Here is a 57,671-nt window from a genome sequence, read left to right on the forward strand (position 1 = left end):
TAAAATACTTTTATACGATGGCAGAAAGCCTCATTCTAGAGCCTCGAAGGGAGCGAAGTTTTCCTCGCTCAGTCAAGGCAAGACCGCAGCGGTACGCTAGAAATAAAAAAGCCGCTCACCTTAAGTGAACGGCATTAGTGCAATTGCACACCTTTTGTTTGTCTGTAAGTTAAGGGGCGTTGATCTTTGCGGATTTAACCTTGAAAGATTAACAGGCCTAATGCAATTACTATTGAACAGCGGTACACTTTATTTTTAATTTTGTGCGGCACATTATGACTCCCTCAACTTCTCTCATGCAGCCTATCGATTTAGATAATTGGCCTAGAAAACAACATTTTGAGTTATTTAAAAACTTCTCTCAGCCTTATTTTAATGTGTGCGTACGTTTAGATGCTCAAGCACTTTACGATTATTGCAAAACCAATCAACTTTCTTTTTTTCAAGCGTATGTATATTGCACCTTAAAAGCGTGCCATGAGTACGACTCAATAATGCTACGTATTATAGATAGTAAGCCATGGCTACTTAACAGTGTTCGCGCAAGTGTGGTTGAACTATCTGAAAACGATACGTTTGTTTTTAGTTATTTTAATAGCACAAGCGATTTTGAAGAGTTTGCAAGCCATGCAAATGATGTAAGCAAAAAAGCGAAATTACAGCCGTTATTCTCAGATGCCTTTTCCCAAACAGAAGGGCAGGCCGATTTAATTCATATATCTGTTTTGCCGTGGCTAAATTTTAGTGCGTTTTCGCATGCATTTAGTGAAGGGGAGAGTTTAGGTATTCCTAAATTCGTATTTGGACAGTTTGATAAACACACGGGCACAATGCCTTTAGCTATCGATGTACACCACTCATTAATGGATGGTTTACACGTAGCAAAATTTATAAACACTTTGCAGGGGACCTTTGACACTTTTTGCAGAGGTTCACTTTAAATACATCATTTAGCGGCAGTGCAAAGCAGTAAACAATTTATAAGTAATCTATAAGCAATGCGATGTGAATTACTTTATATTCAAATACATAACTTTATATAGTTGAAAAGCATGCGTGCTGGACATATTTATATACCATACCTTAGCTCAGGAAATACCCATGATAAATGGACTGTTAATCTTTATTTTAATTCTTTTTGTGGTGATTTTCTGGCGTTGGCCATCAATTCAGAATCGACTATGGCGCAGGAAATATAAAGACTTTGCTTTAAATTCACAGCAAAAAGATATTTTATTGCGTTGTATGCCTATCTATAAAAAAATGACCGATGCCGACAGAGAGAAATTAGAGCGACACATAACGTGGTTTTTAAACGAAAAACGCTTTGTGGGTTGTGATGGCTTAAAACTAACATCCGCAATGAAGCTAATTGTAGCGGCTGATGCGTGTGTATTAGTGCTCAACAAACCGTGGCCGTTGTATAAAAATGTAAAAGAAATTTTATTGTACCCAAGTGCTTATTATGCACCGCAATCAACCCGCGATAGTGCAGGACTTGTTAGTTACCATAATACAGTAAGGTTAGGCGAATCATGGCCTGGTGGCACACTTGTACTCAGTTGGCATGATGTGCTTGAGGGTAATCGTTTACCAAGCGATGGACATAATTTAGTTTTTCATGAATTTGCGCATCAACTTGATCAAGAAACAGGTAAAACGACAGGCACACCCATTTTAAAAAGCTCAGCAGATTACGCTGAGTGGGGCCGAATATTTAGCCGCGCGTTTACTCAGTTAAAAAGTCATGTTGCCTATAGCATGCCGCACGTTATTCACAGTTACGGTGCGACTAATGAAGCTGAGTTTTTTGCTGTTATAACCGAAACCTTCCTCGAAAAGCCCGCAGAGCTTCGCCGGTACGATCCTGAAATTTATAGTATGTTGGTTAATTACTATCAATTTGACCCTATTGTTTGGCATTAAACCTATATAAACCGCGCTTTATCATATAACGCTGGCAAGTTGCGTTTGTTTTTGTTGCAATCATGTAAAATAGTTTTTACTGCAACAATAACAAGCGAGAAACGCATGAAAAAAATGCTTCATACAGTATTGGCGCTTTCAGTGTCATTAGCGATAGGGCAAGTGAATGCCGCTGAAAAAGAAGAACAAAAATGGCAAGTAGATTCACCTAAAGGGCAATTTGTTGACGCTGCAATAAGTGTTGAGCAAGGTACATGGATGAATATCGATGTAAGCCCAGATGGTAAAACAGTGGTATTTGACTTACTTGGCGATATTTACACTATGCCATTGAGTGGCGGTACAGCAACAAAACTCACCTCTGATATTGCATGGCAAATGCAGCCTCGCTTTAGCCCCAATGGTAAAAGTATTGCGTTTACGTCAGATCAAGGTGGCGGCGATAATATTTGGATAATGGACTTAGATGGCGAAAATCAACACGCTGTTACTGACGAAACCTTTCGATTGTTAAATAGTCCTGCATGGAGCCCTGATGGGGATTACTTAGTTGCACGTAAGCACTTTACGGCGAGTCGTTCACTCGGTGCGGGTGAAGTGTGGTTGTATCACAAAGCGGGCGGCAAGGGTGTACAGCTTACAAAACGAGAGAACGATCAAAAAGATTTAGGTGAGCCTATGTTTTCACCTGATGGTCGTTATGTTTATTTTTCGCATGATGCAACACCCGGTAAAACATTTCATTACTCAAAAGATTCTGTAGCGGGTATTTATAAAATTAAGCGCTACGACCGTGAAACAGGTGAAATTGAAACCGTAATCGATACGATGGGTGGTGCTATTAGGCCTACGCCGTCGCCAGATGGAAAAAAATTGGCGTATATAAAGCGTGATGACTTTCAAACAAGCCTCTATTTATATGATTTAACCAGTGGTGAGCACACTAAGCTTTACGATAAACTTGAGCGAGACATGCAAGAAACATGGGCTATTCACGGGGTTTACCCAACCATTGCATGGACACCCGATAACGAAGAATTGGTATTTTGGGCTGGTGGTACAATTCACAAGCTAGATGTTGCCGATAAATCTGTGAAAACCATTCCTTTTAAAGTGCAAACGACTAAAAAAATTCAAAAAGCGGTGCGCTTTACACAAAACTTAGATACTGATGAGTTTGATGTAAAAATGCTGCGTAACGTGCAAGTAAGTCCTGATGGCGAAACGGCCATTTTTGAAGCACTTGGGCACATTTATAAACGCGATTTAGAATCGGGTAAAATTAAGCGTTTAACAAAGCAAACTGATCATTATGAATTATTCCCGCAGTACTCTCGTGATGGTAAAAAAATAGTTTACACCACATGGGATGATAACAAGCAAGGCTCAGTGCGTGTGGTGTCTGCGCGCAGTGGTCGTGGCGATACAATTACGAAAGAGCCAGGTAAGTACGTAGAGCCTACGTTTAGTCCAAATGGTAAAATGGTTGTTTATCGAAAAGCCACCGGTGGCAGCATATTAAACCCTAAGTGGTCACTTAACCCCGGTATATATAGCGTAAGTAGTAAAGGCGGGAAAAGTGAGCTGATTTCAAAAAGTGGTTATCAGCCTCAATTTGGTGATGCAAACGATCGCGTTTTTATAATGAGTCCTTGGCCAAAGCCAACGCTAAGTGTGGTTGAGCTTGAAAGTAAAAAAGTTCGCAAATTATACGAGTCAGAGCATGCGACTGAATTTAGAGTATCGCCAGATGGTAAATACCTCGCGTTTGCGGAGCGATTTAAAGTATTTGTAACGCCGTTTGTCCAAAGTGGTAAAACAATTAATATTGGGCCTAAAGATAGTCAATTTCCAATAGAGCAGCTATCGGTACGTGCGGGTGAAAATATTAGCTGGAGTGCTAAAAGCAACACGCTTTACTGGACATTAGGTGCAGAGCTTTATCATGCAAGCCTTGATGGCATGTTTGCTATTAATAAAGCCGAAGATGCCGATTTTAAAGTAAAAAGTGGCGATAACATCGGTTTTAGTAAAAAAATGGCTGAGCCAAAGGGAATGATTGCGCTTACTGGTGCAAAAATTATAACTATGGATGGCGAAAAGGTTATTGAAAATGGTGTAATTATCACTGATGGCAAGCATATTAAAGCAATTGGTACAGCCAGCGATATAAGCATCCCTAAAGGTGCTGAGGTTATTGATGTAACAGGCAAAACAATTATGCCCGGTATTGTTGATGCTCATGCACATGGCTCGCAAGCAAGTGACGAAATTATACCTGAGCAAAACTGGAAAAACTTTGCAGGTTTAGCGCTGGGTGTAACTACAATTCACGATCCATCAAACGATACTTCAGAAATATTTACCGCAAGCGAAATGCAAAAGGCAGGCATGATTGTTGGCCCGCGTATTTTCTCAACCGGTACTATTTTATACGGCGCAAATATGCCAGGTTATACTTCGCATATTGACTCGTTAGACGATGCAAAATTTCATTTAGAGCGCCTTAAAAAAGTAGGTGCGTTTAGTGTTAAATCGTATAACCAGCCTCGCCGTGAGCAGCGCCAACAAGTTATCGAAGCAGGCCGGATGCTTGAAATGATGGTTGTCCCTGAAGGCGGCTCATTATTACAACATAACTTAAGTATGATTGTAGATGGACACACAGGTATCGAGCATTCAATCCCTGTAGAGAACATATACGACGATATAAAGCAGTTATGGTCGCAAAGTGATGTTGGTTATACGCCAACTTTAGTTGTGGCTTATGGTGGCATTTGGGGTGAGAACTACTGGTACGATAAAACTGATGTGTGGAATCACCCGCGTTTAAGTAAATTTGTGCCTAAAAATCAATTATTACCACGCTCAATGCGCCGTATTAAGGCACCTGATCATCATTATAACCACTTTAATAACGCACGTGTTGCTGCTGAGCTGCAAGACTTAGGTGTATTGGTTAACTTAGGTGCTCACGGTCAGCGTGAAGGCTTAGGTGCACACTGGGAGATGTGGATGTTTGCACAAGGCGGAATGACTCCACTTGAGGCTATACGTGCATCAACAATCGATCCGGCTAAGTATTTAGGACTTGATAAAAACGTAGGCTCGCTTGAAGTGGGCAAACTTGCCGATTTAATGGTGATAGATGGCGATCCGCTTAAAAACATTCGAGATTCGGATAAAGTTGATTACACCATGATCAATGGTCGATTATTTAATGCAGAAACGATGAATGAAGTGGGTAAAAAAGAACGTCAACCGCTTTACTTCGAAAAGCTATAATTTATTTTAACTTTTTAAGAGCGGCTATTAGCCGCTTTTTTTAGCTTTGTATTATGTGTTTTAGCAACGCAGTGCTTGGCATTACGAGTGATTGATTATGCATAACACGCGCTTGGCATATTAACCCTTCTTTTAAAGTAAATAATGTTTGTGCGATATTTTCGGCTTTAACTTTATTATTTCTTAGCTGAGGAGTGGCAAGTAAAGCATTCAATATAATTTTAAGCACAGCGTGTTTATGTGCTTTACACTGTATTGCAATAGAATGTGCTGGAAATGGATATTCAGCTGCTGCGTTTATAAAAAAGCACCCATTAAAATCACCCAATTCAGGCACTGCATTATTAAACCAACTCGTTAACCCTGCAAATAATCCATTAGCTACGTCAAAGGCATTTTGTTTTTCACAGGTTTGTTTTAGCCAATTATTAAAATTTTTATCACGCATGGCTAAGCAAGCAAGTATTAGATCATCTTTGCTTAAGAAGTGATTATAAAGCGTTTTCTTAGCGATACCTGAAACGGCTAGAATTTCATTAATACCCACAGCATGTATACCTTTGTTATAAAAGAGATTAAGTGCTGTTGTAATGATTTGCTCTCGTTTATTCATAAAATCCCTTAAATATTAGCCGAAGTATATCTTGACATAAGTAGACAGACTTGTCTATTCTTGCCAGGTAGACAAGTCTGTCTATCTTTATTTAAAGGTGTAACATGAATATTGAAAATATTAAATCAGCCTGTATTGCTGGCTTTTTTTCAGCGCTGGTATTGGGGTTTTTAGCTTGGCTTAATAATATGGGAGACTACGGGCTATGGTTGATGGCACCTTTTGGTGCAACGGCGGTACTTGTGTTTGGTATTCCAAATAGCCCATTAGCACAGCCAAAAAACGTGATTGTTGGCCATCTTCTAACAGCATTTGTAGGGATTGTTTTTGTTACTTATGTTGGTGATGGTAGTGTATCTATTGCATTAGCTGTTGGTGTTGCAATTACACTCATGATGCTCACTAAAACAGTGCATCCTGCGGCGGGTGCTAACCCTATTTTGATTATTGTATCAGGGCAAAGTTGGGACTTTTTGATTATGCCAGTATTAGTCGGGACGATGTTTATTGTTATTTGTGGCTTTGCTGCAAAGTGGTTACTGTCTTCTTCGGTAAATAGCGGGCATAAAAAAACCGCTTAACGCGGTTTCTTTTAAAAATCATAAATGTTGATTAAACAACACCGCGCGGTAAGCGACAGTCATGATCTTTACGAGCTAAAATTACAATCCAAAGTTCTTCCGCTGTGTAACCTTCTTCGTTTTCGGTAACAACAGTGAATGGCGCTTTTTTCTGTGCTTTAACAGGCGCAGCTGCTTTTGGTTTTTTCGTTTTAGTTGTTTTGCCAGAGTTTAACTTTTTAGTAAGCTCTGCTACGTCAGCTAGGCGTAAATTTTTACCGCCATCGATGCTGTACCAACCAGGTTTAGTTGTGATTTCAGGTTTTTTACCATTGGCAGTTTCGTACGCTGCTTCAAAGGCAGATAACACTTCTGTTTTGTCTAGTTTGCTCATCAGAGACCCTATACGTTGTGAACACAGATAAAGAAGCCGTATTTATACCTATTTTAAAACAGTTTTTCAATTTTTTGCGATTTTCCTTCCATTTTAGAGCTATAAACGCCAAAATTTGCACAAAATTCAGTGCTAAGTAAGGTAAGTTATATGCAACGTAGAGAATTTAACCAACTCCTAAATGACATTTTAAAACCTCAATTAATTAAAGATTTTTGCCCAAATGGCTTACAAGTTGAAGGTAAAAACGAAATTAAAAAAATTGTGACGGGTGTAACCGCAAGTCAAGCTTTAATAGATGCTGCCATTGAGCAACAAGCAGATGCTATTTTAGTTCATCATGGATTTTTTTGGAAAGGAGAATCTCAGCCAATAACGGGAATGAAGAAGCGTCGTATAACTGCGTTACTAGCAAATGATATTAATTTATTTGGGTATCACTTACCACTCGATATTCATCCAGCAGTTGGCAATAACGCGCAACTTGCAAAGTTATTGGATATTGAAATTGAAACAGGACTAGAGCCAACTTCAAATAGCGTAGCAATGAAAGGGCGTTTAAAAACACCATTAAGTGGTAAAGCGTTTGCAGATAAAATCGCAAAAGTGCTTAACCGAACACCACTTACAAGCCTCGTGCGCTTAGCTAAAATTGAAACCATTGCACTGTGTACTGGTGGTGGGCAAGGTTATATTGACTTAGCTGCAGAGCAAGGCATTGATGCCTACCTAACGGGTGAGGCATCGGAGCAAACTATTCATAGCTCTCGTGAGCAAAATATTGATTTTTTTGCAGCTGGGCATCATGCAACAGAGCGCTATGGCGTAAAAGCTTTGGGTGAGTTGCTTGCTCAAGAACATGGCTTTGACGTCACGTTTATAGATATAGACAACCCTGTTTAGTAATATCTGTTTCTTAGTGAATAAACTAAAGCGCTTCTGGGTTTGCCCAGCGGCGCACTGTGATCCATGCATTTCCAATTACTTCATGAGCATACTGCGTTACTACCAACAAAGCCTGAGCATTAGGTATAAATTGTTTATGCCACGGTAATACAGCAAAGTTATGGTAATCAGTGGCTGCGGTTATTACTTCAATACCTTGAGTATTAAATAAGTCTTTGGCGCGGGGCATGTGCAGCACAGATGTTACTAGGGCGACTTTAAAATCAACTAATTTAGGTGCTAATAATTTAGCTTCTGCTGCGGTATCCATCGCTTTAGGATTTTGGAGCATTCGACTTTTATTAATTCCTAAACTAATTGCCGTTTGATACATAAGCCCGCTATTAGTGGTATTTTGGTAACCTCCTCCTGAAACGATAAGCTCTGCATTAGGGTAGTGCTTTGCTAGTTTTACACCTTCTACTAAGCGCGTTAGTGCACAATTACCTAATTGATTATTTGAACTTAAAGCCGAATTTGGATTTATATCGCAACCGAGCACGACTATTTTGTCTATTTTTGGATGCTTTAAGGTATTAAATGCAAGCGACACAGGTTCATTATTGTGGATAATTAAATTGGCGATAAAGGGTGTGCTCAATGCAAGCAATACAACTAAGCTTAAAGTTGATAAGAAGAGAGCTGATTTACGACCTTTAAATGCAAGTAGTAGCATCAGGCACGCAAATAAACCAAATAGAGGCAGTGGCATTAGCAAGCCACCAATCATTTTTTTAATAACAAACATAAGAGTTAAACGCTGTAGAGTTAATTACAGCGATATTACTCATTATATTGATGATTATCGACCGTTATTTAACTTACACGTATTTAAAAAGTGACGATAAACAGGGTTGTCTTTCATGTCTTTTTTCATTGCTAAATACATAGGACGAGTAAGGCCAAGAGCGCCCAAAGGAATTGACTTTATTAGGCCTTGGCTCTCGTAAGGTGTAACTAGCCAATCAGGTAAAGCCGCAACACCCATTCCAGCACTCACTAGTTGAAAAATAAGTAACCCTTGATCAACCGTTTTTAACGTACCGTCAAAACGAGCATTTTGAATGAAATGCTTAAATATATCTTGGCGTTCACGCGGGATAGGGTATGAAATAATAGTTTCGTTTTTCAGATCAAGTGCGGTTACATACGCTTTTTTAGCAAGTTCATGATCCGGCGCCACAATAAGCTTTAATTTAAAATCAAATAAGTGTGCGTATTCCAATGCATCGGGTTCACGTATGTCAGATGTCAGAACAAGGTCGAGTTCATCGCTTAATAAATCAGGAATTGCGTCATAACTAAAGCCGCGTTCGTAATCAATTTTTATATCAGGCCAAAAGTTATTAAATTCTTTAATGGTAGGTAATAGCCAATGAAAACATGCATGGCACTCCACACTTAAACGCAGTTGAGAAATCGGCTGGTTTAAACTTTCCTTTAAGCGGCATTTAGTTGCTTCTACTCTTGGCAATATTTCGTGAGCTAGCTCAAGTAATAACATTCCTTGGGGTGTAAAGCGGACAGGCTGAGTTTTACGCTCGAATAATTGGCAATCTAGTTTGTTCTCTAAATCTTTGATTTGATGAGATAAAGCAGACTGTGTTAAAAACAACTCGCGCGCTGTATTAACCAAAGATCCTGTTTCTTTTAAGGTAGCTATCGTTTTTAGGTGTTTAAGACCAATCATCTTTAAAAATTCTCATGGTAAAAGTGAGTTTAGCTCAGATTAGCTACATACTACGCCTATATAAAAAACGTTTCAACGTCTAGATGGCTAAAGGTTTTCAGTTTATCGCTGCTTATTACTACGAATCACGAAAATATTAGAATTATTATCGATAAAAGTCATTCAAAAACTGGTTTGATGAGTTTTAGATGAGTTTGATTCATGTTGTATTTTGAAATTTATTAATTACGATATGTTTAATCTCGGCGTAAATATCGACTGTATAGATGATTGGAGATGAGGATTTTATGGATAAATTACTTTAGATTATGGTTTAAAGCTAGGTTTGAGAAATAGCAGGGTAAGTACTTAGTTATATGCTTAAGGTAGTAAAATCACGTGGAAAACTAAAATAGCTTTTACATGATTTTAGTGTAGACCAATAAAAATTATATACGTAATACCTGAGCCAGCGACATACTCGCTGGCTTTTATATAAGGGGTTTTTTACAAGGGCTTATTAATAAGTAATATGGCTTCTTTGGCAGTGACAGGTTTTGACTTTAAAAAGCCTTGGCCGTAATTGCAAGCGGTCGATTGTAAAATAGCTAATTGCTCAGGTGTTTCTATTCCCTCAGCAACCACTTCAAGCTTTAACGATTGTGCAAGTGATAAAATAGCTTCAACTAGAGGGTTCGTGGAGTCTTGTAGGTGGTCAATAAAGCTTTTATCTATTTTTAAAATATGAATAGGCAATTGGTGTAAGTAGCCCAGTGCTGAGTAACCTGTTCCAAAATCGTCAAGGCATAACTTTACTTTTAGAGGTGATAGCCCCTCGATTATTTGGGTGGCGAGCTCTAGATTTTCTATTAAGCCTGACTCGGTAATTTCTAAGCACAAAGAACCTAGAGGTAATTGGTACTTATTATAAATAGAGTGTATTTGGGCTACAAAATCGAGACTTGCAAAGTGTCGTGACGATACATTAACCGTTACTTTTAAAAAACGGTGCCCTTGTTTATGCCAATTTGAAATATGCTGGGCTGCTAAATCGAGTAAATGTAAGTCAAGATTTATAATTTGCCCTGTAGTTTCAGCTATTGGTATAAAGTCATTAGGTGGTACAAACCCCTTTGTAGGGTGGTGCCAGCGCACAAGTGCTTCAAATCCGATAACTTCACTTGTGGTTATTGTAAAAATGGGTTGAAAATAGAGCTCAAACTCGTTGTGTTCAATACCGTGTTGTAGATCGTTTTCAATATCGGCATGAGTTTTAAGTTTTTTACGCATCGCGTTGTTAAAAAACTTAACCTGACCACGTCCAGTCGATTTAGCTTCGTACATAGCAGCATCAGCTTGTTGCAGTAATATATAAGCTTTATCATTTATATCATCAGCATAGGCAATGCCGATACTCGTAGAGGCCTGAAGTAAGTGGCTATCTACATTAAGAGGTTTTGCTAATACGTCTTTAATTCTGTTTAAAGCTTCATTAACTTGGTTTTTATGCGTGATATTTTCCATAAAAATAGCAAATTCATCACCGCCTAAACGTGCAAATGTATCAGTGCTTCTTACTGTGCTTTTAATCAGGTCGCATATTTTTATAAGGAAATGATCGCCTACTTCATGCCCAAGCGAATCATTAATACTTTTAAAACGGTCAAAGTCTAGATACAACAATGCATGGCTAGTGCTTTTTTTTGCACGTGTTAAACACAAAATAGCATGTTTTATTCTCTCAATAAGCAATGAGCGATTAGCAAGGCCGGTAAGCTCATCATGTAATGCTTTATGCTCAAGCTCTTGTCGGGCTAACTGCCTATCTATAGCCATACTTATTTGGCGACTCACATAGGTGAGAAGGGTGCTATCGTGTTCGTTGTAGTGCTGCGTTTTATCATAGCTTTGTACGACAATAACACCACTAATATGATCACTTGTTTTAAATGGAACGCCTAACCAAGACTCAGACTGCCTACCCACCATTTTAAAATCACCGTTATTTATATGACTTTGAAACGCGTCTTTATCGAGTAATAAGGTTTGCTCTGTTTGCAGTAAATAATACGAGGCTGTGTCTTTTAGTTGTTCTTTAGATATTTTTTGATGGGTTTTGGAATTTATGCCTTCTTCGACTATGTAAACGAGATCGAGAATGTCTACTTTTTTGTCGTATAGCGCAATAAAAAAATTATCAGCGAGAAGTAAATTGTTGATAATTGAATGAAGGGCTTCAAAAAATGTATCTAAGTCGTTAGCTTTATAGGTTAGATTTGCTATTTGTAATAAGCTATTTTCTAATTTTTGTGCATTATTAAGTTGTTCAACTGTTTTCTGTAAGCTGTTTACCGTATTTACTTGGTTGATTTTTGCACTGAGTAAGTGAGCAACGGTTGTCAGTATTTCTAGGTGGGCATTAGTAAAGTAGCTCTTAATTGGATGTTCGCAATCAATAACACCCAAAACTTGTTCTTTATATATAAGAGGAACACATAGCTCTGATTGAGCAGGGCGTTCATCAGCAATATAGCGACTATCTTTTGTTACATCATCTATAACCACCGCTTTGCCGGATGTTGCAACAGCACCAGTAATACCTTCACTAAAGTGGATAACTTTACGCTCTGCTTGATATTTGTCGCGCGCGTGAGCAATACCCATCGATGCAACTTGGTTTAATGTATTTGCTTTATTGTCAGCAAGATATATAACACAATCAACAAATCCTAAACGGTTTACAACATGCGTTGTAACATACTCAAATAACTCTTCTAGTGTATCGAGTTGTAATAAGCTTGATGAAAACTGATTTATAATACTCAGTTGATCAGTTTTTATTTCAAGAGCTCTAGTAGCATCAGTTTTGTAAGGCATAGGCAATTTATATTATTCTTTTTATTTTTAAATACAGGGTTAAGTTAACCTAATCTCGTATTTTTGTACAAAATAAAGCGATGAGTGGTTTTAATGGTTTGTGAAGGGGTGTGATTAATTGCTTTAATTAATTGTAAATTATTGCAATGGGCCAGTGCTATTGAATTAGAACATTGGGCTTTAATCACACACCTTGGTAGTGTCATCAATATAAAATATTATTTTTAATAAAATCTTTACTCGAAAACATCATATGCCTATGATCGGATAAATTCAGCCTTGGAACAAAGTAATGACACGCAATAATACAAACTCTGTAACAACCCTTACTATCACTCGTCCAGATGACTGGCATGTACATTTACGTGATGGCGACCAGCTAAAGGATACTGTACGAGACATTAGCAGATACATGGGTCGCGCTATTATTATGCCAAACCTTGTTCCTCCAGCAACATGTACTGATACCGCTCTTGCTTATCGAGAACGCATTATGGCAGCAGGCCCACAAGGTGCCTTTGAGCCTTTAATGGTGCTTTACCTTACTGATAAAACGACACCAGACGAAATAAAAAAAGCAAAAGCAACGGGCAAAATAGTAGCTGCAAAGCTTTATCCTGCTGGCGCTACAACAAACTCCGATTCAGGTGTCACGTCAGTAAAAAATATTTACCCGGTTTTAAAAGCAATGCAAAAAGTAGGTATGTTGCTGTTAGTACATGGAGAAGTTACTGATTCATCAATTGATATTTTTGACCGTGAAAAAGTATTTTTAGAGACTATTTTAGGGGATGTAGTAAATGATTTTCCTGAACTTAAAATTGTACTCGAACATATCACAACCAAAGATGCAGTAGAGTTTGTAGTTAATGCGCCAAGCAATGTGGCTGCAACGATTACAGCTCATCATTTACTTTATAATCGTAATCATATGCTAGCAGGTGGAATTCGCCCACATTATTATTGTTTGCCAATCCTCAAGCGTAATACTCACCAACAAGCGTTGATGGGCGCTGCAATTAGTGGTAATAAAAAGTTCTTTTTAGGAACTGATTCTGCACCACATTATAAAGACAAAAAAGAAGCTGCTTGCGGTTGTGCTGGAGCCTATACGGCTCATGCCGCAATAGAGTTATACGCTGAAGCATTTGAAGATGCTGGAGCATTAGATATGCTTGAAGGGTTTGCAAGCCACTTTGGACCTGACTTTTATGAGCTGCCACGTAATACAGATACAGTTACATTAGAAAGGAAACCGTGGAAAGTACCAGCAAGCTATACTCTAGGCGACTCTGAGGTTGTGCCTATAAAAGCGGAAGATACTATTGATTGGTTTGTTAAATAGTTAATAATATATATTCAAACTAAAAGTCGCTTAATTTTTAATGCGGCTTTTATGTTTCTGTTATTGGTATTATAAGAATGTCACTTTGGTAATATGGCGGTTGTAGGGGGCTTTTTCATACGCTTATAGCAATATATATTACAATAATACTTTATAGTTTTTGCTTGTAAATTAGTCAGTTAAAGGCGATTTAAAACAAATATATATTTTTAATAAAAAATTTCCAATTAATAGAGCGAAAAAAAAAATAATGTGTTAATCTTACCTTGCTTTGAGTTTTATGTATTGAATTTACGGATATTGTGCTGCGTTTAAGGTTACCGGTTAGGTTATTACTTGTTCCTGTACTGTACCTCCATATTTTTGAGCATTGACTCAGGGAGGATATTGCCATAATAATATGGCTGAATTTTAATTATTGACTTACAGGAAAATTTAGTATGTCGGTTACTGGTAAAGTAAAGTTTTTCAACGAAGCTAAAGGCTTTGGTTTCATTGAACAAGAAAATGGTCCTGACGTGTTTGTACATTTCAGCGCAATCACTGGTTCTGGTTTTCGCACTCTTAGCGAAGGTCAAGCAGTGACATTCAGCATCAAACAAGGTCAAAAAGGCCCTGAAGCTGAGAACGTAGAAGCAGCATAATTTATTATGTGAACTCTAGTTCATCTTGGTGAAGCAGTTTTCTGTTTCACCATAATTCTTCTCTTTCAACATATCCTTTCTTCATCACCCACAAATACCTTAATCTTAAATTCAAAACTATCTATCCATATCTACGTAAATTTCTTATTTTAATGTAAGCTTCCAAAGTATTTATTCCTTGAATAATTCAATAATTTCACCAGCCTCTAACGCTGTTAAATCATTTTCTATAGTTTATTAAACTAGTATCAAATTATACCAATCTGCTTATATCCACCTGCTTAATTAAGTGATCTATTTTGAGGCAAGAAAACCGTGTCGATAACAAGGCAAAATTTCGTTATTGGGTTGTTCTCGGCAATTGCTCCTCATTGCTCTACCTCCTGCATCCATGCAGTTGTATATCAGGAGTTTTTAACGCAGTTAGCGTCAGATTTAATCTCTCAAATTGATTAAGTATTATTGCGGGTTGATATTATATATGAGATCTATTTAAGCAGATTGGTACAACTAGAAATGGGGGATTGCTTTTATAGGCCTCGACTGTGTTAGATAATTAGAACTAAGGCTCATTCTCGGTATATTTTTGTACAGTAGAGCGACTTTTTTGAGTAGTCTAATTTAGATAGATTTAAGAGAGTTAAAAACTAATTTAAAGCGCTAAATAAAGCTAGCTTCATTATCGAGAGTGATTGGCTGGTTTGGGCTTGCTTAAGTGAACTCATTATTAAGATTATTATTACTATTTATGGGAAATACATTTCAAAAAAATCTTTGAGAATGAACCCACAAAGTGGGTGTTTGCAGTATTTGAGGTAATATAGTGTTGTTTTTTTGTGCGACAAACGGTTTGTTTTCTCAGATGAAGTGTTAGCGAAGAGATAAAATGTGTCGAAATCGTCTAAAAAATAACTTTTGTTATATCTATCTGTATTTTTTTTCGTTTTTTTTCAGTGCGAATTCAGGCTTAGCTAAATGTTGCAATAATGTTGTTTTATGTCAGTGCAATGCGAATAAATACACCCCTTAAAAGGCTTTAATAGAAATATTAAGAGAAAGCTTGGTTGCAATAATGTTAACGATTGTGCGCTGGTACTTTTGTTTAAGCATCAACTTAGCTATTTATTTACTGCGATTAGTAAACATCAAGTTGACAGCGCTAATTGCATTTAGCATTATTGGAAGGTTGATATCTATTAAAAGATATCAGGGTTGTTCTCCTCGGAGGATAATTAAATTATAAAAGTAACATTACTTAATTGGTTGGGAACTATGTCTGTTAAAATCAGAAAGAGTCTTGTAGCAACTGCGTTGGTTGGCGCATTTGCATTTGCAAGCAGCAATGTGATTGCAGATCCTTTGAATGACGTGCAAAAAGCAGGTCAACAAATTCAAAAGGCTGCGGTTAAGTCTCAAACTAAAATTGACAATGTATATGGTCAAACTCAGGAGCTAATCGCTGAGTACCGTAGCGTTGTTGATGAGACTGAACTTATGAAAGTGTATAACGATCACGTGTCGCGCTTGGTTGATAGCCAAAACGCTTCTATCGAATCGTTTGATCGTCAAATCGCTACGATTGATAACACGAAACAAAACGTTGTGCCTTTGATGTATCGCATGATCGATACGCTTGAGCAATTCATCAAAGCGGACGTTCCATTTAATCTAGAAACGCGTTTAGGACGTGTTGAAAGACTACGTGAAATCATGGTTTCTGCGTCTGTAACGACGTCTGAAAAATTCCGTCAAGTACTTGAAGCTTACACTATTGAAACAGCATACAGCTCTCTTGTATCTGCTTCTCAAGGTACATTAGAAGTTGATGGCAAGAGCATTAACGTTGATATCGGTCAGTTAGGTCGTATCACTTACGTTGCTCAGTCTTTTGACTTGAAACATGCTTGGGTGTGGGATAACAACACTAAACAGTGGAAAAAATTAGGTGAAGAATACCTAAAACCTGTTAAAGAAGTTATTCGTATGGCGCGTAAGCAAGCGACATTAGAACTTGTTAAACTACCTATCTTTGGCGCGGAGTAATCAATAATGAAGAAACTATTTAAAGGTTTTGCTGTTGCCGCAGTACTAACTGTTTCTGCAGGTACCGCGTTAAATGCACATGCAAATACTGGAGCTCTAGATAAAATTCTTGAGCAAGTAAAGCAAGAGCGTATCTCTGAAGGTAAAATCGATAAGAAACGTGAACAAGAGTTCTTATCAGATCGTGCTGACAAGCAATCTTTACTTAATAAAGCTAAAAGCCAACTTGCTTCTGAGAAGTCTCGTGGTGAACGCTTAACTAAGCAATATGCACAAAATGAAAATACGTTAGCAGAAAAAGAAGCCGCTCTTCAAAGTGCCCAAGGTACTTTAGGTGAGATGTTTGGTGTTGTACGTCGTGCAGCTCAAGACGCTATCGGTTCTATCGAAGCATCACTAGTTAGTGCTGAGAAACCAGGCCGTGCTGAAATCTTACGTTCATTAGCTGCTGCTAAAGAACTTCCAACTGTTCGTGAACTTGAAGAACTTTGGATTTCACTTCAAACAGAAATGACTGAATCAGCTAAAGTTTCAACTTTTGAAACTGAAGTTGCTGGTCTTGACGGTAACCCGTCAATGAAAAAAGTAACGCGTATCGGTAACTTTAACTTAGTTACAGACGATGGTTACTTAATTTATTCACCAGAAACTAAGTCTATTCAGCCTCTAGGTAAACAGCCTGATAGCTATATTTTAGACGGTATCACTGATCTTGAAAATACATCACCAGATAACTACGCTGGTGTTTATATCGATCCGACTCGTGGTGCTATCTTACGTATCAACACTCAAAAAGCGACACTTATGGAATACTTCCATCAAGGTGGCGTAGTTGGTTATATCATTACAGCTTTACTAGCTTTAGGTATGCTAATTACTCTAATTCGTTTTGTTGACCTTACACTTACTACTAGTAAGATTAAGAGCCAGCTTAAAAATGTTGCTACACCGAATACAAATAACCCACTGGGTCGTATTCTTAAAGTGTACCATGACAACAAGAACCAAGATGTTGAAAACCTTGAGCTTAAACTTGATGAAGCGATTCTACGTGAAACGCCACGCATCGAAGCTGGTATCAATATAATTAAGATTCTTGCTGCAATCGCACCATTACTAGGCCTACTAGGTACAGTAATCGGTATGATCTTAACGTTCCAAACAATCACATTGTTCGGTACGGGTGATCCGAAGATCATGGCAGGTAACATCTCTCTAGCACTTGTAACTACAGCGCTAGGTCTAATTGCTGCATTACCACTAATTCTACTTCATGCTCTAGTAGCTGGTCGTAGTAAGTCGGTATTACACATCCTTGATGAGCAAAGCGCGGGTATCGTTGCTACTCACGCGGAGAAGGAGAAAGCCTAATGCTAGTCCTGATGGAGATATGGGAATCTATCAGGGATTTTGTTGGCACAGGCGGCCAGGTTTTATACGTGGTCGCGATAGCACTCTTTCTGATGTGGGTTTTAATGATTGAGCGCTATTGGTTTCTACTTGCAGAGTTTCCTCGCACAGCGAAAGAAATTGTAGCAAAGTGGGATGCCCGCCAAGACACTACGTCTTGGTACGCACACAGAATCCGTGAAGCATGGATTTCTGAAGCGTCTGAAAAATTAGATCAGCGTATGTTGTTGATTAAGACATTAGTAGCTGTTTGTCCTTTAATAGGCTTACTTGGTACTGTTACTGGTATGATCTCGGTTTTTGAAACCATGGCCAACCAGGGTACAGGTAACGCACGTTTAATGGCATCAGGTATTTCAATGGCAACAATCCCAACAATGGCTGGAATGGTTGCGGCACTATCTGGAGTATTTTTTAGCTCACGTCTTGAGACAAAAGCTAAAATGGTGAAAGCCAAACTTATTGATAGTATGCCTCATCACTAGAGAGAGAATTAAATATGGCACGTAAACAACGTTTTCGTGAAGAAGAAGAAGCAGCGGTTGATATGACGCCAATGCTTGACATCGTATTTATCATGCTTATTTTCTTTATCGTAACTACATCGTTCGTTAAAGAGGCTGGTATCGAGGTCAATAAACCAAAAGCTGCCCAAGCTACTAAGCAAAAAAATGCTAACATTTTTATTGCTATTCGTAGTAACGGCGAAATCTGGGTTGATAAACAACAAATTGATGTTGAACGTATTTCAGCAAAAATCGAAAGTTTATTAGCAGAACAACCTACTGAAGTTGTGATTATACAAGCTGATAAAGAAGCTAAACATGGCACAGTGGTTAAAGTTATGGACCAGATTAAAGCGACGGGTGACAACCTTAGAATTTCAATAGCTGGAGATCAGTAATGATTCGTTTTCTGTTTTCACTGATTGCAGGTGGGGCAGTTACTTTCGGCTTGTTCTACTTCATGGCCTTCCTCATCTCTGGTGGGGCTGACCGTAATACGGAACAAAAAGAGCAGATCATAGTCGAAATAATGACGAATCCGCCTGAATCTAAGGTGCAGGAGAGGAAGCGTGTACCGCCTCCTCCTCCGCCACCGCCAAAGCAGCCGCCTAAACCGCAGCCGCCACAGCCGGAAAATAATAATCCAAACCCTGGTGCTATGTCATTTAACATGGGTAGCATTGATGTTGGTAGTTCAGCTGGTGGACTTAGTGGTCCTGGTGCATTTGGACGAGATGGTGATGCGACACCTATCGTTCGTATAGAACCAAAATATCCAACGCAAGCAGCACGTGATGGCAAAGAAGGTTGGGTACAACTTTCATTCACAATTGATGAGTTAGGTGGAGTAACTGACGTTGAAGTAATTGACGCAGATCCGAAGCGTATCTTTGACCGTGAAGCTAAACGTGCACTGCGTAAGTGGAAGTACCGTCCTAAGATCATTGACGGAAAACCACAGAAACAACCAGGTTTACAAGTTCAATTAGACTTTAAACTTAACCAAGGCAACTAAGGAGGCGAGTAATGAGAAATTTTTCTAAAGTAACTGCTCTTGCGATTCTTATGTCTGTGACTGGTGCTACTTTAAGTGCATCTGTTTTAGCGGCGCCAGATTACGCAAAGATTGAAGAGCGTAAAAAAGCAAAAACTAAAATCATGGGCGAGCGTACTGGTAAAAAAGTAATTAAAGCATTTGATTTGTACAACGAAGAAAAAGTTGATGAAGCAATTGTTTTGCTTAGAGAGATTGATGCTTCGAATGACTTTGATAAAGCGACCGTTAACCGTTACTTAGGTAGCATGTACGCTCAAAAAGAAAAGTATGATGAAGCGATTAAATATTCTAAACAAGCAGTTGCCCCTGATGTTTTAAACTTTGCTGACCAAGAACAAACACTAAAACTGTTAGGTGATTTATACGCCGGTACTGAAAAGTATCAAGAGGCCAAAAAAGCGTATGTAGCTTGGATGGACTTTACCGGTCAAGAAGACCCTACGGTTTATACACGGATTGCTCAAGCTAACTATCAGTTAGAGCAATTTCGTGATGTTTTTGAACCAGCAGATAAGGCAATTAAACTTCAAAAAGAACCTAATAAAGGTCCTTACCAATTAAAACTGGGTGCATACTTTGAACTTAAAGATTATGCAAACATGGTTAAGATTGGCGAAGAAATTGTTCGTGTATGGCCTGATGATAAAAAAGCTTGGGTTAGCTTAGGTAAATATTACCTACAAACCGAAGACTATCAAAAAGGTTTAGCAACGATGGAAGTTGCTTACAAGAACGGTTACTTTGAAAATGAAGTTGAGTATAAAGTCTTATCTAACTTTTACTCTTTAAACGAGATCCCTTTTAGAGCAGCTGTAACGCTAGAAAAGGCCGTTAAGAGTGAAAAAGTAAAACGTACAAAGCAGAATGTTAGCGCGATTGCTAGTAACTATCACCGCTCTAAAGATTTAGAAAAAGCTGCTAAGTACTACGAAGAAGCTGCTAAATTTGATGACGACGCTGAACTTTACCGCAAAGCTGGTTCGTTACTTTTACAATCTGAGAAATTCAGTGCCGCTGTTGTTCGTTTGAACAAAGCATTAGAGCTTGGCTCTGATAAAAAGGGTACTATTTACTCAGATTTAGCTGAAGCGTATTACTACCAAGGTAAGTATAAGCAAGCATATGCTGCAATTACTAAAGCTATGGATGACCCTCGCACACGCAAGTTTGCAAAAGGTTGGTCTACATATATTAAAGATAAAGCCGCTCGCAACGGTGTTAAAATTTAATTTTAATTAGCTAATGCAACTTATAAAAAGCCCCTCTGGGGCTTTTTTTATTGGAACTACTATGTATAAAAAGCTCTCTTTTTCATTACTACTGTGCCTATTTTTAGCGGCATGCTCAAAGCAGCCTCAACCTTATAAGTCATTTGAAGACGCACAAGTTGCTTTAAAAACTTTAAACATGGCACTTGTACAAGATGATTCTAAAAAAACCGGTAAAATCACTAAAGAACAATTGCTTTTCTCAAATGCATATTTGGCAGAGCGTCATACTATTTATCAGAACTTAATGGATATTGAGCTTAATCTTAATCAAATTGCGCAAGTAAACTATTTGGTTATTGCGGAGCGTTTTCCTGGGCGCTATTTTAATTGGCCAGCTCAAGTAGATGTATTGAAAAACATGCTTGCTTTTGAAGACTCAAAAAACTCACCAGATAGTATTATTACGTGGCTTAAATCAACCCAAGACACGTTAGACAGTGCTAAACAAAGCAATTTAAAGCTAAATAAGATTGAGCTTACATTATTACAAAGCTATGTATCGAGTGCGATAGACAATAATGATGTTCAGCCAGCGCTTAAAAGTCATATAAGGGCTTTTAACGATTATTTAGCCAGTTATAAGCCCAGAGGTAGCATTGGTTTAAGGGGCCTGCCAAATGGCACTGAGTGGTATCAGAGCAAACTTAATTACTTTAGTGGCGAAGTACATTCTCCGTTGGAATGGGTTACTCTTTTAAATGAAAAAATAAAAGTATTAGATCGTGTTACATTCGATAGTAAAATGTCTACTTCTCATCAAAAATCGTTTTTAGCGCAATATTTATCGAGTGAAAAGCTAATTGAAGGGCTTGATTGGCAGACTGATTATCAAGACTTACCTGCAATGGCGAGCAATATGAATATGTCTGATAAAGGTAAAACATTGATGCTTGCAATGATGGAATCGGATATAGGCATTCATTATCATGCCTGGACTTTACCACAAGCAAAAGTGAATCTTATAAAACGCCTAGAAATGAGTCAAGAAGAGGCTCAGTATTTAGTGGAAGATATAATACTCTACCCAGGGCAATCATTTAGCTTTATACAACAAATTATATAATGATTTTAAAGTGCGCTTATGATGCGCACTTCGTACACCGTTGAGTTGCGGGGTCTAGTTCAAGTGATTTGGCCGATATTTTTTCTTCACAGTCACAGCAGTAACCATATTGGCCAATTTCTATTTGGCTTAGTGCAGCTTCTAGTTCAGTCATGCGGCTAATTAAAAGTGCATATTCAGGCCCAAGCTTCTCGGCGGCACAATCTAACCATTCATTATTTGCTGTATTATCTAAAATTTGTATTAAATGCTGATGTGCAGGATAGGCTGATTTAGAAAGCATAGTTAATATATTTAATTTAACTTGTGCTATTTCATCGCTTAGTCTTTTTTGATGATGCATTATCAGTACAACCTTATTAAATTGGCTTTACGTTATACTGATATTATCAAGGGGCTTTAAGTTAGCTGTTATGATTTGAATCAAGTTGCGGTGCTTTGGCGTATTTATTTAATACACTGGCCACGTCTTCTTTACTTTTTAAACGCCTAATTTCATCAAATAAATCGATAGCTTGCGGATACTGACGCTTTAGATAGCCAAGCCATTGCTTGGTACGCGAAGCAAAGTACTTTTCATCTTTTGCAGGGTCTTGATGGATCGCAGAGTGAATTAAATGATAAATAATATGCTCCCATTGTAGGCCATCATAGTGTTCGTTATTTACATGAGCTTTAATTTTTTTTGCTAGATCAGGATGTGAAAGGGCGCCGCGACCAAGCATTAAATCAGTGCATCTACTTCGTTTTTGACAAAGCATTGCGTCCTCAACTTGCCAAATTTCACCATTGGCAACAACGGCAATATTTTTGTCTTTTATTATTGGTGGAATTTTTTCCCAATAAGCTGGCGGGTTGTAACCATCACGTTTGGTTCTGGCGTGTATTGCCACACTATTTGCGCCTGCGCTTACTACGGCATCAACAATTTCTTGGCTGTTACTGTCGTCATCAAAGCCTAAGCGAATTTTTGCACTTACTTCATGTTCATCATCTACGGCGTCTCGGACTGCTTTAATAATAGTGTACATGTGGTCAGGATCTTTAAGCAATACAGCTCCGCCGCGACTACGATTTACAGTTTTTGCTGGGCAACCAAAGTTAAGGTCGACCCCATGAGATCCTAAGGCAATTGCTCTTATTGCATTTTCGGCTAACGGATTTGCTTCTTGGCCGAGCAATTGAACACGTACTGGAGTGCCTGCTCGCGTAAAACCATTATTATGTAGCTCAGGACAAAATCGATGAAAAACTTTGTCAGGTAAGCATGCCTCAACCACTCTTACAAATTCGGTAACGCACAAATCGAACCCACCAATGTCTGTGAGTAATTGGCGCATTTTAAAATCAACGACACCTTCCATAGGCGCTAAAACAAGTTTCATAAGGTGATTAATTCTGATAAAAAACTGGACGCATAGTTTACCTGCAAATCACACATTGATAAATCTGTAATTACCAACCATATTTAATGTAGAAATTGCAAAAGTAAATAATATGAAAATAAATGAAAGTTTTTATTCTTGTACGGGTCTACTTAAGCATACAAGCAATTTAAAAATACATTTTTATTGCTGAGATTTATAATCCTTGATTAAAGAGAGTCATAAAATGAATACAATTAAAAAAAATACAATCGCGTTAACTTTAGGTGCAGTAGTTGTTGGCTCTGCAAGCTTTGTATCTGCTGACGTACAAGCGAACCCATTTGAGTTCCAACAATTAGTAACAGGTTACCAATTAGACGCAACTGAAGGTAAATGCGGCGAAGGTAAATGTGGTGGCGACGCAAAAGATACTAAAGACATGAAAACCAAAGCTGAAGGTAAATGCGGCGAAGGTAAATGTGGTGGCGACGCAAAAGATACTAAAGACATGAAAACCAAAGCTGAAGGTAAATGCGGCGAAGGTAAATGTGGCGGCGACGCAACAGATGCTAAAGGTATGAAAACTAAAGCTGAAGGCAAATGCGGCGAAGGTAAATGTGGCGGCGACGCAAAAGATGCTAAAGGCATGAAAGCAAAAGCTGAAGGCAAGTGCGGCGAAGGTAAATGTGGTGGCCGTTAATTTCTTATTCTAAATAAGTTATGCTAAAAGGGCCTTAAGGCCCTTTTTTGTTAAGTTAGAGGTAGCTATGACACAAACTCAAAATACAGATTTCGGGATGGTGGGACTTGGCCTACGACGAGAAATGCTTGGTGAACTGCTTGAGCATGTACCTAATCAAGTAGATTTCTTAGAAGTTGCGCCAGAGAACTGGTTAAAGCTAGGGGGTCGTTTTAAAAAACAATTTAAAACATTAACAGATGCACATAACTTTGTGTGCCATGGTTTGTCATTGTCTATTGGCTCACCTGAACCGCTGGATGTTGAATTTGTTAAGTCTTTAAAAGGTTTTTTTGAAGAGCACAATATAAAAATTTTTAGTGAGCACTTAAGTTACTGCTCTGGCACCGGGCATATGTATGACTTAATGCCAATTCCGTTTACGCAAGATGTTATTTCGCACGTTGTTTCACGTATTAAGCAAGTACAGGACATACTAGAACAGCAAATTGCGATAGAAAATGTTTCTTATTATGGCGCTCCTGGGCAGCAATTATCAGAACTAGAATTTACAAATACTATTTTAGAACAAGCCGACTGCAAGCTTTTACTTGATGTGAATAATATTTATGTTAATTCGATTAATCATGGCTATAACGCACAAGAATTTTTATCTGGATTGCCTTCTAACCGTATTGCCTATGGACACGTCGCCGGGCATTACAATGAGGCTGATGACTTAATAGTGGATACACATGGCGCTGATGTAATCAGTCCTGTGTGGGAGTTACTTGATAAGGCATATGAAGTACATGGCGTATTTCCAACTCTGCTTGAGCGTGATTTTAATATTCCCACTATAGATGTGTTAACCAAAGAATTAGACATAATTCATGAGCTACAAGCTAAACACCTTAATTCGACTATTTCAAAACAACGAGCTTAATATAAGCCTTTATAAACATTAAAAGAGTGCCTAGTTATGAGCTTTATTGAAATACAAAACGAATTTATGGCGCATATTCGAGAGCCTAAAAAAAATAAAAAGCCCAGCGGGATTGAAGATAGACGAATGGCTATTTATCGCGACCTATTTTTTAATAATATTGAAGGCTTTGTGTCATCTGGTTTTCCAGTGTTAAAAACACTATATACCGATAAACAATGGCAGGTACTTGTACGCCAGTTTTTTAGCGAATATGATTGCCATTCGCCGTACTTTTTAGATATAGCAGGGGAGTTTATTAATTACTTATCAAGTGATTATAAAATGAAAAAATACGATCCTGTGTTTATGCTAGAACTTGCGCATTATGAATGGATAGAACTAGATGTATCGATTGCACACGAAGATGAGCAAGAACAAAAATTACTAACAACAGCGCTTACTTGTTCTGCTTTGTATTTATCCAAAGCAGCTAGAAATTTAAGTTATCAATTTCCAGTTCAAAATATTAGCAATCACTTTATGCCTAAAGAGCCATCACCACAGCCTAATTGTTTTGTTGTATATAGAGATGAAGATGATGACGTTCAATTTTTGGCTACAAATGCGATGACTGCTTTATTGTTGTCAATTATAGAGGCAAGTGATGGAGCGACATTTGACGACGTTTGCCAACAGGTATTAGCTCACGCGCCGCAATTTAATGCAGAGCAAATTGCTCAAGGTGCATTGGTTACCCTTAATGCAATGGTTGAACGCGGTGTCATTGTGACAAAAAATCAAGATTAAGGTCTTTATTGATGATTTTACATCGTCTATTATGGCACCCTTATTTGCCGTGCTTAATAAAAGGTTGTACCAATGTCAGATGATAAAGACTTTAAAGATCCGTTCAACGCTACTTACTTTCTTGCTTTCTTAGCTGTATTTGCAGGGGTTGGTTGTTTAAATGCAATATTAGGCTGGATCACTAGCTTAACTTAAAATGCATAGCGTTTATTGAGGCTGTTGCTTACTTCAGCCTTGAGTCTCTTTATTTTTAATTACACTCCCTTCACTTAATACTTCTTTTATAATAACGTCAAACTCGCAATTAAAGGTTAGTTAAGGTTATAATCACCTGCTTTGTAATATAAACAATTGAGCAGTTAAAATTATGACTCAAGTAACACCAGCAATTATCAAAAACAGCATAACTACAATTGCTGATTATCCAAAAGCGGGCATCATGTTTCGCGATGTAACCACTTTAATGGCAAATCCAGAAGCCTTTAAAGCAACTATTGACGCTTTTATCGCTGAATATAAAGATCAGGGTTTTACTAAAATAATTGGCACAGAATCACGTGGCTTTATTTTTGGAGCGCCATTGTCTTACGCGTTAGGCATTCCGTTTATTCCAGTACGTAAACCAGGTAAGTTACCACGCGAAGTTATTCGTCAAGACTACTTACTTGAGTACGGTGAAGACACGCTAGAACTGCATGTTGATGCAATTGTACCTGGCGATAAAGTACTATTAGTTGATGACTTATTAGCAACTGGCGGCACAATTGAAGCCACTGCTAAATTAGTTCATAAACTAGGTGGCGAAGCCACAGATGCTGCATTTGTTGTATCACTACCAGAACTTGGTGGCGAGCAGCGCATCAAAAAAATGGGTATTAAAATCCTAAAATTGGTTGAATTCGAAGGCGAGTAATCGATGAGTTATCAGGTTCTAGCGAGAAAATGGCGTCCTCAAACCTTTCATGAATTGGTTGGGCAGTCTCATGTTAAGCAAGCGCTTGTAAATGCGCTTACACAAAATAGACTGCATCACGCTTATTTATTCACTGGAACCCGCGGTGTAGGTAAAACGACCATTGCACGTATTTTTGCTAAAAGCTTAAATTGCGACGAAGGTATATCTGCGAATCCGTGTGGTCAATGTAGCAGCTGTTTAGATATAGAAGCAGGGCGCTACATTGATCTACTCGAAATAGATGCGGCTTCTCGTACCAAAGTAGAAGACACTCGCGAAATACTCGATAACGTTCAATATGCACCAACACGTGGACGTTATAAAGTATACCTAATCGATGAAGTTCACATGCTTTCTAAGCACAGCTTTAATGCGCTTTTAAAAACGCTTGAAGAGCCACCAGAGCATGTGAAATTTTTATTAGCGACGACCGATCCTCAAAAATTACCTGTTACTATTTTATCTCGCTGTTTGCAATTTAACTTAAATGCCTTGTCGCAAAGCGAAATTAAAACACAGCTTGAACACGTACTGACCCAAGAGCAGCTTAGCTTTGATACCGATGCGCTTAGTATTATTTCAAAAGCAGCTGATGGCAGTATGCGTGATGCGCTTAGCTTAACCGACCAAGCTATTGCGCAAACAAATGGTGATATTAATAATCAAGCAGTACAAACTATGCTTGGTTTAATGGACACCCATTACAGCCAAAGCTTGCTTGCAGCATTACTTGCTCAAGATGGCGCTGCGCTAATGGATGAAATTGCACAAGTGGCAAGCCGTAACCCTAATTATGTAGCGTTACTTGATGATTTAATTGCACTTACGCATTTGACTCAACTAACCCAGTTAGTGCCAGAGGCGGCGGGGCTTGATGAAAAAAATGTGGATTATATTGCTCATGTTGCACAGCATACGAGCCCACAGCAAATTCAAGTTTATTATCAGTTGCTGCTAAATGGTAAAAAAGATTTACAATGGGCACCAGAGCCTCGTTTAGGCTTTGAAATGATCATGCTAAGACTATTAGCATTTAAACCTACAGACGCTCAACAAGCTGTACCTATAGTTAATGAAGAGCCGGCTCAAAATAAGCAAGGCCGAGCAAGTGCACTGCGAGATATACTAAATAAAAATAAAACATCGCAAAATAGCTTATCAAGTGCTAGCCGTGAGCAGGTAACTAATGCCTTGCCGGTTAATAATACCAAGCAAACAAAGCCAGTTGAATCAGCGCCAACAATTGCCGCTCAGACATCGAATAATGGCGTCCTACAAAGTAATAATGAGCCAACCCAAGTTGCAGTAGAGCAACCGGTTCAACAAACAGAAAGCACTCCTGAACAACAGGCTTCAGCTAATGAGCAACAACTAGCTAATGTTGTTTCGGATGAGCAAGCCCAGCGTCAAAGTGAAGATGAAGCTTATATGCAACACAGCGATGCTGAACAAACGTTAGCCTCGCAGTTTGACGATATAATGAGCAGTGCTGTAGATCAGGGCTTTAACCCTGCAACTAATAAAAATTTAGAGCCTTCACCAGAGCTTGCAGCTAATCAAAATGTAAGTACACCAATTGCCGAGCAAGAAGCGCAAGCTCAATCGGCCATTGCTCGTATTTTACGTGACAGAAACATATCGGGTGCGGGTAGATTATCAAGTAAGAATACAAATACATCTGCAAGTAATGTTGCAGCACAGCCAAGCCAAGCGCCTGCTAAAAAGCCAGAACAGCATCCAAGAATGCCTAAAGCTGAAATTGTTGATCAGAGCAATAGTGCTGCAAACACAAGCGAGCCTAGTAGTACGTCAAGCACTGCATTTAGCGATGCCCCCCCTTGGGCTACTGGTAGTGCAGGTGAGAGTGAAAAAAAGCATGAGCTCCCAGTAACAGGGAGCCAAACTCAGGCAAATAGTCACGCTAATACAAAACCAGCTCGTAAGATTGATTTTAAAGAAAAGCACCAAACAATTACCGAAAATTTAGCGCCAGAATTACTTGAGCAAATTAATCCTCAAAAAGCGCCTGAAGTTGTGCCTGAAGAAGTAAGTATTCCTGCACCGGATGATTTTCAAAGTCCAATTAGTGAAATTAGATTTGCGCATCAACAAGATGAATGGGCGTATTTAATTAAACGTATGGGATTAGGCGGTCGTATGCGCCAATTTGCATTGCATTCAATATTTACCAAGCAAGGCAATAGTTTACATATAGACGTTGATGAATCACAAAAGCATTTAGATACCCCTATGCTTCGCCAGCGGTTAGATGCTGCGTTGTCGAGTATTTATGAGCATAACGTGTCATTAAGCATTAATTTTGCAAAAGGAGTCATTGACTCTCCTTATCTTATTCAGCAAAAAATTGATGCAGGTCGTCATCAACAAGCAATCGATGTGATCACATCTGATGAAAACATAGTACAATTTCAGCAAGTATTTAGCGCCGAAATTGATGAAAACAGTATTCAGGCATTGTAATTACTTACAATCGCCCTTATGTTCATGTTAATTAATGTATTAAAAGAAAGAGAGAAAGTTATGTTTAAAGGTGGAATGGGCAACATGATGAAGCAAGCGCAGCAAATGCAAGATCGCATGCAAAAAGCCCAAGACGAAATCGCAACTTTAGAAGTTGTTGGCGAAGCCGGTGCTGGTTTAGTTAAAGTAACTATGCTTGGTAACCACAACGTACGTCGTGTTCAGCTTGATGAGAGCTTAATGGAAGACGACAAAGACATGATTGAAGACCTACTTGCAGCAGCATGTAACGATGCTGTACGCCGTGTTGCAGAAGAAACACAAGAGCGTATGGGTAAAGTAACTGGCGGTATGCAATTACCACCAGGTATGAAAATGCCGTTTTAAGTAAATAATGCAACTTTCAGATAGTTTAAATCAGCTTATAGAAGCACTGCGCTGCCAACCGGGCATTGGTCCAAAGTCAGCGCAACGTATTGCTTTTCACTTGCTAGAGCGCGACCGTAAAGGGGGCACTCAGCTTGGCAATGCATTGACTAAAGCAATGACAGCCATAGGGCATTGTCAGTCTTGTCGCACCTTTTGCGAACAAGCTCAGTGCGATATTTGTTTAAGTACAAAACGCCAAGACAGCGGCATATTATGTGTTGTTGAATCGCCTACTGACGTGCTTGCCATCGAGCAAACCGGTCAGTATTTAGGGCTTTACTTTGTTTTAATGGGTCATTTATCGCCAATTGACGGTATTGGCCCTAAAGAAATTGGCTTAGACGTTTTAGAGCAAAAACTTGCTCAAGGCGGTATTAATGAGGTTATTTTAGCGACTAACCCTACCGTGGAAGGCGACACTACTGCTCATTATATTGCTCAGCTTTGTCATAAATATAAAGTAGGTGCTTCGCGTATTGCTCATGGTATTCCTGTGGGAGGCGAGCTTGATTTAGTAGATGGTAGAACGCTTATGCATGCTTTTAGCGGCAGGCGTCTAGTTACACAAGACTAACTCTAAGTCACTATTTGAAAACAAATTGTGAAAGCCTACATGATTAAATTATGTAGGCTTTTTTGTTTTTAAGGTAAGCTTAGAGGTGGCCTGTTATGTTTTACTCTTGTAGGCTATCTATCTAATTAGTAAGGAACACAATGAAAGATAATCAATCCTATCAAGGTGCATTACTGGCCAGTAAGCGTTTTTTACCGCTGTTTATTACGCAGTTTTTCTCAGCAATAAACGATAACGTGTATAAGCAATCAGTGCTTATTTTATTGATATTTCAGGCTGCAACGCTTGCTGATGGCGCACTTTATTCAAATATTGCTGCTGGGTTATTTATTCTGCCTTTCTTTTTATTTTCAGGGATAGCGGGGCAGTTAGCTGAAAAAACAGAAAAATCCAAACTAATCAGAATCGTAAAGCTATGTGAAATCCCTATTATGGTTGTAGGGGCTGTCTCGATTTTAACGCAGTATGTTTGGCTGATGTTAGCCACCGTATTTTTAATGGGCGTACAAAGTACGTTTTTTGGTCCATTAAAATACTCTATTTTACCGCAGCACGTAGCCCCTAACGAATTAACAAAAGCGAACGGCTTGGTTGAATCAGGCACGTTTGTAGCAATTCTAATGGGTACAATTTTTGGTACCTATTATATTACTGAATCAGTTGGCCCTACAGTTATAAGTATCGCAGTATTAGTACTGGCCGTTATGGGCTATGTGAGTAGTCGCTTTATACCCATTAGTGAGGCAAACGAGCCTAATTTAAAATTTACTTATAATATATTTTCATCCACAAAAAACGTATTTTCGGCACTCAACTCACAAACAGAGTCGGTTGGTAAATCAGTCCTCGGGATCAGTTGGTTTTGGTTAATTGGTGCAATCGTTTTAACGTCACTACCAAATTATGTAAAACACACAATGGGGGGCGATGAGCTTGTAGTAACGAGTGCGCTTGTTGTGTTTTCACTGAGCATTGCCATTGGATCGTTATTGTGTGAGAAGCTTTCTCGCTCTCGTATAGAATTAGGGATTGTGCCCTTTGGCGCTATTCTAATTACCTTGTTTTTATACTTACTGAGCCAAGAGTCCGCTATTAGCGCATATATGCCTCAAAATCCTAAATTATTAACGCTTGAGCAGGTATTAAAAACAGGCGACATGTTGTGGCATTTTGTATGGATGGCAGGCATTGGTATTGGATCTGGCTTTTACACTGTACCGCTGTATGCGCTTATTCTACAACGAACTGAAGAATCGAGTCGTTCACGTGTTATAGCCGCTAACAATGTTTTAAATGCGTTGTTTATGGTGGGCAGTGCTATTTTGAGCATTGTAACACTGTCTGTTTTTCAGTGGAGTATTTCAGAGCTGCTACTGTTACTTGCTGGGCTAAACTTGCTTATCTCTGTTTATATTTATACCAAGGTACCTGAGTTCTTTTTACGGTTTGTTATTTATATTTTGGCTATTTGTATGTACCGAGTGCGTACAAAAGGTGAAAGTAATATTCCCAGCGAAGGCGCTGCGGTTGTAGTGTGTAATCACGTAAGTTTTGTTGATTGGATGTTTATTTTAGCGGCGTCTCCAAGGCCTATCCGATTTATGGTATTTGCCCCTATTTATTACTCGCCAGCCCTACATTGGTTATTTAAAATGGCTAAAGCGATTCCAATTGATAGTGAAAAAACCAACCCAGAGGCATTTAAAAAAGCCTTTGACGATGTTGCTGCTGCGCTTGATAAAGGCGATCTTGTTGGTATTTTCCCAGAAGGAAAACTAACGAGTGATGGAACCGTGGATATTTTTCGCCGTGGAATAGAGCGTATTATTGAGCGCTCACCTGTGCCGGTTATACCTGTGCATTTAGGAGGCTTGTGGGGAAGTATGTTTAGCCGTAAAGCTAAGTGGCAACTACCGAGATTTAAATGGTCTTTAGTGTCGGTTGCAATAGGTACCCAGATTGCCGCTGACAAAGTAGTAGCAGACGATTTACGTGAGCAAGTATTGGCTTTAAAAGCGCTTCATTCAAAAGATATTGACTAATTTAATGATTAACTCAATGGCTAACTCAACATCGCAAACACCTTCAGAACCACACATTATTATTGATGACTTTGTAGCGCCTAAATGCGATGGGTTTATTGAAATATTATATCAAGATGATGATATTTTATTGATTAATAAGCCCAGTGGGTTATTGAGTTTGTCGGGTAAAAACCCACTTAATTGGGACTCAGTACATTACCGTTTAGTACATGGTCAAAAAGAGTTAACAGCCGCATTTGCTGAGGCAAAGTTACCGCATCGATTAGATTTGGGTACATCGGGCATTATGATTGTCGGGTTAAACGCGATTGCGTCAAAGCACCTTAATAAACAGTTTCAGGCACGTACAATTCAAAAGCGTTATGTAGCGATGCTAGAAGGGAGCTTGGCTTGTAATGAAGGGCAAATTACTGCACCAATAGCGAAAGACAAACTGCTTTTTCCGCGAGTTAAAATTTGCCAAACGACGGGCAAAGCTGCAGTGACTGAATACAAGGTGCTTGAACGGCTACATAGCCCAAGCAGAACCTTAGTGCAATTTACACCTACTACCGGGCGAACTCATCAATTAAGAATACACAGCCAGTTTATAGGCCATCCTATTTTAGGCTGTGATTTATATAAAAGTGCGCAAAGTGAACACATGGCAGGGCGCTTACAATTGCATGCCAGTGATTTATATTTTGAGCACCCAGCAACGGGTGCTCAAATACATATTAATTGCCCACATCCATTTTAGATAAGCGAGATACTCTGTTTTTTCGTTTCACCTTTTTTTAATTTTTCCCTTGAAGTTCTAACACCTCACCCCATATTAAGTGCATAACGCAGACACTTTGCAAATTGGAGATATATAAATGACTGCAGCACAAAAAGAAACATTAGGCTTTCAAACAGAAGTAAAACAATTATTAAACTTAATGATTCATTCTCTTTATTCTAATAAAGAAATATTTTTACGCGAGCTTGTGTCAAATGCCTCAGACGCCGCAGACAAGTTACGCTTTTTAGCGCTATCTCAAGGCGACCTTTACCAAGGTGATGCCGATTTACGTGTTCGTATTAGCGCAGATAAAGAAGCTAACACCATTACTATTTCTGATAATGGTATTGGTATGACACGCGATGAAGTAATAAGCTCATTGGGTACTATTGCAAAATCGGGTACTGCTGAGTTTTTCAAAAACTTAACAGGTGATCAAAGTAAAGATTCACAGCTAATTGGTCAATTCGGTGTTGGTTTTTACTCAGCATTTATTGTTGCCGATTTAGTGACTGTTCGTACACGTAAAGCGGGTGAAACAACAGCTTACGAATGGGAATCTCAAGGTGAAGGCGAATACACGCTTCAAGAAATTGAAAAAGAAGGCCGTGGTACCGACATCATTCTACATCTTCGTGATGAAGAAAAAGAATTTGCTGACGATTACCGCCTGCGTGGCATTGTTACTAAATACTCAGACCATATTTCTACACCAGTACAAATGTTTAAAGCAGAAGTTCCAGAGTCTGAAGGCGAAGACGGCGAAAAAATCCCAGCAGTACCAGGTGAGTGGGAAAGCATTAACCGTGCAACTGCACTGTGGACGCGTGATAAGTCAGAGCTTTCTGATGAAGAATACAAAGAATTTTACAAGCACGTAAGCCACGACTGGGAAGATCCACTTAGCTGGGCGCACAATAAAGTTGAAGGCAAAACTGAATACACCAGCCTTTTATACATCCCTAAAAAAGCACCTTTCGATTTATGGAACCGTGAACGCCAAAGTGGCTTAAAACTTTACGTACAACGTGTATTTGTAATGGATGATGCTGAGCAGTTTATGCCAAGCTACCTTCGCTTTGTAAAAGGTTTACTAGATTCAAACGATTTACCGTTAAACGTATCTCGTGAAATTCTACAAGACAACAAAGTAACGCAAGCTATTCGTAAAGGGTGTACATCGCGCATTATTAAAATGCTTGAGCGTATGGCTAAAAACAAAGCTGACGATTACCAAGTGTTTTGGAATGAGTTTGGCCAAGTAATGAAAGAAGGCCCAGCTGAAGATGCAGCAAATAAAGAAGCTGTGTGTAAACTACTGCGCTTTTCGTCTACTCATACTGATTCAGAGACGCAAGATGTGTCGCTTGAGCAATATGTTGAGCGCATGAACGAAGGTCAAGATAAGATTTACTATGTAGTAGCTGATACATTTACTTCTGCGAAAAACTCACCGCATTTAGAGATTTTCCGCAAAAAAGGAATTGAAGTACTGCTACTAAGTGACCGTGTTGATGAGTGGATGATGAGCCACTTAACTGAATTTGCTGATAAGCAACTACAGTCAATCACGCGTGGTGATTTAGACTTAGGCAAGCTTGACGACGAAGAAACTAAAAAAGCACAAGAAGAGTCTGAAAAAGAAATGGCTGGCCTTGTTGAGCGTATTAAAACAGCACTAGGTGAAGACGTTAAAGAAGTACGCTTTACGCATCGCTTAACAGACTCTCCAGCATGTGTTGTAAGCGACGACAATGACATGAGCTCACAAATGCAAAAGTTAATGGAGTCTGTTGGTCAAGCAGCGCCAGAAGCTAAACCTGTATTTGAGCTAAACCCAGAGCACCAACTTGTAAAGCACTTAAACGATGAACAAGATGAAGATAAGTTTTCACAGTGGTCACATGTTTTACTAGACCAAGCTTTACTTGCAGAGCGCGGTACACTTAAAGATCCAACAGGATTTGTGACACGCTTAAACAAGCTTATGCTTGAACTAAGCAAATAGTCAGTTAGCTACTTAACTTAGTCCTGAATTTGGACAAGAAAGTATAAATTATATACTTTAAATAAAAGGGAACGTGCGTTCCCTTTTTTAATGCGCTGTAAATACACCTGCGACTCATCAATTAGTATAAGTTGCTTGAGTATCGGCGGCGCTTGTGGAAGAATTCAGGCTTTAAAATAATTATCCATACTAGGGGACAATAATATGCGCATTATTCTTTTGGGCGCGCCGGGTGCAGGTAAAGGTACTCAAGCTCAGTTTTTAATGGACAAATACGGTATTCCACAAATTTCTACTGGCGATATGTTACGTGCAGCAATTAAAGAAGGCACGCCACTAGGCCTGGAAGCAAAAAAAGTAATGGATGCTGGTCAACTAATTTCTGATGATATTATTATTGGTTTAGTAAAAGAGCGTATTACTAAAGCGGATTGTGAAAAAGGCTTTTTACTTGATGGCTTCCCACGCACAATTCCTCAAGCTGATGCAATGAAAGAAAATGGCGTAGTGGTTGATCACGTTATTGAATTTGATGTTGCTGACGAAGTGATTGTTGAGCGTATGGGCGGACGTCGTGTTCATCCTGGTTCTGGTCGTGTTTACCACGTTGTGTATAATCCACCAAAAGTGGAAGGTAAAGATAACGAAACTGGCGAGGACTTAATTGTTCGCGCAGATGACACTGAAGAAACAGTACGTAAACGCTTAGGCATTTACCACGAGCAAACTATGCCATTAGTTGATTACTACCAAGCAGAAGCTGCTGCTGGTAATACTCAATACCACAAACTAGATGGGACACAAGCTGTTGAAGCTGTTAGTTCACAACTTGGTGAGCTTTTAGGTTAATTATAAAAGCACATTAAAAAACCGCCAATTGGCGGTTTTTTGTTTTAAGGCTGTTTAGCATTGTTTAATCAGTGCTATTTAATCGGCTTTACAACGTTTTAAGTTTCTCAATTACGCTGTTGTATTCTGGTTCAGTTGAAAGGCTACTAACTAATTGTTTATAAATGACGTTATGGCTTTCATCTAAAATAAATACAGTTCGCGTTAATAAGCCCATATCTTTAATAATCAATCCGTATTTTTGGCCAAAATCGCGCCAAACAGAATCTGATAACGTAGTGATTTTATCGATATTTTCGGCTTTGCAAAAACGCTTTTGAGCAAAAGGTAAATCTGCACTAATTGTTAGCATTACAACACTTGGAAATTGTGAGGCTACTTTTTCGTTAAAGTGTTTTGTTTGCAGGCTACAAATACCGGTATCAAGGCTCGGTACTACACTTATCAATACAGCTTGGCCTTTATAATCCTCAAGTGTTACCGGGATGAAGTTATCATCAACAACTTTGAAATTTGGCGCGCTATCTCCAACAGAGATCCCTTTGCCTAATAAAGTGACTGGTTTGCCTTGTGCGGATACTTTTCCTACATCAAGCGTATTTTCTGGATAGTCTGCTGCAATAGCCACAGAGCAAAATGCACTCAAAGCAAAGGCAAGTGAACGTAACATAAGGTATTTCCTTTTAAATTAACGCAATGGGCGTCAGTGTATTATACTGCGCTATGGTAACCAAGTGATTAAACCTGCTAATAGAGTAGGTATTAGCTCTGCGATATAAAAATTGTAACTGGGCTAAACTTTGATTAACATGGAGTTACAAAAGATATCTTTGATAATAAAAATAAAAACCTTTATACAATGATTTTAATGCTCATGACGGGTTTAGAAATAGAGAGATAATATGTCAACATCAGTATTAATATGTGATGACTCGAAATTAGCTAGGCGTCAGTTAGCTCGTTCATTACCTGAAGATTGGGACATTAAAGTTGAATTTGCACTTGACGGCGTTGACTGCATAAAGCAAATAAAATTAATTGAACCAGAGATACTTTTTCTCGATTTAAACATGCCAGAAATGGATGGCTATGAAGTATTAATAGCTATGAAAGAACAAGGGCTTAATATACTCACTGTTGTTGTCTCTGGTGATATACAACCAAGTGCACACCAAAGAGTGCTTGAGCTGGGTGCTATCGATTTTATTCAAAAACCATGTTCCCCCGAAAAACTAGCCAGCATAATTGAACACCATGGAATTAAAGACAAAGCCATGCGTGAACGTCTCTCTCATTCATTAGGAGAACAAGTTGACCCTGATGTACGTGACATATACCAAGAGCTCACTAACGTTGCTATGGGCCAAGCAGGGGATTTACTTGCGCGCTTGCTTAATGTATTTGTAAAGCTTCCAATTCCGAATGTAAATATTTTAGAAGTTAACGAACTCGATATGGCGCTACGCTCTATTGATAATAACGCTGCTACATCTGGGGTGTGCCAAGGCTTTATTGGCGGTGGTATTTCTGGTGAAGCACTATTACTTTTAAATGATTCAAGCTTTAAAGAAATAGCCTCATTGATGAATTATGATGGCGAGTTAAACGACAAGGTTGAACTTGAGCTGCTAATGGATATTAGTAATATTTTGATAGGCGCTATTTTAACAGGCCTTTCAAAACAGCTCGATATGTCATTTAGCCAAGGGCACCCGATTGTACTTGGTCAGCACAGAGACGTGTCTGAGTTAGTTAAATCGAATAAATCACGTTGGCAGCGCACGCTTGCTATAGAGATTAGTTACGGTATTGAAAACCATGATATAAATTGCGACCTCATGCTGTTATTTACTGAAGATTCACTTAAAACTTTGAAGTACAAAGTTGCTTACCTATTAGAAGATTAAGTTATGGCTGCTGATTTAGAAATGACTGAGATCCATTGGTTAATGGATATGTTTAATACCGTAGATGTAGGCCTTGTTGTACTAAATAGAGACTATAAAGTGTGTGTATGGAATGGCTTTATGGAAAACCATTCTGGGCTTTTACCAAGCGCAGTAAAAGATAAAGACCTATTTGACTTATTTCCAGCAATAGACGAAAAATGGTTTAGAAGTAAATCTGAGTCGGTTTTTGTTTTAAAAAATCGATCATTTACTATTTGGGAGCAACAGCCTTATATTTTCAGGTTTAAAAATTATCGACCGATTACCGGTAAAGCTGATTACATGTATCAAAATGCGACGTTTATACCGCTTACAAATACGATGGGTGAAGTGAGCCATATTTGTATTATTTTGTACGATGTAACTGATGTCGCGGTAAATAAAAAAGAGCTTGAAGAGTTAAACAAAAAATTAGAACAAGTTAGTCAAACAGATAGTTTAACGCAGCTTGCAAATCGTGGGCACTGGGAAGGTACGCTACGCCAAGAGTTTTTAAGAGTTAAGCGAAGTGGTGGCTGTAGTACATTATTAATGTTTGATATTGATCACTTTAAAAAAATTAATGATGAATACGGGCATAGTTGCGGCGATGAAGCGCTCCGTCATCTATCAAACTTATTACGTACTACACTGCGTGAAACAGATATAGCTGGCCGTTACGGTGGTGAAGAGTTTGTAGTAACTTTACTTGATACTGATAAAGAGGGGGCGACTATATTTGCTGAACGTTTAAGAGTACATATAGAGTCAAATCCAGTTAAGTATAAACACTTTGAAATAAAAATGACGGTGAGCATTGGCTTTGCTGGCAATAGTAATGAGTTTAAAAATCATGAGCGTTGGATAGAAGCTGCCGATAAAGCGTTATATCACTCAAAAAATACAGGCCGAAATAAAGTGACGGCCTATGAAGATATAAAAAATGACGCTTAAGCGTCATTTTTTATATCTAGAATTTAAGATTAAATAATACTGTGTTTGTATATTCTGCTGAGCCAATCCAATAAGTATGAAAACCAATCAATATGAAAAGCTTTATTGCCCCTTACTATTGTGTTGTATGGCGAGAGTCATCGACTGGGCATTGACCAATTATAGAGGCTTCACCAGAACTTGACTCCTGTTCTAGTTTTACTTTAAAGCCCCATAGCCTATAAAGATGCTTGAGTACTTCTTCGTGCGAGTTTGCTAGAGGAATATTGTTATGAGGCACATAGCGTAGGGTTAGCGAACGGTCACCTCTAATATCAACATCATACACTTGAATATTAGGCTCATGATTACTCAAGTTGTACTGCGCTGAGAGTGCTTCTCTCACTGCTTTATAGCCGTTGTCGTTATGTATTGCACCTATTTCTAAATGCGGGTTGTTAGCATGGTCAATAATCGTAAATAATTTAAAATCACGAATTAATTTAGGCGATAAAAACTGGCTAATAAAGCTCTCATCTTTAAAGTTTTCCATTGCAAAATGCAGGGTATCTAGCCAATTACTGCCTGCATACTCAGGGAACCACTTTTTATCTTCCTCCGTTGGATACTCACACATTCTGCGAATATCAACCATCATATTAAAGCCTAACGCGTATGGGTTAATACCTGAATAATACTTACTGTTATAAGGGGGCTGATAAACTACGTTGGTATGGCTTTGTAAAAACTCTAACATGAAAGAGTCGGTCACTTTTCCCTCGTCATATAAATGATTAAGAATGGTGTAGTGCCAAAATGTTGCCCAACCTTCGTTCATTACTTGAGTTTGTTTTTGCGGATAAAAGTATTGCGAAATTTTACGAACAATACGTATCACTTCACGTTGCCAAGAATCGAGTAATGGGGCATTTTTTTCAATAAAATATAAAATATTTTCTTGAGGTTCAGAAGGAAAGTGGCGTACTTTCTTTTTGGTTTCTTGCTGTTGCTCAGGAATAGTTCGCCATAATTCGTTTACTTGCGATTGAAGGTAGTCTTCGCGCTCTTGTTGGCGTTTTTGCTCTTCAAATAGCGATATTTGTTGTGGACGTTTGTAGCGATCGACCCCGTAATTCATTAATCCATGACATGAGTCGAGTAGAGCTTCTACTTGGGTAATACTGTGCTTTTCTTCGCAGCGGCTTATGTAGTTTTTAGCAAATACCAAGTAATCAATGATTGAACCTGCATCTGTCCACGTTTTAAATAAGTAATTACCTTTAAAAAAAGAGTTATGCCCGTAACATGCGTGCGCCATTACAAGCGCTTGCATAGGTAGGGTGTTTTCTTCCATTAAGTACGCAATACAAGGGTCTGAATTTATCACTATTTCGTAAGCGAGACCCATTTGCCCGCGTTTATAATTTTGCTCGGTTTGAATGAATTTTTTACCGTAAGACCAATGACTGTAGCCAATAGGCATACCAACGCTTGAATAAGCATCCATCATTTGCTCTGCGGTTATCACTTCAATTTGATTAGGGTATGTGTCTAACCTATAGTGAGCTGCAACACGGGCAATTTCACTTTGGTACTCATCTAATAAATCAAAGGTCCAATCTGGGCCATCACTCATTCGTTTATCATTCATAATGCTACCTCGCTTTAGGCTATGCAGGGTTTTGCTGTTGACGACCTTTTTTAAATAGCTCCCTAAAAATTGGGTAAATATCTTCAACGCTTTGAATATGCTGTATGACGAAATTATTATGACTGTGTGTTATAGATTCATATTCGCGCCATAGGCTTTGATGAGCACGAGTGGTTATTTCAATATAAGCAAAATAACGTACTGCGCTTAAAAGGTTATTACGTAAAATTTCACCACACTGCGGGGTGTCGTCCGCCCAGTTATCGCCATCAGAGGCTTGTGTGGCGTATACATTCCACTCGTTTGCGTGATAACGCTCTTTTATTATTTCGTTCATTAATTTAAGAGCGCTCGAAACAATGGTGCCGCCAGTTTCTTGGGAATAAAAAAACTCTTGCTCGTCTACTTCTTTTGCTTGTGTGTGGTGGCGAATATAAACAACGTCTATGTCTTTATAGCTGCGTGTTAAAAATTGATAGAGCAAAATATAAAAGCGCTTTGCCATGTCTTTTGTTGGCTGATCCATTGAACCTGACACATCCATAATACAAAACATTACCGCTTTGCTGGTGGGGTGAGGGCGCTTTTCGTAATTACGAAAACGTAAATCGTAGTTATCAATAAACGGGACCGATTTAATTTGTAGTTTTAATGCTGCAATTTCTTTTTGTAATAAAGCAATTGCCGCTTTATCGCTATGTGGTTCACTAAGTAATAGAGCAAGTTGTTCTTCGAGCTCTTTTAAACGGCGTTTTTTACCTGCACTCATGGCAACACGCCGTGCAAGCGAGCCTTGTAATGAGCGAACAATATCAATATTGCTTGGCATGCCGTCGCTACAAAATCCGGCGCGGTGGGTTTTCATTTGCACTAACTTATCAAGTTGGTTTTCTTGTAAGTTAGGAAGTTCTAAATCTTCAAACAGTAAATCAAGGTATTCATCTTTTGATATTGAAAATACAAATTCGTCTTGTCCCTCGCCCGAATCGCTGGCGTCACCTTCACCGGCACCACCGCCTTGTCCGCCTTTAGGGCGCTCAATTTTATCACCGGTAGAAAACTGATCGTTACCAGGGTGAATTTGTTCCCTATTACCACCTTGCCCTTGATGAAATGTAGGTTCGCTGATATCGCGTTGTGGAATAGAAATACTCTCACCAGAGCTTGAGTCGGTAACGCTGCGTTTGTTTATCGCATCTGAAACCGCTTCTTTAATTTGCTTTTTATAGCGCCTAATAAAGCGCTGGCGATTAAGCGTACTTTTATTTTTTCCGTTTAAACGCCTATCTATAAAATGCGCCATATTGACCTCCTATATACTACGACTATGAAGGTTATTGCGATTTTCTAACCCGTAAATACCACTCAGAAAGCAAGCGAACTTGTTTTTGTGTATAGCCTTTTTCGACCATACGGTTCACAAAGTCTTCGTGTTTTTGCTGATCCTCAGCTGATGTTTTAGTATTAAACGAAATAACGGGAAGTAAATCTTCGGTATTAGAGAACATTTTTTTCTCAATTACCGTGCGTAGTTTTTCGTAGCTTGTCCATAGTGGGTTTTTACCGTTGTTATGCGCACGGGCACGCAATACAAAGTTCACTATTTCATTACGGAAATCTTTAGGGTTAGAAATGCCTGCTGGCTTTTCTATTTTTTCAAGTTCGGCATTAAGTGCCTCGCGGTCAAATAGTTGTCCGGTATCGGGGTCGCGATATTCTTGGTCTTGTATCCAAAAGTCTGCATAAATAACATAACGGTCAAAAATGTTTTGTCCGTATTCTGAATACGATTCTAAATAAGCAGTTTGTAACTCTTTACCTATAAACTCTACATATTGCGGAATTAAATAGCCTTTTAAAAAGCTTAAGTAGCGCTCTTCAACTTCGCTACTAAATTGTTCGCGCTCTATCTGTTGCTCAAGCACATAGAACAAATGCACCGGATTTGCAGCAACCTCAGTGGTATCAAAGTTAAACACACGAGATAAAATTTTAAACGCAAAGCGAGTAGAGAGCCCCGTCATGCCTTCATCAACACCTGCGTAATCACGGTACTCTTGATACGATTTTGCTTTAGGGTCGGTGTCTTTTAGAGTTTCGCCATCGTATACCCGCATTTTTGAATAGATACTTGAATTTTCTGGCTCTTTTAAACGTGATAGCGTCGTAAATTGCGCCAATGTTTTAAGTGTACCCGGTGCGCATGGCGCGTTGTATAGCTCGCTGTGCTCAAGTAATTTGTCGTAAATTTTAATTTCTTCAGTCACACGTAAGCAGTAAGGTACTTTTACAATATAAACACGGTCTAAAAATGCTTCGTTGTTTTTATTGTTTTTAAAAGTTTGCCACTCAGATTCATTAGAGTGAGCGAGGATCATGCCATTAAAGGGCAGAGCACTAATGCCTTCTGTGCCGTTGTAATTACCCTCTTGGGTTGCAGTAAGTAAAGGATGCAGCACTTTAATAGGTGCTTTAAACATTTCTACAAACTCCATCAGCCCTTGGTTAGCTAAACATAAAGAGCCCGAGTAGGCGTATGCATCAGGATCGTTTTGAGCAAAGTGCTCAAGCTGGCGAATATCTACTTTACCCACTAGCGCCGAAATATCTTGGTTGTTTTCATCTCCTGGTTCGGTTTTGGCAATGCCTATTTGGTTTAAAATTGAGGGGTAGCGCTTAACCACTCTAAACTGGCTAATATCACCATTGAATTCTTTTAAGCGTTTGCCAGCCCAAGGGGACATAATGGTTTTTAAGTAGCGCGGTTTAATACCGTATTCTTGCTTAAGTACCTCGGCGTCCTCTATTGGGTCAAATAATGCAAGAGGATGGTCGTTTACCGGAGAGCCTTTAATTGAATAAATAGGCACTTGTTGCATTAAATATTTTAGTTTTTCAGCAATGGATGATTTACCCCCACCAACAGGTCCAAGTAAATAAAGCACTTGTTTGCATTCTTCAAGCCCTTGGGCGGCGTGTTTTAAATAAGAGACTATTTGCTCAATGGCGTCTTCCATACCATAAAAATCAGCAAAGGCAGGGTAGCGCGCAACTACTCTATTAGAAAATAACCGGCTTAGTCGTGCATCCGTTGCGGTATCTACCATGTGTGGTTCGCCAATTGCCATGAGTAGGCGTTCTGGTGCGCTGGCGTAGGCAGACTTATCGGTTTTACAAATTTCAAGAAATTCAGCGATACTGTATTCTTCTTCCTGTGCCGCTTCGTATCGTGCTTGGTAATGCTCAAAAATCGTCATAATAACCTCCGAAACCCGCTGTAAAAAGGTGCTTACCTTTTAAAGTCTAGTCACGAATCTGTATTTTTGTGCAATAAAATTAAAAATTTAAGTGAAAAAAGATCATGTTACTAAAAGTGTTTTATTAAATTATGAGGCGCTTGGGTGTGATAAACAAAAAACAAAAAAAGACGCCTAAGCGTCTTTTTTACATTAGCGTTTAAAGGCTAATTAAGCGAAGTTAGCGTTCGCGAATTCCCAGTTAACAAGCGACCAAAAACCTTTAAGGTAATCTGGACGAACGTTACGGTAATCAATGTAGTAAGCGTGTTCCCATAAATCCACTGTAAGGATTGGAGTAACGCCATCATCAGTTAATGGTGTAGCAGCGTTAGATGTATTAACGATGTCTAGTGAACCATCAGCAAGCTTAACTAACCACGTCCAGCTTGAACCAAAGTTATTTACTGCTTTATCATTTAATGCATCTTTAAACGCATCAAAAGAACCCCATTTAGCGTTGATTGCATCAGCAACTGCGCCAGTAGGCTCGCCGCCGCCGTTTGGAGATAAGCTGTTCCAGTAAAAAGTATGGTTCCAGATTTGTGCTGCGTTGTTAAATACGCCGCCTTCTGATGAACATACGATCTCTTCTAGAGATTTGTTTTCAAACTCAGTACCAGGGATTAAACCATTAAGCTTAACCACGTAAGTGTTGTGGTGTTTGCCATGGTGAAACTCTAGTGTTTCTTTTGAAATATGTGGCTCAAGTGCGTCGATTGCATATGGTAGTGACGGTAGTTCAAATGCCATTTTTTTATCTCCATCTTCTTTGGTTGATAGTCCATTTGGTAATACGTAATGCCTGTTGGAACAGAGCGCTTACCTATACCAAGCGGTAATATAGTGTTACTATAATTGTTGAGTATTTTACTCAAGTTTAAGCAAACAGCAATGCTATTGCGAAAGACTATTTCAATTGCGGCTTTATTTGCCCATTTTAAGTTATATATTTATGGTCACGATGAGTTATTTTCAAGACCTAAATATATTTAGCTATCGTTACTTTGAGGTTGTAGATGGAAACCATTGATAAAATTAAACAGCAAATTTCAGAAAACCCAATAATTCTTTTCATGAAAGGGTCACCAAAATTACCAAATTGTGGTTTTTCTTCGCAAGCATCACAAGCGCTAATGTCATGTGGTGAACCATTTGCATACGTTGATATTTTACTTAATCCAGACATTCGTGCTGAACTTCCAGCATATGCAAATTGGCCAACTTTCCCACAATTATGGGTAGATGGCGAGTTAGTTGGTGGTTGTGACATTATTATAGAAATGTTTCAACGCGGTGAGTTACAGCCGTTAATTACCGAAACTGCTGCTAAATATAAAGAAGCTGACGCAGAGTAATTTATTACTCAACCTGAACTCAGGTTATTAAGCTCTTTAAACACAAAGCCATTTTTTAAGTGGCTTTGTTGTTTTTAATCGTTGAAAATCTATGAGTAGGGAAGACTCGCCTGCACGTTTAACCCCACCTCTTTTTGTTATGTAAACTAATGTGCTATTAATGTTTTCCTGCAACTTATACCAACTCCAATAAATAGCTGATCTATTTTACTTGCTAAAACAACCCATTTCTTTGTTGTCAATTTCGTAAAGGGAACAACCATTTACATCAATTTACGCCTAGAACTGAATTGTTTTTTCGGCGTAAAATTCAGATCACATACTTAATGGAATTGGTATTATTTATAAATGGCCATTCCCGAATTACTCCTTGTACTTTTTGTTGAATACAAAGGCACTAAAGCATTCCATTACTTGCTCGCTGATTTTTTTACTGTTGTCGTTTTCATTTATGACAAACGCTTGCGTTACACATTCGACCTAAATGTGTATTTCACTGGTATTGGAATCGACTTGTATGCATTTTAAACAAGTCAATAAGTAGATGCTCTAGCTGAATTTAATCTGCTTGTAATCCAATATGTGAATTTTTTATTTCTTAGCCTCACTACCAATGATCTATTAACTAATTTACTAACTCCGGACTCTGTAATAGGGCAAGTGCATCTGTGGTTCTTACTTTCTAGATCTTTAATTTATGTCTACATCGAACACTGCTTTAAATAAAAATTCACTATTAACGTACAAAAAATGACATGAACTTTCATAACTATACTAATGAGCAGCAATAATCGGGGATGTTAAGCCATTAAAGTAATGAAATAGCATAAAACTATCTAAATGTTAACTGAATAGCCCTCCAGTGCTGAATACTTATTCACTTTTGCCACCTTTACGTTTACGTAAGCTGTAACGCTGGGGCTCGTATTTTTTACAATATGTTAAACTTGACACCAGTGTCATGAAAAAATAGTGGTTAAAATAACGCTAAATGTTAAAAATAATGATAAAAAGAAATCTTGCTATGAAGTGAGAAATATTCAAGAATGTGAATATGTATTCAAAATGCTATTGACTCTATTTAAGATAGAGGCTAGTTTTGTCCGTCTGTTAGCAAATCGTCGAGCAGTTCATCCACGCTAACAGTGCAGCAAGGGGAGGGGTCTATGTTATACGACTCAAAGTTAGAAAAAGAAAATTGTGGCTTTGGCTTAATAGCCCAAGTTAATGGTCAAGCTAGTCATAGGCTTATTCGTACTGCTATTACGGGGCTTGATCGCATGCAGCACCGTGGTGGTATATCTGCCGATGGTAAAACAGGCGATGGCTGTGGTTTGTTATTACAAAAACCAGATAGCTTTTTCCGTGCTATTGCTAGTGAACATAACTGGCACTTAGGAAAAAACTATGCAGTGGGTATGATATTTTTAAATTCAGACCCTGTTTTAGCGCAGGCTGCAAAAAAAATACTTAGCGAAGAATTAGAAAAAGAAACGTTAAATATTTTAGGTTGGCGCGTTGTGCCAACCGACCCATCAATGCTCGGTCCTATTGCTGTACAGCAATTACCAGGTTTTGAACAAATTTTTGTTAGCGCGCCAGAAGGTTGGCGTTCTAAAGACTTAGAGCGCCGCTTATATGTAGCACGCCGCCGCGCTGAAAAGCGCATTGTTGATGACGAAGCTTTCTATATCGCAAGTCTATCTGGTTTGGTAACTATCTATAAAGGCTTAATGATGCCTGCGGATTTACCTAATTTTTACTTAGATTTAGCTGATATTCGTATGACGAGTGCGATTTGTGTTTTCCATCAGCGCTTTTCTACTAATACTCAGCCGCGTTGGCCTTTAGCTCAACCTTTCCGCTATTTAGCACACAATGGTGAAATTAATACTATTGAAGGTAACCGCCAGTGGGCACGCGCACGTTCATATAAGTTTGCGTCACCGCTTATTCCTGATTTACAAAGCGCAGCGCCGTTTGTAAACGAAACCGGCTCTGATTCATCAAGCCTAGATAATATGCTTGAGCTATTTTTAGCTGGTGGCATGGATTTATTCCGCGCTATGCGTATGCTCGTACCACCTGCATGGCAGAAAAACCGTGCAATGGACGACGATTTACGTGCATTTTACGACTTTAACTCTATGCATATGGAACCATGGGATGGCCCGGCAGGTATTGTAATGTCGGATGGTCGTTTTGCGGCTTGTAACCTTGACCGTAATGGACTTCGCCCAGCGCGTTATGTAATTACGCAAGATGGTTTTATTACGCTTGCATCAGAAGTAGGTATTTGGGATTACACTGCCGATGAAGTGGTTGAAAAAGGCCGTGTTGGTCCAGGTGAATTATTAGTAATTGATACTAAGCTTGGCAAAATTTGGCACTCAGATGAAATTGATCAAGATTTAAAATCTCGCCACCCTTATAAGTCATGGCTTGAAGAAAACGTTAAACGCCTTACTCCGTTTGAAGAACTTACTGAGCAAGATGCGGGTAATCGTTCGTTCGATGACGAAACACTGGCTAAATACCAAAAAATGTTTGGTTATACCAACGAAGAGCTTGATAGCGTTATTCGTGTAATGGGTGAAAACGGCCAAGAAGCAACAGGATCAATGGGTGATGACACGCCATTTGCAGTGCTTAGTGAAGGGCATCGTTCGCTTTATGATTACTTCCGCCAAAAATTTGCACAAGTAACAAATCCACCTATCGATCCACTGCGTGAAAACCATGTAATGTCGCTTGCTACATGTATTGGTAGTGAACAAAACGTATTTAACGAAACTACAGGCCATGCTAAGCGCCTACAGTTTGATACGCCAATTTTAATGTACGCAGACATGCAGCAGCTATTAAATGCTGATGAAGCGCATTACAGCTACTGTAAAATTGATATTACCTACACAGTTGAAGAAGGTTTAGAAAACGCGGTCACGCGTATTTGTGACCAAGCACAAGAAAAAGCAGCCGCTGGCTGTATTATGCTTATTTTAACTGACCGTAACTTTGATGAAGTAAATTTACCAATTCCAGCAGCTATGGCTGTAGGTGCGGTACAAAAACGTTTAGTTGATAACAACCTTCGTTGTGAATCAAACATTATCATTGAAACCGGTAGCGTACGTGATGCGCATCAGTTTGCTGTGTTATTAGGTTTTGGTGCTACAGCAATTTATCCATACCTTGCGTATGAATCGTTAGTTGCGATGAGCGACAGCAAAATTATTAATAAGTCGTATTGCGAAGTAACTCTTGCTTACCGTAAAGCCATTAACAAGGGCTTATACAAAATCATGTCTAAAATGGGCATAAGTACGGTTGCATCATATCGCTGCTCAATGTTGTTTGAAGCGGTTGGTTTATCTGACGCTATTGTACAAATGTGCTTTAAAGGTGTGGCAAGTCGCATACAGGGCGCATGCTTTACCGACTTTGATGACGATCAGCAAAGCTTACACAAACTCGCTCTAAGTAAGCGTAAATTATTAAGCCACGGCGGCTTGTTTAAGTACGTACATGGCGGCGAGTATCATGCTTATAATCCAGATGTAATCCAAACCCTGCAAAAAGCAGTTCGTTCTGGTGAATACAGTGATTACAGTGAATATGCAAAACTTGTTAATACGCGTCCTATTGCCACTTTACGTGACATGCTTGCGCTTAAAATTCCAGAGCAAGGCATTAGCATCGATGATGTAGAGCCTGCAGAAAACCTATACAAGCGTTTCGATTCAGCGGCAATGAGTATTGGTGCACTATCTCCAGAAGCGCATGAGGCGCTAGCAATCGCAATGAACCGCTTAGGGGGTTGTTCAAACTCAGGTGAAGGCGGCGAAGACAAACTACGTTATGGTACCGAGAAAAACTCGCGTATTAAGCAAGTCGCTTCAGGTCGATTTGGCGTAACGCCTCATTACTTACGTAGCGCCGATGTTATCCAAATTAAAGTAGCGCAAGGTGCAAAACCAGGCGAAGGCGGTCAATTACCGGGTGAAAAAGTAACCCCATATATTGCTAAGCTTCGTTATTCGGTACCAGGTGTTACGTTAATTTCGCCACCACCACATCACGATATTTACTCAATTGAAGATTTAGCACAGCTAATTTTCGATTTAAAACAAGTAAACCCTAAAGCACTTATTTCTGTAAAACTGGTTTCAGAACCAGGCGTAGGAACCATTGCGACAGGTGTTGCTAAAGCGTATGCCGATTTAATCACTATTTCTGGCTACGACGGTGGTACAGGCGCAAGCCCACTTACTTCTGTTAAGTATGCAGGTAGCCCGTGGGAGCTAGGACTTGCCGAAACACAGCAAGCTCTTGTTGAAAATGGCCTTCGTCACCGTATTCGCCTACAAACAGACGGTGGTTTAAAAACAGGTTTAGATATTATTAAAGCAGCCATTTTAGGTGCGGAAAGCTTTGGCTTTGGTACTGGCCCAATGGTTGCGCTTGGTTGTAAATACCTTCGTATTTGTCATTTAAATAACTGTGCGACCGGTGTTGCAACACAAGACGAAACACTTCGTCAAAAGCATTACCATGGCTTACCAGAAATGGCGATGAACTACTTTAAGTTTATAGCGCAAGAAGCACGTGAAATCATGGCAAGCTTGGGTGTTGTAAACTTAACTGATTTAATCGGTCGTTTAGATTTGCTTGAAGCAATTGAAGGCAAAACAGCAAAACAGAAGAAAATTGATTTATCGTCTGTTATTGCTCAACCAAATAATCCAACAGGTGAAACTCTTTATTGTAGTGCGCCTAATAGCTCGCATTACTTAGGTGAGTTAAACGAAAGTTTATTAGCGAAAGCACAAGAAGCAATTGATGCTTCAAGCGGTATTTCGCTAGTGAGCCGAATTTGTAATACCGATCGCTCGGTTGGTGCAATGCTTTCTGGCTATATTGCTGATAAGCATGGCAACCAAGGTATGGCGGCTGACCCTGTAGCAATTGAACTACACGGTACTGCGGGTCAATCATTTGGTGTGTGGAATGCCGGCGGCCTTGAAATGACACTGGTTGGCGATGCAAACGATTACGTAGGTAAAGGCATGGCGGGTGGCAAGTTAGTTATTCGTCCACCACTTGGCTCGTCGTTCGAAAGTCACAAAGCCACAATTGCAGGCAACACATGTTTATACGGTGCAACAGGCGGCAAACTGTTTGCTGCAGGTTGTGCAGGCGAGCGCTTTGCAGTTCGGAACTCAGGTGTGCAAGCGGTTGTTGAAGGTGTAGGTGATAACGGTTGTGAATACATGACGGGCGGCGTTGTATGTGTACTTGGTAATGTAGGTGTTAACTTTGGTGCGGGTATGACCGGTGGTTTTGCTTATATTTTAGATGAGCGAAATGATTTTGAAAAACGCATTAATCCAGAGCTAGTAGAAATAGTAACGCTGGATGAATTAACATCGCATCAAGAGCATTTACGCGGTTTAATTGCTGAGCATTTAGAGCTTACTGGCTCATGCCGTGCAGAAAGTATTTTAGCTAACTTTGAATTGTACTTACCTATGTTCAAATTAGTAAAACCAATATCAAGCGACGTAAAAAGTTTACTCGGGCATCGCGCTCGCAGTAGTGCCGAACTACGTGTTCAGGCGCAATAAGGGGGCAGTATGAGCGAAAATGTATATCAATTTATAGACGTGCAGCGTGTAGACCCACGCAAAAAACCAATCTCGTCACGTAAAAAATCTTTCGTAGAAATTTACGAACCCTTTTCAGAAAATCAGGTTAACTCACAAGCTGACCGTTGTTTAGATTGTGGTAACCCATACTGTGAGTGGAAATGTCCAGTACATAACTACATCCCACAATGGTTAAAGTTAATACGCACGGGGCGTATTATAGAGGCGGCTGAGCTTTCTCATCGTACAAATAGCTTACCAGAGGTTTGTGGGCGTGTTTGCCCACAAGACCGCTTGTGTGAAGGCTCGTGTACGCTCGATGAAGAGTTTGGTGCTGTTACAATTGGTAATATTGAAAAATACATTACTGATGAGGCATTTAAAATGGGCTGGAAGCCTGATATGTCTTATGTAACATGGACTGACAAAAAAGTAGCCATTATTGGTGCAGGCCCTGCAGGTCTAGGGTGTGCTGATATTTTGGTGCGTAACGGAGTTAAACCAGTAGTGTTTGATCGTCACCCTGAAATAGGTGGACTACTCACATTTGGTATTCCTTCTTTTAAACTTGAAAAATCAGTAATGCAAAAGCGCCGTGAAATTTTCACTGAAATGGGCGTAGAATTTAAGTTAAATGTTGAAGTAGGTGTTGATATTACACTTGATCAAATTTTAGCTGATTACGACGCAGTGTTTTTAGGGGTTGGTACGTATCAGAGTATGCGTGCAGGCCTTGAAAACGAAGATGCGGCGGGTGTTCACGATGCATTGCCGTTTTTAATTGGTAACACGAATCGTGTAATGGGCTACGACGAGACAAAACAACCGTGTATTGATATGGCTAATCAAAAAGTAGTTGTACTTGGCGGTGGTGATACAGCGATGGACTGTGTGCGTACGTCTATTCGACAAAATGCTGCTAAAGTAACGTGTGCTTATCGTCGTGATAAAGAAAATATGCCAGGCTCTAAACGTGAAGTTAAAAACGCGAAAGAAGAAGGCGTGATATTTACGTATAACGTTCAGCCTAAAGGCATTGTACTGAACGATAAAGGTAAAGTGACCGGCGTTAAAATGGTTAAAACTAAGCTAGGCGAACCTGACGCAAAAGGTCGTAGTCGAGCGGAAGAAGTACCTGGTTCTGAGCATGTTATTGAAGCTGATCAAGTTATTATGGCGTTTGGTTTCCAGCCTCATAAAATGGACTGGTTAGAAAAATATGATGTTGAGATAAACAACTGGGGCGGCATAAACGCACCAGAGCAAGGTGAGTTTACACATCAAACAACTAATCCTAAAATATTTGCTGGTGGCGATATAGTACGAGGTTCAGATTTAGTAGTAACTGCTATTTTTGAAGGACGTAATGCTGCAGAAGGCATTATGGATTACTTAAAAGTTTAATTGTTTATTTTGTATAAACAATTTTAGAAGCAAGCCATGTGGCTTGCTTTTTTATTTGTTTTATTAGAATGTAATATCAACGTAATGAGTAACAAACGTTACTATATTAATATCATCTGTCGCTTCCATATAGTATCTATCACTCCTAAGTGAATTTTAAACATTTTTGGTTTCTACACCACAAAATCAGTATTTATACAAAACAGAGGATAAGAGATGTATAATATACATACAGTTATTAGCCTAAATAACAATCTTAGTAGTTGATTTAAATATAAAGTAGGTTCATTATCCCATGCTGTTTACGGTTTGCTTACTTTTCATCTATAAGTTGGCTTTTATATACAAATAAAATAAATAGAAATTATGTACGAATACTCAAACAATTCAGAAAGGAAGCTCATTGTTCGATTCTTCTCCTCAATAGGCTTTATAGCTACATTTTCGATGGCTAGCTTGGCATTTATTAACAACAGCTATTTATTAGCATTTACTTTAGTTGTTTCTTCATTTGTTTACTTATCGGCGTTTAATATAGGCAGAGGTGTAGAGAAATCTGCAACTGTAATTTTATATAATCTGTATGCATTGATGTTTTATCTGGTACTTACAGGAGGAGCACAAGGTACAGGGCCTATATGGATATTTATAGTTTCTCCTGTTACTTACTCAATTCGAGGGCTTAAACGAGGGACGTTTGATATTGTTTTATTTTTATCGGCGATTGTTCTCGGTTTCTATTGCGCTGATACATTTAATATATACGACTATAACCCTGAACAGTTTCCGATTAGAATTATACTCGCTTTTATAATTGTCGCATCGCTGAGTGGTTATTATGAGTTTTCAAGAGAAAAGTACAGCAGTAAATTAATCGCTTTAAGTAAAAAAAATGAATTTCTAGCCACTATAGATCCACTCACAAATCTGCCAAACCGCCGTTATGCTATGAATAAATTGGTTACTTTTAAAACTGAACTAACAAAAAACCATATTCCATTCGTTATTTTATTAGCTGATGTAGATAATTTTAAAAAAATTAATGATCAATTTGGTCATGATTTTGGCGATGAAGCACTTATTCACTTAGCTAAAACGTTTGAGAGAAGTATCCCCAAAGATGCGATTGCTTCACGATGGGGCGGTGAAGAGTTTTTAATTGCTATCCCAAATGCAGCCATTGAAGATGCAGAAGAAATTGCAGAAAAAATCCATCATTCTCTTAAAAGTTCAGCAGTGAAACAGCTTTCACATAGTGTAAAGTTAACAATAAGTATTGGTGCAATTTCAGCGGGCGTTGAGCGTTCTATCGACCTAGATATTAAGTTAGCTGATGAACTACTTTATAAAGCAAAAGAGCAAGGAAAAAACAGAACTTGCTCCTCTTAATTGTTATGCGTATTAGTCCATTGAAAACGAATCAAGGGATGGCTTTATTTTAGCTTTTCTGCGTTTTACGCTCATATAACAAACTACATTACACGTAACTTGCATTGTAATTAAAACCCAATAACTAATACTTAAATCACTTAGCCCATTTACCTTTTCGTTAGAAAAGTGATAGGCCACAACGGCTAGTTGAAAAACTAAAAAGCTATTTAAAAACCTAAATAAACGTTGTTTAAAACAAGTATGTTTATATTTACTAAATATAATTAAACAGGTGCTTAGTACTAATAACAACCAACTTAAAATTATACAAAAATCAACTAAGGTATTGTGCATTATTTAATCCTTGAAGACGTTCTTTACTAACACATTAAGCGTGAGCCATGATTAGTTCTTTAGCATTTGCTTTAGCGGTTTTGCTTACATTGTCGCCACCAAGTAAACGGGCTATTTCATTAATACGGCCATCTTTATTCAAAGGCAGCATATGAGTAAACGTCTCCCCTTGTGATATTTCTTTAGCTACAAAAAACTGCTGATGCGCACTACTAGCTACTTGTGGTAAATGAGTAACACAAATCACTTGGGTAGATTTACCTAACTGGCGTAATAACTTACCTACGGCAGATGCCGTTGGGCCTGATATACCGACATCAACTTCATCAAAAATAAGCGTTGGGGTTGTTACTTTTTGGGCAATAATTACCTGTATAGCAAGGCTTATACGAGAAAGCTCACCCCCTGATGCTACTTTAGCTAATGGTTGAAGTGGCTGCCCCGGATTAGTTGATACTAAAAATGAGACGTTATCAAAGCCTAAGCTGTTTGGTGTACGATTACTCTCTTGAGTTAGGGCTATTTCAAAAACACCGTTTTCCATTGATAAATTAGCCATGCTTTCACTTATTAGTGTGTTAAGTGTATTAGCATACTCGCAGCGGCTTTTACTTAGCTGATCAGCCGCTTGCTTATAAGTAAGTAGCGCGTTTTCTATTTCTGACTCTAGTTGCTCTAAGCGATTACTATTATTACTTATCGACTCTAGCTCTTGAGCAATTGATTGATGAAATTCAACCAATTGCTGTGGCTTTATATGGTGCTTGCGTGCTAAATCCATCGCACCACTTAACCTATTCTCTACTTCACCTAAGCGGGCAGGGTCTAAATCTGTTTGTTCAGTGTAATTACGCACTTCGCGGCTTGCTTCTTCAACTTGTACTGCGGCTTCGCTAAGCAGTGCAGCCACGCTTGCTAAACTTTCGTCATATTGAGCCAGTTCAGTAAATTGTTGAGCGCTATGCTGTAGTAATGAACAAGCATTTTGCTCATCACTTTCATACAAGTGTTGCAACTCACGTAGGCACGATTCTAATATCGTTTGGCTATTACTTAGTTTGTAATGCTCAGCCTCAATTAAATCAAACTCATTTTCTTGTAAGGCAAATTCATCAAGCTCAGCAACTTGATACTCTAACAATTGCTTTTGCGCTGCTTGTTGCTGCTGTTGTTGTTCTAAGTGCTTAAATTCTTTTTGTAAGTTAGCAAACTGTTTATAGTTTTTATTTACTGAGCTTACTAAGTGGTGATGGCCTGCGTAGGCATCTAAAAGCTGTAACTGATGCTCCGCTTTTAATAGGTATTGGTGGGCATGTTGTCCATGAATAGATATTAAATATTGACCAAGCTCTTTTAATTGTGATGCAGTAACTGCACTGCCATTAATATAGCTTTTACTACGGCCATTTTTGCAAACAACACGGCGTAATAAACATTCATTATCGCCATTGTTTAGCATATGTTGCTCTAAAAATGCTTGAGCAAGCGGTAAATTTGTTAAGTCAAATTGTGCGCATACTTCGGCTTTATCAGAGCTTGGGCGTACCGCTGATGCTTCAGCGCGTTCACCCAAGCACAGTGATAGGGCGTCTATAGCAATAGATTTGCCCGCACCTGTTTCACCTGTGATCGCGGTCATACCGCTGCGCCATTCAGTGCTTAAATTACTTACAATTGCAAAATTTTTAACTTCTAAACCAATTAACATACTGTTTATCCATCCAGTCAATTAACTGTTAATTTATACAGTGTTTTGGTTTTTTGCAAATTAATTTTTTATTATTTACGCAACGCTTACATCTTGATTAAACTGTGTATCAGACGTTTTGGGAGAGGTATTAACTTGATCATCAATAATATCAGTGGCTTGTGCGATGTCTTCGGTTTTAAGCAGAGCAATGAGAGGAGGTAAGGTATTTAGATAAAAGCTCTTATTATATAAAATTCCTTGCTGAGGTAACTCAGATACAAAGTACTGTATATTATCAATCAATGGTTGAATTATATCTGTTTGATTAGTTTTAATTAACTCGCTGGACAATGTATTAATTAGTAGGTCGGCGGTGTCTTCAAGCTGTTGCAAGTTCTCGTCTGTATGTGATTGAACAACAAAGAAATTACTGACAACAGCTTGAATACGTGAAATATATTTTGGGCGAATTATTTTAGCGTCAAGTAGCTCATTAAGTTTTGCTTTAAGGCGTATATTTACATGCAAAACACGTTCATTAAATAGTTTTTTTCTAGCTTCAATCGCTTTTTTACGATTACTCTCAATTTTGAGATAACTGTATAAAAGCGTAATTAATAGCAGTAAAGCAAAGAATACTACATAAGTCATTGCTACTCGTTCCTAAATTAGTTGATTGTTATTTTAAGCCGCCATTTTGCTTTATAGTGCTAAATTTGGCAATGAAATTAGTACAAACGACTACCCCAATTCAGTTTTGTACGCAAAACGTTGTAGTACGAGTAATTTTTTGGATGAATTAGGCGCAATTGTTTATCAGCTTTTTTAATAACTACTTCATCGCCGGGCAATACGGCTAGCACGACATGGCTGTCGCAACTTACTTGAAGGCTGTCTGTGTTTTCTAAACTTAGCTTTAAACGAACTTCATTATCGGCATCTACTACTAAAGGTCTGCTAGATAAGGTATGAGGAAACATAGGTACTAACGATATTGCATTTAGCTCTGGCGTTAATATTGGCCCGCCACCGGATAGCGAATAGGCTGTAGAGCCTGTCGGGGTTGATACGATTAAACCATCAGAGCGCTGAGAGAATACAAAGTCATTATTTATGAAAGCTTCAAATTCAATCATGTGCGCTACTTTATCGGCATGAAGTACCGCTTCGTTAACGGCTGAGTTTGCACTTTTTAATTCGTTATGGCGATATACTTCTACTTCTAATAAAAAGCGTTTTTCTTCAAGATATTCACCACTGAGGACTTGCTCTAAGCTCGCTTCAAACCCTTCAGGGTTTAAATCAGTTAAAAAGCCAAGGTTACCTCTATTTACACCAATAACAGCAATATTAAAGCGTGCAAGCACGCGTGCTGCGCCAAGCATGTTACCGTCACCGCCTACAACAATGGCTAAATCGGCTTGTTCACCTAAGTCGACTAATTTAACGAGTTTGTCTGAAGGGATATTATCTAATTGACTCCCCGTGCGTTTTTCTACAATTACCTCAAAACCAAGCGCAAGTAAAAAGGTATGTAGACGCTGCAGAGTAGCCGCTGCTCCCGGATGATTAGGTTTGCCAATTAGGCCTATGGTGTTAAAAGGAGAGTCCATAATGTACGCACAAAGAGATTTAATAATTGTAGAGTAACTCAAAACAGAAGTGTTTGAAAATACAGATTATAGCAATATTATAAACCATCAGTTTTATTCACTGTGAGTTAGCTGCACGACTTGAAAAACAACTAAACGCCCCGATATCTCTTTCATGCAACAAGATGTAGATAACATGAAACTAAACCCACGAGATCAGCAGATTTTTTCAGCTGTTATGAACATGTACTGTAATGGTGAGGGTTTGCCCGTACCATCAACAAAAATTGCCAAGCTCAAAGGCATGGCAGTGTGTTCGGCTACGGTACGTAATGCTATGGCTCGCTTAGAAAAAGTGGGCTTATTGTACTCACCTCATACATCCGCTGGCCGAGTGCCGACAAATGAAGGGTTTGATTATTGGTTTGATGAGTTTTTTGTGCTTGCTGATATTGCTACTTATTGGCAACCGGAGCAATCACAACTCGTTGAGCTCGCGCATGCCTTGAGCCAAAAATATCAAGTTTGTTGTTGCGTTGGTTTACCACAAGCCAGCTCACAGCAAGTATTTAGAGTGGAAGTGCTTGATTTTGATTCTACCGACTGGCTTATTTTATTAATAGATAGGGCTGGGCAGAGCCACAATATTTGTATTGATAAACCTCATGATTCGTCAGACTCTGTTCGTTATCAATTTGCGACGTGGTTAAATACGGTATTTAGCCAACAGACCTTAATGGAAGGTTTGTATCGTATGCAAGCAATGGCCAATACTGCCCCTAACAATTGTCATGATTCGCTTAATCAATGGACGCGTCAACTAAGCCAAAAATTAGGCTCAGATAATAGTATTGTTGTTGGTGAAAATTACCTCTACAAACAAATAGACTGCGAACAAAGTTTAAATATTGGTGTTTCGTTTTTAAATTATGTAGAAGATAAACTTGCTTTTAAAA

50 protein-coding genes (1 of these 50 running past the window's edge) are annotated in these 57,671 nt (G+C 38.8%); 34 read left to right on the forward strand and 16 right to left on the reverse strand.

Annotated features, from left to right (window positions below):
* Positions 1 to 296: 296 nt before the first annotated feature.
* From I6F53_RS07165 to I6F53_RS07175, 3 genes are all read left to right on the forward strand, one after another.
* A complete protein-coding gene (locus I6F53_RS07165) occupies positions 297 to 941 on the forward strand; it encodes a chloramphenicol acetyltransferase (protein WP_197239065.1) in 645 nt (214 codons plus the stop codon).
* A gap of 160 nt (positions 942 to 1,101) precedes the next feature.
* Positions 1,102 to 1,926, forward strand: coding sequence for a M90 family metallopeptidase (locus tag I6F53_RS07170; RefSeq protein WP_197239025.1), 825 nt, complete (start codon positions 1,102 to 1,104; stop codon positions 1,924 to 1,926).
* A gap of 105 nt (positions 1,927 to 2,031) precedes the next feature.
* On the forward strand, positions 2,032 to 5,211 hold the full coding sequence (locus I6F53_RS07175; RefSeq protein ID WP_197239026.1) for an amidohydrolase family protein: 3,180 nt from the start codon (positions 2,032 to 2,034) through the stop codon (positions 5,209 to 5,211).
* A gap of 40 nt (positions 5,212 to 5,251) precedes the next feature.
* Here I6F53_RS07175 and I6F53_RS07180 read toward each other — a convergent pair whose 3' ends face one another.
* On the reverse strand, positions 5,252 to 5,824 hold the full coding sequence (locus I6F53_RS07180) for a TetR/AcrR family transcriptional regulator (protein WP_197239027.1): 573 nt from the start codon (positions 5,822 to 5,824) through the stop codon (positions 5,252 to 5,254).
* Positions 5,825 to 5,928: 104 nt separating this feature from the next.
* Here I6F53_RS07180 and I6F53_RS07185 point away from each other — a divergent pair, with 104 nt between their 5' ends.
* Entirely contained in the window at positions 5,929 to 6,405 is a 477-nt protein-coding gene (locus I6F53_RS07185) for an HPP family protein (RefSeq protein ID WP_197239028.1), read from the forward strand.
* A 31-nt stretch (positions 6,406 to 6,436) separates the two neighbouring features.
* Here the strand turns inward: I6F53_RS07185 and I6F53_RS07190 are convergent, their stop codons facing one another.
* Positions 6,437 to 6,778, reverse strand: a complete 342-nt coding sequence (locus tag I6F53_RS07190) for a hypothetical protein (protein WP_002961684.1) — start codon at positions 6,776 to 6,778, stop codon at positions 6,437 to 6,439.
* Positions 6,779 to 6,928: 150 nt separating this feature from the next.
* Here I6F53_RS07190 and I6F53_RS07195 point away from each other — a divergent pair, with 150 nt between their 5' ends.
* Positions 6,929 to 7,681, forward strand: a complete 753-nt coding sequence (locus I6F53_RS07195) for a Nif3-like dinuclear metal center hexameric protein (protein ID WP_197239029.1) — start codon at positions 6,929 to 6,931, stop codon at positions 7,679 to 7,681.
* Between the two features lie 25 nt (positions 7,682 to 7,706).
* Here I6F53_RS07195 and I6F53_RS07200 read toward each other — a convergent pair whose 3' ends face one another.
* The 3 genes from I6F53_RS07200 to I6F53_RS07210 form a co-directional block, all read right to left on the reverse strand.
* Positions 7,707 to 8,471, reverse strand: coding sequence for a YdcF family protein (locus I6F53_RS07200; protein WP_197239030.1), 765 nt, complete (start codon positions 8,469 to 8,471; stop codon positions 7,707 to 7,709).
* Positions 8,472 to 8,525: 54 nt separating this feature from the next.
* Positions 8,526 to 9,413, reverse strand: a complete 888-nt coding sequence (locus I6F53_RS07205) for a LysR family transcriptional regulator (RefSeq protein WP_197239031.1) — start codon at positions 9,411 to 9,413, stop codon at positions 8,526 to 8,528.
* A gap of 486 nt (positions 9,414 to 9,899) precedes the next feature.
* A complete protein-coding gene (locus tag I6F53_RS07210) occupies positions 9,900 to 12,269 on the reverse strand; it encodes a bifunctional diguanylate cyclase/phosphodiesterase (RefSeq protein WP_197239032.1) in 2,370 nt (789 codons plus the stop codon).
* Positions 12,270 to 12,561: 292 nt separating this feature from the next.
* On the opposite strand from I6F53_RS07210, the gene pyrC reads away from it, so the two are divergent.
* From pyrC to I6F53_RS07255, 9 genes are all read left to right on the forward strand, one after another.
* Positions 12,562 to 13,614 carry a dihydroorotase gene (gene pyrC / locus I6F53_RS07215; protein WP_197239033.1) on the forward strand — a complete coding sequence of 351 codons (1,053 nt, stop codon included), beginning with the start codon at positions 12,562 to 12,564 and terminating at the stop codon, positions 13,612 to 13,614.
* A gap of 440 nt (positions 13,615 to 14,054) precedes the next feature.
* Positions 14,055 to 14,258: a cold-shock protein gene (locus tag I6F53_RS07220; protein WP_002961702.1), complete on the forward strand. Its 204-nt coding sequence runs from the start codon at positions 14,055 to 14,057 to the stop codon at positions 14,256 to 14,258.
* Positions 14,259 to 15,530: 1,272 nt separating this feature from the next.
* Positions 15,531 to 16,301: a DUF3450 domain-containing protein gene (locus I6F53_RS07225; RefSeq protein WP_010553386.1), complete on the forward strand. Its 771-nt coding sequence runs from the start codon at positions 15,531 to 15,533 to the stop codon at positions 16,299 to 16,301.
* A 6-nt stretch (positions 16,302 to 16,307) separates the two neighbouring features.
* On the forward strand, positions 16,308 to 17,672 hold the full coding sequence (locus I6F53_RS07230) for a MotA/TolQ/ExbB proton channel family protein (protein ID WP_166420650.1): 1,365 nt from the start codon (positions 16,308 to 16,310) through the stop codon (positions 17,670 to 17,672).
* Positions 17,672 to 18,196 carry a MotA/TolQ/ExbB proton channel family protein gene (locus I6F53_RS07235; RefSeq protein ID WP_002961709.1) on the forward strand — a complete coding sequence of 175 codons (525 nt, stop codon included), beginning with the start codon at positions 17,672 to 17,674 and terminating at the stop codon, positions 18,194 to 18,196. Before I6F53_RS07230 ends, I6F53_RS07235 begins: the two co-directional genes overlap by 1 nt.
* A gap of 14 nt (positions 18,197 to 18,210) precedes the next feature.
* Entirely contained in the window at positions 18,211 to 18,615 is a 405-nt protein-coding gene (locus tag I6F53_RS07240) for an ExbD/TolR family protein (protein WP_007583867.1), read from the forward strand.
* Positions 18,615 to 19,232 carry an energy transducer TonB gene (locus I6F53_RS07245; RefSeq protein ID WP_007583869.1) on the forward strand — a complete coding sequence of 206 codons (618 nt, stop codon included), beginning with the start codon at positions 18,615 to 18,617 and terminating at the stop codon, positions 19,230 to 19,232. The genes I6F53_RS07240 and I6F53_RS07245 overlap by 1 nt, the downstream gene beginning before the upstream one ends.
* Positions 19,233 to 19,243: 11 nt before the next feature.
* Positions 19,244 to 20,503: a tetratricopeptide repeat protein gene (locus tag I6F53_RS07250; RefSeq protein ID WP_166420651.1), complete on the forward strand. Its 1,260-nt coding sequence runs from the start codon at positions 19,244 to 19,246 to the stop codon at positions 20,501 to 20,503.
* Between the two features lie 61 nt (positions 20,504 to 20,564).
* Positions 20,565 to 21,608, forward strand: a complete 1,044-nt coding sequence (locus tag I6F53_RS07255; protein ID WP_197239034.1) for a hypothetical protein — start codon at positions 20,565 to 20,567, stop codon at positions 21,606 to 21,608.
* A gap of 16 nt (positions 21,609 to 21,624) precedes the next feature.
* On the opposite strand, the gene I6F53_RS07260 is transcribed toward I6F53_RS07255, so the two are convergent.
* Positions 21,625 to 21,951, reverse strand: a complete 327-nt coding sequence (locus I6F53_RS07260; RefSeq protein ID WP_166420653.1) for a TraR/DksA family transcriptional regulator — start codon at positions 21,949 to 21,951, stop codon at positions 21,625 to 21,627.
* Between the two features lie 61 nt (positions 21,952 to 22,012).
* Positions 22,013 to 22,993 carry a tRNA-dihydrouridine synthase gene (locus I6F53_RS07265; protein WP_197239035.1) on the reverse strand — a complete coding sequence of 327 codons (981 nt, stop codon included), beginning with the start codon at positions 22,991 to 22,993 and terminating at the stop codon, positions 22,013 to 22,015.
* A gap of 226 nt (positions 22,994 to 23,219) precedes the next feature.
* Here I6F53_RS07265 and I6F53_RS07270 point away from each other — a divergent pair, with 226 nt between their 5' ends.
* The 12 genes from I6F53_RS07270 to adk all read left to right on the forward strand — a co-directional run bounded on the left by I6F53_RS07270 (position 23,220) and on the right by adk (position 35,493).
* Positions 23,220 to 23,675, forward strand: a complete 456-nt coding sequence (locus tag I6F53_RS07270; RefSeq protein WP_197239036.1) for an HvfA family oxazolone/thioamide-modified RiPP metallophore — start codon at positions 23,220 to 23,222, stop codon at positions 23,673 to 23,675.
* A 67-nt stretch (positions 23,676 to 23,742) separates the two neighbouring features.
* Positions 23,743 to 24,600 carry an HvfB family MNIO-type RiPP peptide maturase gene (locus I6F53_RS07275; RefSeq protein ID WP_231616564.1) on the forward strand — a complete coding sequence of 286 codons (858 nt, stop codon included), beginning with the start codon at positions 23,743 to 23,745 and terminating at the stop codon, positions 24,598 to 24,600.
* Positions 24,601 to 24,636: 36 nt separating this feature from the next.
* A complete protein-coding gene (locus I6F53_RS07280; protein WP_197179703.1) occupies positions 24,637 to 25,389 on the forward strand; it encodes an HvfC family RiPP maturation protein in 753 nt (250 codons plus the stop codon).
* Between the two features lie 72 nt (positions 25,390 to 25,461).
* A complete protein-coding gene (locus tag I6F53_RS20770) occupies positions 25,462 to 25,584 on the forward strand; it encodes a hypothetical protein (RefSeq protein WP_269435941.1) in 123 nt (40 codons plus the stop codon).
* Positions 25,585 to 25,756: 172 nt separating this feature from the next.
* Positions 25,757 to 26,302, forward strand: coding sequence for an adenine phosphoribosyltransferase (gene apt / locus I6F53_RS07285; RefSeq protein WP_007375861.1), 546 nt, complete (start codon positions 25,757 to 25,759; stop codon positions 26,300 to 26,302).
* Between the two features lie 3 nt (positions 26,303 to 26,305).
* Positions 26,306 to 28,825 carry a DNA polymerase III subunit gamma/tau gene (gene dnaX, locus I6F53_RS07290; protein WP_197239037.1) on the forward strand — a complete coding sequence of 840 codons (2,520 nt, stop codon included), beginning with the start codon at positions 26,306 to 26,308 and terminating at the stop codon, positions 28,823 to 28,825.
* Positions 28,826 to 28,885: 60 nt separating this feature from the next.
* Positions 28,886 to 29,212, forward strand: a complete 327-nt coding sequence (locus I6F53_RS07295; RefSeq protein ID WP_002962306.1) for a YbaB/EbfC family nucleoid-associated protein — start codon at positions 28,886 to 28,888, stop codon at positions 29,210 to 29,212.
* A 7-nt stretch (positions 29,213 to 29,219) separates the two neighbouring features.
* Positions 29,220 to 29,828 (forward strand): recombination mediator RecR, encoded by a 609-nt coding sequence (gene recR, locus I6F53_RS07300; RefSeq protein WP_008165968.1) that lies wholly within the window; start codon positions 29,220 to 29,222, stop codon positions 29,826 to 29,828.
* A gap of 140 nt (positions 29,829 to 29,968) precedes the next feature.
* Positions 29,969 to 31,870 (forward strand): MFS transporter, encoded by a 1,902-nt coding sequence (locus I6F53_RS07305; RefSeq protein WP_197239038.1) that lies wholly within the window; start codon positions 29,969 to 29,971, stop codon positions 31,868 to 31,870.
* A 4-nt stretch (positions 31,871 to 31,874) separates the two neighbouring features.
* On the forward strand, positions 31,875 to 32,612 hold the full coding sequence (locus I6F53_RS07310) for an RluA family pseudouridine synthase (protein WP_197239039.1): 738 nt from the start codon (positions 31,875 to 31,877) through the stop codon (positions 32,610 to 32,612).
* Between the two features lie 118 nt (positions 32,613 to 32,730).
* Positions 32,731 to 34,644, forward strand: coding sequence for a molecular chaperone HtpG (htpG, locus tag I6F53_RS07315; RefSeq protein WP_076924124.1), 1,914 nt, complete (start codon positions 32,731 to 32,733; stop codon positions 34,642 to 34,644).
* Between the two features lie 204 nt (positions 34,645 to 34,848).
* Positions 34,849 to 35,493 (forward strand): adenylate kinase, encoded by a 645-nt coding sequence (adk, locus tag I6F53_RS07320; protein WP_076924125.1) that lies wholly within the window; start codon positions 34,849 to 34,851, stop codon positions 35,491 to 35,493.
* A gap of 88 nt (positions 35,494 to 35,581) precedes the next feature.
* Here adk and tpx read toward each other — a convergent pair whose 3' ends face one another.
* On the reverse strand, positions 35,582 to 36,163 hold the full coding sequence (gene tpx, locus I6F53_RS07325; RefSeq protein ID WP_197239040.1) for a thiol peroxidase: 582 nt from the start codon (positions 36,161 to 36,163) through the stop codon (positions 35,582 to 35,584).
* A gap of 232 nt (positions 36,164 to 36,395) precedes the next feature.
* Between tpx and I6F53_RS07330 the strand changes: the two genes are divergently transcribed.
* Together I6F53_RS07330 and I6F53_RS07335 are read left to right on the forward strand one after the other, a co-directional pair.
* Positions 36,396 to 37,400: a response regulator gene (locus tag I6F53_RS07330; protein WP_010553397.1), complete on the forward strand. Its 1,005-nt coding sequence runs from the start codon at positions 36,396 to 36,398 to the stop codon at positions 37,398 to 37,400.
* A 3-nt stretch (positions 37,401 to 37,403) separates the two neighbouring features.
* Positions 37,404 to 38,375, forward strand: coding sequence for a sensor domain-containing diguanylate cyclase (locus I6F53_RS07335; protein WP_197239041.1), 972 nt, complete (start codon positions 37,404 to 37,406; stop codon positions 38,373 to 38,375).
* Positions 38,376 to 38,490: 115 nt separating this feature from the next.
* Here I6F53_RS07335 and I6F53_RS07340 read toward each other — a convergent pair whose 3' ends face one another.
* The 4 genes from I6F53_RS07340 to I6F53_RS07355 all read right to left on the reverse strand — a co-directional run bounded on the left by I6F53_RS07340 (position 38,491) and on the right by I6F53_RS07355 (position 44,054).
* The gene (locus I6F53_RS07340; protein WP_197239042.1) at positions 38,491 to 40,005 is read right to left on the reverse strand and encodes a SpoVR family protein; all 1,515 of its coding nucleotides are present in this window, start codon (positions 40,003 to 40,005) and stop codon (positions 38,491 to 38,493) included.
* A 19-nt stretch (positions 40,006 to 40,024) separates the two neighbouring features.
* Complete coding sequence (locus I6F53_RS07345) at positions 40,025 to 41,308, reverse strand: YeaH/YhbH family protein (protein WP_197239043.1); 1,284 nt, start codon at positions 41,306 to 41,308, stop codon at positions 40,025 to 40,027.
* 31 nt (positions 41,309 to 41,339) lie between these two features.
* Positions 41,340 to 43,262 (reverse strand): PrkA family serine protein kinase, encoded by a 1,923-nt coding sequence (locus I6F53_RS07350; protein ID WP_197239044.1) that lies wholly within the window; start codon positions 43,260 to 43,262, stop codon positions 41,340 to 41,342.
* A 210-nt stretch (positions 43,263 to 43,472) separates the two neighbouring features.
* Positions 43,473 to 44,054, reverse strand: a complete 582-nt coding sequence (locus tag I6F53_RS07355; RefSeq protein WP_002960323.1) for a superoxide dismutase — start codon at positions 44,052 to 44,054, stop codon at positions 43,473 to 43,475.
* Between the two features lie 266 nt (positions 44,055 to 44,320).
* Here I6F53_RS07355 and I6F53_RS07360 point away from each other — a divergent pair, with 266 nt between their 5' ends.
* From I6F53_RS07360 to I6F53_RS07380, 5 genes are all read left to right on the forward strand, one after another.
* Positions 44,321 to 44,659 carry a Grx4 family monothiol glutaredoxin gene (locus I6F53_RS07360; RefSeq protein WP_004335359.1) on the forward strand — a complete coding sequence of 113 codons (339 nt, stop codon included), beginning with the start codon at positions 44,321 to 44,323 and terminating at the stop codon, positions 44,657 to 44,659.
* 348 nt (positions 44,660 to 45,007) lie between these two features.
* Positions 45,008 to 45,187 carry a hypothetical protein gene (locus tag I6F53_RS07365; protein ID WP_166420673.1) on the forward strand — a complete coding sequence of 60 codons (180 nt, stop codon included), beginning with the start codon at positions 45,008 to 45,010 and terminating at the stop codon, positions 45,185 to 45,187.
* 638 nt (positions 45,188 to 45,825) lie between these two features.
* Positions 45,826 to 50,283, forward strand: a complete 4,458-nt coding sequence (gene gltB, locus I6F53_RS07370; RefSeq protein ID WP_197239045.1) for a glutamate synthase large subunit — start codon at positions 45,826 to 45,828, stop codon at positions 50,281 to 50,283.
* Positions 50,284 to 50,292: 9 nt separating this feature from the next.
* A complete protein-coding gene (locus I6F53_RS07375) occupies positions 50,293 to 51,708 on the forward strand; it encodes an FAD-dependent oxidoreductase (protein WP_007584567.1) in 1,416 nt (471 codons plus the stop codon).
* Positions 51,709 to 52,074: 366 nt separating this feature from the next.
* Positions 52,075 to 53,097 carry a GGDEF domain-containing protein gene (locus tag I6F53_RS07380; RefSeq protein ID WP_331460764.1) on the forward strand — a complete coding sequence of 341 codons (1,023 nt, stop codon included), beginning with the start codon at positions 52,075 to 52,077 and terminating at the stop codon, positions 53,095 to 53,097.
* Between the two features lie 12 nt (positions 53,098 to 53,109).
* Here I6F53_RS07380 and I6F53_RS07385 read toward each other — a convergent pair whose 3' ends face one another.
* The 4 genes from I6F53_RS07385 to nadK form a co-directional block, all read right to left on the reverse strand.
* Entirely contained in the window at positions 53,110 to 53,433 is a 324-nt protein-coding gene (locus tag I6F53_RS07385; RefSeq protein WP_197239046.1) for a hypothetical protein, read from the reverse strand.
* A 34-nt stretch (positions 53,434 to 53,467) separates the two neighbouring features.
* Positions 53,468 to 55,141 carry a DNA repair protein RecN gene (gene recN, locus I6F53_RS07390; protein ID WP_197239047.1) on the reverse strand — a complete coding sequence of 558 codons (1,674 nt, stop codon included), beginning with the start codon at positions 55,139 to 55,141 and terminating at the stop codon, positions 53,468 to 53,470.
* A gap of 75 nt (positions 55,142 to 55,216) precedes the next feature.
* Positions 55,217 to 55,774: a hypothetical protein gene (locus I6F53_RS07395; RefSeq protein WP_197239048.1), complete on the reverse strand. Its 558-nt coding sequence runs from the start codon at positions 55,772 to 55,774 to the stop codon at positions 55,217 to 55,219.
* A gap of 77 nt (positions 55,775 to 55,851) precedes the next feature.
* Positions 55,852 to 56,736: an NAD(+) kinase gene (nadK, locus tag I6F53_RS07400; RefSeq protein WP_197176502.1), complete on the reverse strand. Its 885-nt coding sequence runs from the start codon at positions 56,734 to 56,736 to the stop codon at positions 55,852 to 55,854.
* 154 nt (positions 56,737 to 56,890) lie between these two features.
* Between nadK and I6F53_RS07405 the strand changes: the two genes are divergently transcribed.
* On the forward strand, positions 56,891 to 57,671 hold the 5' portion of the coding sequence (locus tag I6F53_RS07405) for an HrcA family transcriptional regulator (protein ID WP_197239049.1). Its footprint extends 185 nt past the window's final position; the window shows 781 of its 966 coding nt (coding positions 1-781); it begins with the start codon at positions 56,891 to 56,893; the stop codon falls past the right edge of the window.

This window comes from Pseudoalteromonas sp. SWN29 (genome assembly GCF_015864465.1).
Taxonomy (GTDB): domain Bacteria; phylum Pseudomonadota; class Gammaproteobacteria; order Enterobacterales; family Alteromonadaceae; genus Pseudoalteromonas.

Excerpts from the sequence above, each read along its gene's own strand:
- I6F53_RS07310 (WP_197239039.1), top strand. The coding sequence starts at position 31,875 with ATGATTAACTCAATGGCTAACTCAACATCGCAAACACCTTCAGAACCA.
- I6F53_RS07345 (WP_197239043.1), bottom strand. The coding sequence starts at position 41,308 with ATGGCGCATTTTATAGATAGGCGTTTAAACGGAAAAAATAAAAGTACG.
- I6F53_RS07185 (WP_197239028.1), top strand. The coding sequence starts at position 5,929 with ATGAATATTGAAAATATTAAATCAGCCTGTATTGCTGGCTTTTTTTCA.
- htpG (WP_076924124.1), top strand. The coding sequence starts at position 32,731 with ATGACTGCAGCACAAAAAGAAACATTAGGCTTTCAAACAGAAGTAAAA.
- I6F53_RS07220 (WP_002961702.1), top strand. The coding sequence starts at position 14,055 with ATGTCGGTTACTGGTAAAGTAAAGTTTTTCAACGAAGCTAAAGGCTTT.
- I6F53_RS07230 (WP_166420650.1), top strand. The coding sequence starts at position 16,308 with ATGAAGAAACTATTTAAAGGTTTTGCTGTTGCCGCAGTACTAACTGTT.
- tpx (WP_197239040.1), bottom strand. The coding sequence starts at position 36,163 with ATGTTACGTTCACTTGCCTTTGCTTTGAGTGCATTTTGCTCTGTGGCT.
- recR (WP_008165968.1), top strand. The coding sequence starts at position 29,220 with ATGCAACTTTCAGATAGTTTAAATCAGCTTATAGAAGCACTGCGCTGC.
- gltB (WP_197239045.1), top strand. The coding sequence starts at position 45,826 with ATGTTATACGACTCAAAGTTAGAAAAAGAAAATTGTGGCTTTGGCTTA.
- I6F53_RS07205 (WP_197239031.1), bottom strand. The coding sequence starts at position 9,413 with ATGATTGGTCTTAAACACCTAAAAACGATAGCTACCTTAAAAGAAACA.
- I6F53_RS07355 (WP_002960323.1), bottom strand. The coding sequence starts at position 44,054 with ATGGCATTTGAACTACCGTCACTACCATATGCAATCGACGCACTTGAG.
- I6F53_RS07305 (WP_197239038.1), top strand. The coding sequence starts at position 29,969 with ATGAAAGATAATCAATCCTATCAAGGTGCATTACTGGCCAGTAAGCGT.
- I6F53_RS07380 (WP_331460764.1), top strand. The coding sequence starts at position 52,075 with ATGTACGAATACTCAAACAATTCAGAAAGGAAGCTCATTGTTCGATTC.
- I6F53_RS07330 (WP_010553397.1), top strand. The coding sequence starts at position 36,396 with ATGTCAACATCAGTATTAATATGTGATGACTCGAAATTAGCTAGGCGT.
- adk (WP_076924125.1), top strand. The coding sequence starts at position 34,849 with ATGCGCATTATTCTTTTGGGCGCGCCGGGTGCAGGTAAAGGTACTCAA.
- I6F53_RS07255 (WP_197239034.1), top strand. The coding sequence starts at position 20,565 with ATGTATAAAAAGCTCTCTTTTTCATTACTACTGTGCCTATTTTTAGCG.
- I6F53_RS07245 (WP_007583869.1), top strand. The coding sequence starts at position 18,615 with ATGATTCGTTTTCTGTTTTCACTGATTGCAGGTGGGGCAGTTACTTTC.
- I6F53_RS07170 (WP_197239025.1), top strand. The coding sequence starts at position 1,102 with ATGATAAATGGACTGTTAATCTTTATTTTAATTCTTTTTGTGGTGATT.
- I6F53_RS07295 (WP_002962306.1), top strand. The coding sequence starts at position 28,886 with ATGTTTAAAGGTGGAATGGGCAACATGATGAAGCAAGCGCAGCAAATG.
- I6F53_RS07365 (WP_166420673.1), top strand. The coding sequence starts at position 45,008 with ATGGCCATTCCCGAATTACTCCTTGTACTTTTTGTTGAATACAAAGGC.
- I6F53_RS07395 (WP_197239048.1), bottom strand. The coding sequence starts at position 55,774 with ATGACTTATGTAGTATTCTTTGCTTTACTGCTATTAATTACGCTTTTA.
- recN (WP_197239047.1), bottom strand. The coding sequence starts at position 55,141 with ATGTTAATTGGTTTAGAAGTTAAAAATTTTGCAATTGTAAGTAATTTA.
- I6F53_RS07335 (WP_197239041.1), top strand. The coding sequence starts at position 37,404 with ATGGCTGCTGATTTAGAAATGACTGAGATCCATTGGTTAATGGATATG.
- I6F53_RS07235 (WP_002961709.1), top strand. The coding sequence starts at position 17,672 with ATGCTAGTCCTGATGGAGATATGGGAATCTATCAGGGATTTTGTTGGC.
- I6F53_RS07180 (WP_197239027.1), bottom strand. The coding sequence starts at position 5,824 with ATGAATAAACGAGAGCAAATCATTACAACAGCACTTAATCTCTTTTAT.
- I6F53_RS07275 (WP_231616564.1), top strand. The coding sequence starts at position 23,743 with ATGACACAAACTCAAAATACAGATTTCGGGATGGTGGGACTTGGCCTA.
- I6F53_RS07385 (WP_197239046.1), bottom strand. The coding sequence starts at position 53,433 with ATGCACAATACCTTAGTTGATTTTTGTATAATTTTAAGTTGGTTGTTA.
- apt (WP_007375861.1), top strand. The coding sequence starts at position 25,757 with ATGACTCAAGTAACACCAGCAATTATCAAAAACAGCATAACTACAATT.
- dnaX (WP_197239037.1), top strand. The coding sequence starts at position 26,306 with ATGAGTTATCAGGTTCTAGCGAGAAAATGGCGTCCTCAAACCTTTCAT.
- I6F53_RS07375 (WP_007584567.1), top strand. The coding sequence starts at position 50,293 with ATGAGCGAAAATGTATATCAATTTATAGACGTGCAGCGTGTAGACCCA.
- I6F53_RS07360 (WP_004335359.1), top strand. The coding sequence starts at position 44,321 with ATGGAAACCATTGATAAAATTAAACAGCAAATTTCAGAAAACCCAATA.
- I6F53_RS07225 (WP_010553386.1), top strand. The coding sequence starts at position 15,531 with ATGTCTGTTAAAATCAGAAAGAGTCTTGTAGCAACTGCGTTGGTTGGC.
- I6F53_RS07175 (WP_197239026.1), top strand. The coding sequence starts at position 2,032 with ATGAAAAAAATGCTTCATACAGTATTGGCGCTTTCAGTGTCATTAGCG.
- I6F53_RS07240 (WP_007583867.1), top strand. The coding sequence starts at position 18,211 with ATGGCACGTAAACAACGTTTTCGTGAAGAAGAAGAAGCAGCGGTTGAT.
- I6F53_RS07260 (WP_166420653.1), bottom strand. The coding sequence starts at position 21,951 with ATGCATCATCAAAAAAGACTAAGCGATGAAATAGCACAAGTTAAATTA.
- I6F53_RS07280 (WP_197179703.1), top strand. The coding sequence starts at position 24,637 with ATGAGCTTTATTGAAATACAAAACGAATTTATGGCGCATATTCGAGAG.
- I6F53_RS07250 (WP_166420651.1), top strand. The coding sequence starts at position 19,244 with ATGAGAAATTTTTCTAAAGTAACTGCTCTTGCGATTCTTATGTCTGTG.
- I6F53_RS07200 (WP_197239030.1), bottom strand. The coding sequence starts at position 8,471 with ATGTTTGTTATTAAAAAAATGATTGGTGGCTTGCTAATGCCACTGCCT.
- pyrC (WP_197239033.1), top strand. The coding sequence starts at position 12,562 with ATGACACGCAATAATACAAACTCTGTAACAACCCTTACTATCACTCGT.
- nadK (WP_197176502.1), bottom strand. The coding sequence starts at position 56,736 with ATGGACTCTCCTTTTAACACCATAGGCCTAATTGGCAAACCTAATCAT.
- I6F53_RS07190 (WP_002961684.1), bottom strand. The coding sequence starts at position 6,778 with ATGAGCAAACTAGACAAAACAGAAGTGTTATCTGCCTTTGAAGCAGCG.
- I6F53_RS07270 (WP_197239036.1), top strand. The coding sequence starts at position 23,220 with ATGAATACAATTAAAAAAAATACAATCGCGTTAACTTTAGGTGCAGTA.
- I6F53_RS07350 (WP_197239044.1), bottom strand. The coding sequence starts at position 43,262 with ATGACGATTTTTGAGCATTACCAAGCACGATACGAAGCGGCACAGGAA.
- I6F53_RS07165 (WP_197239065.1), top strand. The coding sequence starts at position 297 with ATGCAGCCTATCGATTTAGATAATTGGCCTAGAAAACAACATTTTGAG.
- I6F53_RS07210 (WP_197239032.1), bottom strand. The coding sequence starts at position 12,269 with ATGCCTTACAAAACTGATGCTACTAGAGCTCTTGAAATAAAAACTGAT.
- I6F53_RS20770 (WP_269435941.1), top strand. The coding sequence starts at position 25,462 with ATGTCAGATGATAAAGACTTTAAAGATCCGTTCAACGCTACTTACTTT.
- I6F53_RS07265 (WP_197239035.1), bottom strand. The coding sequence starts at position 22,993 with ATGAAACTTGTTTTAGCGCCTATGGAAGGTGTCGTTGATTTTAAAATG.
- I6F53_RS07195 (WP_197239029.1), top strand. The coding sequence starts at position 6,929 with ATGCAACGTAGAGAATTTAACCAACTCCTAAATGACATTTTAAAACCT.
- I6F53_RS07340 (WP_197239042.1), bottom strand. The coding sequence starts at position 40,005 with ATGAATGATAAACGAATGAGTGATGGCCCAGATTGGACCTTTGATTTA.